Here is a 57,671-nt window from a genome sequence, read left to right on the forward strand (position 1 = left end):
ATCATGATCTCTGCGGCGCTGACCTCGTTCCTGACGGGCATCACTGAGCCGATTGAGTTCTCCTTCATGTTTGTCGCGCCGATCCTGTATGTGATCCATGCGATTCTGGCGGGTCTGGCGTTCCCAATCTGTATTCTGCTGGGTATGCGTGATGGTACAAGCTTCTCTCACGGTCTGATCGACTTCGTGGTACTGAGCGGCAACGGTAGCAACCTGTGGCTGTTCCCGATTGTGGGTCTGTGCTATGCGCTGATTTACTACACCATCTTCCGCGTTCTGATTACTAAACTGAATCTGAAAACGCCGGGTCGTGAAGATAGCGCATCTGAGCAAACCTCACAGGACAGCACTGAAATGGCTGCCGCACTGGTTAGCGCGTTTGGTGGTAAAGAAAACATCACTAACCTGGATGCGTGCATCACCCGTCTGCGTGTTAGCGTAGGCGATGTGGCTAAAGTTGATCAGGCTGGCCTGAAAAAACTGGGCGCAGCAGGTGTGGTTGTGGCAGGTTCCGGTGTTCAGGCAATTTTCGGTACCAAATCCGATAACCTGAAAACTGATATGGACGACTACATCCGTAACCACTGATGTGTTGTTGGGGAGTGGTAAAAAGGGGCGAAAGCCCCTTTTTTTTATGGTCAGAACCGCCTTATTCCTCTTCCTGAGACTGCCGCCCGTAAACCACCAGCCGCAGATGGCGATCTTCATCGATGGTCAGCGAGGTATGTTCAAAAGCTTCAGCCTTGCCGTCGATCATCAGTTGCCGCACGCCGCTACATGGGGCGTGTACCTCATGCTGCCGCCACCACATTTTGAAATCTGGCGATACCTGCTCTAGTTCGTCCACCAGTTCATGAATGTCTGCTTCCTGCGTCGCACGTGCGAAATCGCGGCGAAAACTCGACAGCATCTGTTGAGCCTGTTGCTCCCAGCCGATGAATCGCTCATGCAGCAACGGATCGGTGAACAAGAGCCAGAGCAGATTACGCCTTTCGGAAGGATGGGCGTCAAAGTTGAAAAGCTGATTCGCCGGTTCATTGAAGGCCAGCACATCCCAGCGCAGGTTGAGGATATAGGCCGGATGCGGAGCCAGATCGTGCATCAGACGCCGTACCAGCGGTGGCACGACGCACCACGTCTTACCCGGTTCGGCAGGCGGTCGCTCATGCGCCAGCAGGAACAGATGGCGACGTTCGGCGGCATCGAGTTTTAGCACCCGTGCCAGACTGTCCAGGAATGCCGCCGACACACCGATATCACGTCCCTGTTCGAGCCAGGTGTACCACGTCAGGCCAACGCCAGCCAATGCCGCCACTTCTTCGCGTCTCAACCCCGGCGTGCGCCGTCTTCCTCCGCTAGGCAAGCCTACGTCGGCGGGTGACACCCGTTCACGGCGCGCGCGCAAAAATGCAGCCAGATCATGGCGAGTTCTTTCCAATGTTCGCATCGTTTACCGCATTGCTTTTAGTAATAGCATAAGTGGTTAAATTGTAATTGTTTAAAAAGGATTTGAGAATGGCGGCGTCATCATTTTCGATACGCAACTTCTCGATATGCAAGGATATACAGATGAACTCAAATTATCGTGCGTCGGCATTGCCTACGCCAGCCGTAAACAGTCCGCCGTGGCTTGGCCTCTCTGTGCTGCTGATGGCCGGTTTTGTCACGATCTTCGACCTGTTCGTGGTCAATGTCGCGATTCCCAGTATGCAGGCCGATCTGGGCGCTAGCTTCTCTCAAATCGGTTTCATCGTAGCGGGTTATGAACTGGCTTTCGGCGTACTGCTGATTACGGGCGGGCGACTGGGGGATGTCTTTGGTCGACGCCGCCTGTTTGTAGTGGGTATGGCCGGGTTTACGCTCGCCTCTGCGCTGTGTGGTTTAGCGCCCAGTGCGGGGTTCCTGATTGGTGCTCGCATCTTACAGGGACTTGCGGCCGCTTTGCTGTTTCCACAGGTTTATGCCTCTATCCGCGTCAATTTCGACGGTGACGATAGTCGCCGTGCCTTCGGTCTACTGGGCATGACGCTAGGGCTCGCCGCTATCGCGGGTCAGGTACTGGGAGGATGGCTGGTGCATGCCAATCTGTTTGGACTGGGCTGGCGCAGTATTTTTCTTATCAATGTACCCATTAGTCTGCTGGCTATCGTGGCTGCACGATTTATTCCTGAGTCCCGAACACCGCAGCGTCCTTCGCTTGATTGGACGGGTGTGGCGTTGGTCTGCGTTGGGTTGACGCTGCTGCTGGTGCCGCTGATCGAAGGGCCGGGGCAAGGGTGGCCAGCATGGAGCCTGTGGATGTTGGCCACAGCGACGCTCTTGTTAGCGATTTTTTACCGCCAGCAGGAACGCCGACAGCGGGCGGGGCATCTTCCGCTGGTGGATATGCGTCTGCTCGCACAGCGCCGTTTCCTGCTGGGTGTGTTGCTGGTGCTGCTAGTGTATTCCACATCCAGCTCATTTTTCCTGTGTTTTGCTTTGCTGGTGCAAACAGGGTTAGGGCTTGATCCGTTTCTCGCGGGCAGCATTTTTGCGCCGTGTAGCGTGGGCTTTGTTCTGGCATCGCTGGCGGCACCACGACTGGTTGCCCGCTGGGGCACGGCTGCTATCGTTGCGGGAGCGCTGGTTTACGCTGTCTCGATCAGCCTGTTGATTATGCAGGTGCAGATAGCGGGCGCCGATTTGGTGGCCGTTCGGCTGATCCCTGTGTTGGTGGTGGTCGGTGCGGGTCAAGGCTTCATCATGACGCCGCTGTTAAATCTGGTACTGGGCTTTGTGGATGAGATTCAGGCGGGTATGGCATCGGGCGTGATCTCGACGGTTCAGCAGGTTGGGGCGGCGCTGGGTGTGGCCGTGGTGGGCATCCTGTTTGGTACTGCACTGGCGACAGGCGATGACGCAGCTGCGCAAGCGGGCCAATACGTTTCAGCCTTTGTGGCGGGAATGCTCTACAACCTGGTCGCGGCTCTGCTGGTCTGCATCCTGTTGCTGATGCTGGTAAGAACGCAGCGGTCATTCGGTTGATGAGAAGGCGCATACATGAATTTTCGATGGACGGTACGAAAGCCTTACCGTAGCGGCAATAGCGTCGCTGTTTTCGGGAGAAGGTTGGCGTATTTCTGGTTTTTACTGGGAGTCGTATTTTGACCACCCGCACCAGAAATAGACGAAGAAGGTTGAAAGAAATGGAATATGTCACTCATACTGCCTACATGACGCCGTTCAACGCCAGCTTTAACAAGGAAATCAATCATGGCTGAAGAAACCATCTTTAGTAAAATTATCCGCCGGGAAATTCCTGCCGATATCGTGTATCAGGATGAACTGGTCACCGCCTTTCGTGACATCGCGCCTCGCACACCAACCCATATCCTGATTATCCCGAACGTACTGATCCCTACTGTTAACGACACGGCCCCCGAGCATGAAGCAGCGCTGGGACGTATGGTGACGGTTGCGGGTAAAATTGCGCAGCAGGAAGGGATTGCAGAAGATGGCTATCGCCTGATCATTAACTGCAACCGACACGGCGGGCAGGAAGTTTATCACATCCACATGCATCTGCTGGGTGGCCGCGCATTAGGGCCTTTGCTGGCGAACTAGATCTTACAGAACTAGATCTTATAGAACTAGATCTTACAGAACTAAGTTCGATAGTCATGGGTAGACTGTCGTGCGAGAAAACCATCATGCGAGAACATCATGCGTAACCCGATGCTTTTTCTGTCCGCGTGTTTGATGGCTGGGCTGCTGGCGGGCTGTAGCGCGCCAAAAGTGCTGACCATCAATGAGCGGCAAACGCTGGTATTGGATGCACCTGTGTTATCGGCCGGGATTACCGCGGGGAACCCGTCGCTGGATTCAGAAAATGGCCGACTGCGTGCGTCTTCCGTCGTCAGCAACGACGCCTCACAGGCGGTGACCGTGCATTACCGTTTCTATTGGTATGACGAAAACGGGCTGGATGTGCTGCCTTTTGAAGAAGTGCAGTCCATTGAAATCCCGCCACAGACGGAAATGACGGTTTTTTCAACGCGCAGCAGTCCTAATGCGCGTCAGGTCCGTCTTCATCTGTTTTTGTAATGGTGTACAGAGAGAGAATATATGAAAAAGTATCTAGGGGTGATGGTGGCGGTATTGGTACTGACAGGGTGCCCCAGCCGTCCGCCAGAACCGACCGAACCGCCTGCGACGATTGAGCCCGTTGAGCCTCAAGTGCCGACTACGCCAACGCCGCCACCGGGTGAGTCCGTACCGCAACCGCCAAAAATCCAGACGTTGAACTGGGAAGCCAGCATTAATCCGCTGGTAGCACAGATGCTGAAAGCCGATGGCGTCACGCCGGGTAGCATCCTGCTGGTGGATAGCGTGAAAAACAACACCAACGGTTCATTGCCGATAGCGAAAGCGACAGGGGCATTGTACAGCGCATTATCTTCCGGCAAGGCGTTTACGCTGGTGCCGCGCGAGCAGTTGGCTGCCGCGAAACAAACGCTGGGTCTGTCGGTTGATGACAGCTTAGGATCGCGCAGCAAGGCGATTGGTCTGGCGCGTTATGTCAGCGCGCAGTATGTGCTGTACAGCGACGTCAGTGGCGATGTGAAATCGCCGCAGCTCGACATGCAACTGATGCTGGTGCAGACCGGTGAAATTGTGTGGTCAGGCAATGGCGCCGTTCAGCATTAAGCCAGCAGGCATCCAGCAGCAGCTGACTGCGACGATCCAGAAACATTTCCCGGCTGTGGAGATGGCGGATATTCGCTTTGAGCTGGTTGGCGGGCTGAGTAGTAAAAGCTGGCGTATCCGTGGGCCGGACATCGAATGGCTTGCGCGTCGCCAATCGCCAACCGAGCGGAAAATGGGTGTCGATCGCCAGCGCGAGTTCGCTCTGCTGCGGCAAATGTCGGCGATAGGTCTCGCGCCACGGCCGTTGCTGTGGCGTGATGGCTGGCTGATTGTCGAGTGGGTGCCGGGGCGCATTGCCACATCGGATGAGTTCCTGATGATGCTGGCTAATGGTGAAGTGGCACGCCTATTGTCTCAGCTTCATCGCCAGCCGCGTAGCGGCCATCCTCTCGATCTCAAAACGTTATTCGCGCAGCACTGGCAGTTGATGGATCCTCGCCGCCGTTCGCCCGCGTTGTTGCGTGCGCACCATTATTTTCAGGGCGCGGCGCTACCCACGCCTTTGGCGCTGGTGCCTCTCCATCTCGATGTGCATGCTGAAAACCTGCTGATTACTCCACAAGGAACGATGCTGATTGACTGGGAATATGCCTCAGATGGCGATATTGCCTTTGAGCTGGCGTTCATTGTGCGAGCCAGTCAGATGGAAAGCTTGGCGCAAACGCATTTTCTACAGAGCTACCAGCGACATCGGCGAGGGTTTTCCGTGAGCCGCCTCCAGCAACAGATGATGCAGTGGTTCCCCTGGGTCGATTATCTGGTATTGATGTGGTTTGAGGTTCGCTGGCAGCAAACGAAGAACCCCGAGTTTCTAGCGGAAATTCCCGCGCTATATCATCGGCTACAGTTGGGCCATCGGTTGTAGACAGGCTGACGGTGTGGCGTTTGTAGTAAAGATCATTTCATTAAGCAATACACTCTAAAGAATGAGGTTTTTGTGGGTCCGGTAATGTTAGACGTTGCCAGCTATGAGCTGGATGCAGAAGATCGTGAAGTGCTGGAACATCCGCTGGTTGGCGGCGTGATTCTGTTTACCCGTAATTTTCATGATGCAGCGCAGCTACGGGAATTAGTGCGTCAAATCCGCGCGGCGTCGCGCGAGCGCCTTGTGGTGTCCGTAGATCAGGAAGGCGGACGGGTTCAGCGTTTTCGTGATGGGTTTACTCGTCTGCCTGCCGCGCAGGCGTTTGCGGCATTAAACAGCGAGTCAGAAGCCTTGCGTTTGGCGGAAGAGGGCGGCTGGCTGATGGCGGCAGAAATGATCGCGATGGATATCGATATTAGCTTTGCACCGGTGCTGGATATCGGCCACCAGAGCGCGGCGATTGGTGAGCGTTCATTCCATGCCAATCCAGAGACGGCGCTGGCCGTCGCGCAAAGCTTTATTCGCGGTATGCACAGCGCGGGCATGAAGGTCACGGGTAAGCACTTCCCCGGCCACGGTGCGGTCAGCGCCGATTCACATAAAGAAACGCCGCGCGATCCGCGTCCGCTTGCAGAAATTCGCGCCCACGACATGTCGATTTTTAAAGAACTGATCCAGCGCCAGCAGTTGGATGCGATCATGCCTGCCCACGTGATTTATACCGAGGCCGATCCGCATCCCGCCAGTGGTTCGACCTATTGGCTAAAAACGGTGCTGCGTGACGAGCTGGGTTTTGATGGCATCATTTTCTCCGACGATCTCTCGATGGAAGGCGCCGCCGTGATGGGCAGTTATCCCGAGCGGGCGCAGGCGGCGTTGCAGGCAGGATGTGACATGATTCTGGTTTGCAATCATCGTGAAGGGGCGGTCAGCGTGCTGGATAACCTGTCCCCGGTCAAAGCGGAGCAACTGACGCGCTTATATCATCAGGGTTCGTTTTCTCGTCGGGAACTGCTGGATTCGCCACGCTGGAAGCAGGCGAATCAGGCGCTCACATTGCTCAGCGAGCGCTGGCAGGCGCATAAAAATGGCGAGAAATAGGCAACTTAGTCTGCGGTGAGGATGAAAGATGATTATCTATTTACACGGTTTTGACTCGACCAGCCCCGGCAACCATGAAAAGGTCTTGCAGCTTCAGTTTATTGATGAAGATGTACGGCTGATCAGCTACAGCACGCTGCACCCGCGTCATGATATGCAACATCTGCTAAAGCAGGTGGATAAGACGATTCAGCAGTCTGATGACGATCGTCCGCTGATCTGTGGCGTAGGATTGGGGGGCTTCTGGGCCGAACGCGTCGGTTTCCTGTGTGATATACGACAAGTCATCGTTAATCCTAACCTTTTCCCGCAGGAAAACATGAGCGGGAAAATCGATCGCCCGGAAGAGTATCTGGATATCGCCACCAAGTGCGTGGCGAACTTTCGCGAAAAGAACCGCGATCGCTGCATGGTGATGCTTTCCCGTCAGGATGAAATGCTCGACAGCCAGCGTAGTGCGCAGACGTTGGGAACGTATTACGAGATCGTCTGGGACGATATTCAGACGCATAAATTTAAAAGCATCTCTCCCCATTTGCAGCGGATAAAAGCCTTCAAAACGCTCGGCTAACCCTGCGTTAGCGATGACCTGTTCATTGCGGCTGTCGTTCCTTCTGATACCCTTATTTGAGGGGGAACAGAAGGAATGACGCAATTTATTTACTTTTCTTAGTTCATCCAGCGGTGCATTTCCGCACGATTCAGCATTTTCTCTTCCCACCGGTTTTCGCTAATTTACTGAAATAAAGATGGAATTTTCGCGCTAAAAAACTGCTCAGTAAAATAAATTGATATATATCAATTTTGGTATGACCAAATAACCTAGCGTGCTATTCTTGCAGCAGATATCAGGCTTAACTTACGCGAACCCTATGTTATATAAGGATATTATTATTTACTCTTTATTAACGATTGGTTCACATTTTAGGGGGTCATTTTGACATCACCAACCAAAAAAATTGTCATTGTCGGCGGGGGAGCTGGCGGACTTGAACTCGCAACGAGTTTGGGCCACAAGTTAGGACGCAAGAAAAAAGCGGAGATTACACTGGTGGATCGTAACCACAGCCACCTGTGGAAACCGCTGCTGCACGAAGTAGCGACCGGTTCGCTGGACGACGATATGGATGCGCTGAGCTACCTTGCGCACGCTCGCAATCACAATTTCCAGTTTCAACTGGGCATGCTGACGGATATCGATCGTGAACAGCAGCAGATTCAACTGGCTGAAGTGTGTGATGAACAAGGCGACGTACTGGTTGCGGCACGTCGCATCCCGTATGACATTTTGGTGGTGGCATTAGGCAGCGCCTCCAATGACTTCGGCACGCCGGGCGTGAAAGATCACTGTATTTTCCTGGATAATCCGAAACAAGCCCGCCGTTTCCATAATGAAATGCTGAATTTGTTCCTGAAATTCACGGCAAATCAGGACGAAAAAGAGCGTGTGAATATCGCGATTGTGGGCGGCGGTGCGACAGGGGTCGAACTGTCTGCTGAGTTACATAACGCGGTGAAACAGCTGCACAGCTACGGCTTTGACGGGCTGGATAATCAAACGCTGAACGTGACGCTGGTGGAAGCGGGCGAACGTATTCTGCCTGCGCTGCCGCCACGCATTTCAGCGGCCGCGCATCAAGAGTTGAACAACATTGGCGTCCGTGTGCTGACGAAAACCATGGTGACCAGCGCAGAAAGCGGCGGTCTGAATACCAAGGACGGTGAATTTATCGAAGCCGACCTGATGGTTTGGGCCGCGGGCATCAAAGCACCGGATGCGATGAAAGAGATTGCAGGTCTGGAAACGAACCGGATTAACCAACTGGTGGTTGAGCCGACGTTGCAGACGACGCGCGATCCCAACATTTTCGCCATTGGCGATTGTGCCTCCTGCCCGCAGGAAGGCGGCGGTTTTGTGCCACCACGTGCGCAGGCCGCTCACCAGATGGCATCACGCTGCCACAGCAATATTATCGCGTTGCTGAACGGACAAACGCTGAAACCTTACGTCTATAAAGATCACGGTTCGCTGGTTTCACTGTCTAAATTCAGTACGGTTGGCAGCCTGATGGGGAACCTGATGCGGGGCTCTGTTATGGTAGAAGGGCGGATTGCGCGTTTCGTGTATATCTCTCTCTATCGCATGCACCAGGTTGCTTTGCATGGCTATGTCAAAACAGGCCTGATGATGCTGGTTGGTGGGATCAACCGGGTAATTCGCCCGCGTCTGAAGCTGCATTAATCCATCGTTGCTGACACCTTTCTGATACGGGCATGAACGTGATTTCATGCCCGTATTCTTTTTGTAAGCGACTATCTTATTTTTACTCAATAACCCTCTCTTTTCGCTAATCCACTCAGAAGACCCTGTTTCTGAGTCGTAGCGCTATTGGTCATTTCGCTGATATATCAGTATAAAATATCGTTCTATTAGCAATTCCAGTTAAGATAATTCTCAAATGACGGTTTTATGTTACGAATCTGACACTTTTGGTTAATTAGTCTTATTGCGAGAGTGTGAAACATTGTGCAGACTTTCCACTGTTTACAGATGGCGTAGCACGCACGTCGAAAATTCTGAATGCTGATATTCAGAAGGAACCATCGGATTCATCGCGTTAAACGCGAGCTGGCGTAAAACAAAAGATTTACGCCAGGATTGCAGGTGGGGAATGCGTGAGAATAGATTCGGGAGGTATCCTGTGAACAAATCCATGTTAGCGGGTGTAGGTATTGGTGTGGCTGCGGCATTGGGTGTGGCAGCGGTGGCGAGTATGGACGTTTTTTCCTCTAAACCTCAGTTTGCACAGGTGCTAACAGCAACACCGATTAAAGAAACGGTCAAAACGCCTCGTCAAGAGTGCCGTAACGTCAATGTGACTCACCGTCGTCCGGTACAGGATGAAAACCAGATTGCTGGCTCGGTACTGGGTGCCGTAGCGGGTGGGGTTCTGGGGCATCAGTTCGGCGGCGGACGCGGTAAGGATGTCGCAACGGTAGCGGGTGCACTGGCTGGCGGCTATGCGGGCAACCGTGTACAAAGCGGCATGCAGGATAATGATACGTACACGACGCAGCAACAGCGCTGTCAGACGGTGTACGACAAATCACAAAAAGTTCTGGGTTATGATGTCACCTATAAAATCGGCGACCAGCAGGGTAAAATCCGCATGGATCGCGATCCTGGTACACAAATTCCAGTAGATCGAAACGGACAATTAATTCTGAATCAGCAGAGTTAACTGACCCCAACGTCTACGGTTTGCGCTGACACCATCGCTAAAAACCGCGAGACACCTGAAGAAGGTGCTCGCGGTTTTTTCATTCTACGTTCTTTCTGCTTTCGGTTAGCTTCATGCTCAGGGATAGCAGCAAGGCGGCCACAGCGAGCCCACCCGCCAGCCAAAGTGTTGCGATCGGGCCTGAGCTATCCACGACTTGACCACCGACCCACGATCCGAGCGCAATGCCAACATTGAAAATGCCAACATACAGCGCGGAGGCAATCTCTACGGCGCGTGGTGCCGCTTTCATCATCCATGTCATCAAACCGACGGACACGCCGCCGTAGGCCAATCCCCAGACGAGCAGCGTCACACCACCGCCAAAATGCGAGCCCCCGATGATCAGGAACAGAATCGGAGTCAACAACAACCCCAATGCGATCGCCATCAAGGTTAACGCCGTGCGCTGTGCTGCGATGATACCCGCCAGAAAATTGCCGATGATGCCTGCTATACCGTAGGCGAACAGCAGTACGCCGATCCATCGCGCATCGAATCCCGACACCGATAGCAGCAGCGGCCGTACGAAGGTAAAGGCCATGAAGTGTCCGGCTACCAGCAGTAGCGTCAGGGTTAGCCCAACTTGCAGCTTACGGTTGCTCAACTGCTCGCCGAACTGGCGTAGGGTGACCGAATGGGCAACGGGCAAGGCAGGAATAACCGCGAGGTGAAGCACTAGCACCAGCCCGCTAAACACAGCCATGCAGCCGAAGGCCCAGCGCCACCCGGCGAGATCGCCAATCAGTGCGCCGAACGGCACACCCAGCACAGATGCCGCTGCGACACCGCCAAAGATGATGGATGTCGCTAGACCGATGGCGTGCTCGGGAACGAGTCGTGCTGCCAGACCACCAGCAATCGCCCAGATACCGCCCATACAGAAACCGACCAGCACGCGCGCAGCCAGCATCCAACCGATGTCTGGTGCCAGTGCCGAGGCAATGTTAGCGATAACCAGCAGCGTCAGCAGTCTGCATAGGATCCTGCGTCTATCCATGCCGCCGGATGCGATCACCACCAGCGGGGCGAATAGCGCAGCCAGCAGCGCGGGGAGTGAAATCATCAGGCCGGCGGTTCCGGTAGAAGTCTGTAGCGTATCGGCAATCGGCGTTAGCAAGCCGACCGGAAGCATTTCCGTCGTGACGACAGAGAAGGTCGCAAGGCCGACAGCGATGACGGCCAGCCAGGAATGCTGTGCAGCAGCACCTAGAGGGATAGAGGAAGACGTGTTCATGGTTCAGTCCTTAATAGGGGGAAGCAGGCGATGTAACCGTCAAACGGCGTGGGGAAGAGGAGGAATCGTCCGCAGGCGTTGATATCCCCACAGCGCAACCAGTAGCACCAACACGCCAGCGCATAGCGCAACGGCGAATCCGGCTCGGGCACCGCTGTCGTCGACAACGTAGCCTGATAGCGCTGCGCCTAGCGCCACGCCGACATTCAGCCCCGCCAGCAGCCAGGTCATGCCCTCGGTAAGACGATGCTCGGGAACCAGACGTTCGACCAGCGACATTGCCACGATCATGGTGGGGGCGAAGAACAGCCCTGCGATCAGCACGGCCGCAGCCAGTGCGGGAATGCTGCCAACCAGCAGTAAAGGCAACGTGGTTGCTGCCGTTGCTAAGCCGCCCAGCAACAACAACTGGTGCAATGCAGTTCGCAGCTTGAGAGCACCGAACACCAGCCCGGCCAAGCATGAACCGACCGCATAAGCCGACAACACCAGACTGGCCGCCGCCGGCTGACCATACTGCTCGGCGAAGGCCACGCTGACGATATCCACGGTTCCGACGATGATGCCCATCGCGCCCATCAGCAGCGCCAGCAAACGCACGTTCGCCTGTTTGATCACCGACCCCGAACGATCCGTGCGGACATTCTGCACTTCTACCGGTGGTTCGGTGCCGCGCTGTGTCACCAGAGCAAACACGCCGACAATCAGCAAGAACGCCGATGCCAGCGGGCCAGCCTGAGGAAATACCGCGACGGACAGCCCGACAGCCAGCGGTGGTCCGGCGATAAAAGTAACTTCATCGAGCACCGTCTCCAGCGAATAAGCGGTCTGCAAGCGAGGCTGACCGCGATAGATTGCTGTCCAGCGCGCTCTTACCATTGCGGACATGCTGGGCATGAAACCGGCCAGCAAGGCACCGATGAATAAGCTCCAGTCAGGCGCTTGCCACCAGGTGCTGGCGAGCAGAAGCAGCATGCCAATCACGCTGATAGCGGTTGCAATCGGCAGCACGCGGCCTTGCCCGTGGCGATCGACCAGACGGGAGATCTGCGGTGACAGCAGCGCGTAAGTCAGCACAAAAGTAGCGGAGACGGCACCCGCCAACGCATAGCTGCCGCGTAGTTGCGACAGCATGGTGATAATGCCAATGCCCGTCATGGGCAGCGGAATCCGCGCCAGCAGGCCGGCCAGCGCAAAACCTCTGGTGCTGGGCGCGGCAAAAAGTTCTCGATAAGGATTAACCATCTCATTCTCCAAAGTGAATCCACTTGCCACCGCATGGTGGTACAGCGACAATACATACAGAGCGTATGAATAAAAGCATATATTCATACGGAGTGAATGTAAATAATCATACGATGTGTATGTAAGGATGTGTCGATGGTTCGTCGTACCCGTGCTGAAATGGAAGAAACCCGCGCTACGCTGCTGGCGATCGCCCGCAAGGTCTTTAGCGAACGCGGCTATGCTGACACCTCAATGGACGATCTCACCGCGCAGGCGAGCCTGACCCGTGGGGCGCTTTATCACCACTTTGGTGACAAGAAGGGATTGTTGGCGGCAGTAGTGGAACAGATCGATGCCGAGATGGACGCACGACTGCAAGTCATCTCCGACACCGCCGAGGATGCCTGGGACGGTTTTCGCCGCCGCTGCCGCGCCTATCTGGAAATGGCGCTGGAGCCGGAGATTCAGCGCATCGTGCTGCGTGATGCCCGGGTAGTTTTGGGGGGCGCTTCGCCGGATTCACAGCGCCATTGCGTTGAGTCGATGCAGCGGCTGATCGATAACCTTATCCGACAGGGCGTGGTGGCTGACGCCGATCCCCAGGCGCTGGCATCGTTAATCTACGGCAGTCTGGCCGAAGCGGCGTTCTGGATTGCGGACGGAGAGGATGGAAATGCGCGGCTGGCACAAGGTGTAGCCGCGCTGGAATTATTGCTGCGTGGGTTGTTAGTCAAGCCACGGTAGTGATCAAAAGAACAGCCTGACGAGACGCGTGGTTGGCGTCCCGTCTTTGGCTTAACGGCGGAAGATAATCTCTGCCCAGCGCGCCAGTCCGGCGGTAACTGAGCCAAAATCGTTGCCGCTGGCGATAGGAATATCAGGAAGCAACTGCTGAATAGCCTGACGCAGCAGCGGAGAACGGGCGCTACCGCCGGTCAGGTAGATCACTTCCGGTCGGGTTTGACTGGTTTCTAACGCCAGCGTCACCTGTTGCTGAATACGCGTGAGCGGATTCTCGATGGCGGCATTGAGTTCATCAGCATGAATGTGCGTTGCCAGACCCGATTCGATAAAGTGCAAATCGGCTGCCGTTTCCGACTGATTGGACAGCGCAATCTTGCTTTCTTCCGCCAGTTGAATCAGACGGTAGCTTAGGCGCTGTTGCCAAACGGTCAGTAATCTTTTTACAAGTTCTGGCTGGCGGGCATCGCGGATCATTTCGTTGATTAAGGCGCGGCTGGCGGTGCTATGAAACTCTTTTTGCGCCGGAATATCGTTAATCGCAACCGCATTCCACCAGGTCATGAGTGGCAGAGCGATGCCTTTTTCCGACTCGCTATTCATGCCAAGCAGTGGCATCAGCTGTTTGAACGCGAGCATGATGTCCAGATCGTTACCGCCAACGCGGCAGCCGCTGTGCCCTAACAGGCTTTGTGAACGTTCATGCTGCTTATGCCACTCTGGGCATCAGCAGCATGGAGCAGTCGGTGGTTCCGCCGCCGATATCCACGACCAGCACGCGCGTTTCTTTCGTCAGCGTGGATTCGAAATCCAGCCCGGCGGCCACGGGTTCAAACTGGAAGACGACGTCTTCAAACCCGGCACGGTGTGCCGCACGATCTAAAATGCCTTGCGCCTGCTGGTTGGCTTCTTCGCCGCCGATGCTTTGAAAGTTAATCGGGCGACCGATGACGGCCTGACGAATAGGCTGATCAAGCTGGCTTTCTGCCTGCGTGCGGATATGCAGCATCATGGAGCAGACCAGATCTTCAAACAGCGCAATTTGCTGGGCTTTCAGCCCGACGGCACCGAGGAAGGACTTCGGTGATTTAACGAACCACGTCTCTTCCGGGTCATCCATATAGTGGCGCAACGCATCGCGCCCGAATTTCACGCTATCAGGCTGCACGCGAATATCTTCTTCGCGGTTGTAGCTGATGGCGCGCTTCAACAGCAGCGCGTTCTCACCCTCAGCATTGACCTGATGGTGTCGCCATAACCACTCGCTAACCGCTTCGCGCACGGGCGCGCACAGCAGGGAAGAAAGATAAGGCGAGCCATTTTCCAGCGACAGGAGCCGTGGCGTTCCTGCATCCATAACCGCCACTGAACAGTTGGCTGTACCGTAGTCAAAACCGATAAACATAGTGAGGCCCATGCCATAAAAAATTTCCGGGAGACATTTTTAACGTCGCACCCGCGACGGCCCGGAAGGGTGGCCGCCAAAGATGGCGGACCATAAAAAAGGTTGGCGACTTTACTGCGTTACGGCAGTGGATGCAACGGGGGAGGGATTTTTGCGGGAACACACAGGTTCCCGTTTATGTTGAAAACGAGTTACGCCGCCAGCGTATGCTGCGCCATGTTCCCCAGCAGTGAACCGATAAATTCGATGCGCTGTGGACGGTCGCTCAGATCCTTCATGAATTTCAGGCGGGTTGGGCCATCGAGACGGTAGGTGCCCGGATCGCGCTGTAACAGACCGATAAGGTGGGACGGATCGACGCGGTTTTGCTCGCTGAATTCGATAAATCCACCTTTTTCATTCCCTTCAATACGGCGAATACCCAGCGCCTGTGCCTGCTGACGCAAGGCGGCAATCTGCAACAGATAGCGACTTGCATCGGGAAGGAGACCGAAGCGATCGATCAGTTCGACCTTCAACTCATCCAGCTCGGTGGTGGTTTTCGCGCTGGCGATACGTTTGTATAACGACAGACGCGTATTGACGTCGGGAATGAAATCGTCAGGCAGCAGGGCAGGCAAACGCAGTTCGACGTCGGTCTGGCTGTTGATCAGATCTTCCAGCGATGGCTCCCGACCCGCTTTCAGGGCCTCGACGGCGCTTTCCAGCAATTCCATATAGAGCGAGAAACCGACGCTGGTCATTTGTCCGCTCTGATCGTCCCCGAGCAGTTCGCCTGCGCCACGGATTTCCAGATCGTGCGTGGCCAACGCAAAACCGGCGCCGAGGTCTTCCAATGAGGCAATCGCTTCCAGACGCTTCTGCGCATCGGTGCTCATCGCTTTAGGATTCGGCGTCAGCAGGTAGGCGTAAGCCTGATGATGGGAGCGCCCGACACGACCACGCAGCTGGTGCAACTGTGCCAGACCGAAGTGATCGGCACGCTCGATGATAATGGTGTTAGCGCTCGGGATATCGATCCCGGTTTCGATGATCGTGGTACATACCAGCACGTTAAAACGCTGGTGGTGGAAGTCGTTCATGACCCGTTCCAGCTCACGTTCGCGCATCTGACCGTGACCGATCGCGATGCGTGCTTCTGGCACCAACTCTGCCAGCCGCTGGGTGGCTTTCTCGATATTTTCGACGTCGTTATAGAGGTAATACACCTGTCCACCGCGCAGAGTTTCACGCAGAATCGCTTCGCGCACCACCAGATTGTCATATTCGCGGACGAAGGTTTTCACCGCTAAACGGCGGGCTGGCGGCGTGGCGATGATCGACAGATCGCGCATTCCACTCATGGCCATGTTGAGCGTACGCGGAATCGGCGTAGCGGTCAGCGTCAGGATATCGACATCCGCCCGCATCGCTTTGATCCGCTCTTTGTGCCGCACGCCGAAGCGATGCTCTTCGTCCACAATTAGCAGCCCTAAATCACGCCAGTGTACGTCGCTCTGTAACAGCTTATGGGTGCCAATCAGAATATCGACTTTGCCTTCCTGCGTTTCCTTTAGCACCTGAGTTTGTTCACGCGCGCTGCGGAAGCGGGAGATCATTTCAATCTTCACCGGCCAGTTGGCAAAGCGATCGCGAAAGTTGTCAAAGTGCTGCTGTGCCAACAGCGTTGTTGGCACCAGAACGGCAACCTGTTTATGGTTTTCAACTGCCAAAAACGCGGCGCGCATCGCCACTTCGGTTTTCCCAAAGCCGACATCGCCACAGACCAGACGATCCATCGCCAGCGGCTGGCACATGTCGCTCAGCACGGCGTTGATGGCCTGCGCCTGATCGGGCGTGGTTTCGAAGGGGAAACTTTCGCAGAAAAGCTGATACTGCGTTTTGTCATGCTTAAACGCAAAGCCGCTTTTCGCCGCACGCTGAGCATAAATATCCAGCAGCTCGGCAGCGACATCGCGCACTCTTTCTGCCGCTTTTTGCCGCGCGCGTGACCAGGCATCGCCACCCAGTTTATGCAGCGGCGCATTCTCATCGGCACCGCCCGCGTAGCGGCTGATCAAATGCAGCGAGGAAACAGGAACGTACAGCTTGTCTTCGCCCGCATAAGTCAAAATCAGGTATTCGGCCTTGATGCCGCCTGCTTCTAGCGTGGTTAGCCCAGCATAACGGCCAACGCCGTGTTCGAGGTGGACAACGGGCTGCCCCGGCCGTAGTTCCGCCAGATTGCGAATCAGCGTATCGGTATTGATCGTGCGGCGGCTATCCTGACGGCGGCGACTGACGCGCTCACCCAGCAGATCGCTTTCGCAGATCAATGCACGCTGACGCAGCGTGTCGATAAAACCGTGTTCGCTGGCACCGATGATCAGGTAAGTGCCGCGCTCCTGAGCCTGCTCCAGCGTGTTAATGAGTGTCGGATTCAGTTTGATACGCGCCAGCAGCTCTTGAAGCGTTTCACGTCGGCCTTCGCTCTCGACGGAGAAAATAATCTGGCCTTCGAACTGTTCGATAAAACGGCGTAGCGCGTCCAGCGGGGATTTCTGCTGATGCTGAATCGCCAGCTCCGGCAGCGGCAGATAGGCCAGATTCACGTTGGCGGCTTTTTCCGGCAGCGTATCGGTTCTTAATTGCACGCGCGGCCACGCTTTCAGCTCCGTGAACAGACCGTCTACGCGCAGCCAGAGTGAATCCGACGGCAGCAGCGGACGCATAGGATCGACACGACGGCTTTCAAAGCGCTGCTGAATATCCTGCCAGAAACGCTCGGCGCTCTGTTCGATATTGCCTGTGTTGACGATCAGCGTGTTGTTCGGGAAATAGCTGAACAACGACGGCAGTGGCTCACTGAAGAATAACGGCTGCCAGTATTCGATCCCGGCGGGCCAGACGCCTTTGCTGACCTGCTGATAAATGTGCTCGGCATCGCGTCGCACCTCAAACTGCTCGCGCCACTGGCTGCGGAAAAGTTCGATGGCGGATTTATCGGTCGGAAACTCGTGGGCGGGCAGCAGATTAATGTGCGGCACTTCATTCAGCGTGCGCTGCGTATCCACATCGAACAGACGCAGGCTGTCGATCTCGTCGTCAAAGAAATCGATACGGTAGGGCTCTTCGCTCCCCATCGGGAACAGGTCCAGCAGCGCGCCGCGCGTGGCATATTCACCGTGTTCCATGACCTGATCGACGCTGCGGTAGCCCGCCTGCTCTAATTGCGAACGCAGCTTATCGCGCGAGAGGCGCTGGCCTTTTTTCAACACCAGCGCATAGCCGTGCAGGAAACTGTGCGGACAAATGCGCTGCATCAGCGTGTTGACCGGCAGAATCAGAACGCCGCGCGTCATGTTGGGCAATTGATAGAGCGTGGAAAGGCGGGTCGAAATAATTTCCTGATGCGGAGAAAAACTATCGTAGGGCAGCGTTTCCCAGTCAGGCAGGGTGGTGACGTGCTGGTCGGTAAATTGCTGAATTTCATCACGCAATCGCAGAGCGTTTTGCATATCCGGCGCGATAAGCACCACTAGCCCGGCGTGGCGTTCAATGATTTCTGCACATTCAACGGCGCAGGCAGCGCCGGTTAACTGGCCCAGCAGGCGCTGCTCACCCGCTTTGGGCGGCAGCGAATAACGGTAATTTTCAGGCATCATCTGATTATCGGGTCTCGCCTCTCTGCATCCGGCCAAGAATAAGAAAAAGCCGTAGAGTGAGGGTGTTAGGGTTCCATAAAGCAGTACTACCCTTTATTATCCTTGATCACTTTGCTTTGGCAACCTTATCCAGACGGATTTCATGTATCAACCTGTCGCTTTATTTATTGGCCTGCGTTACATGCGTGGGCGTGCATCAGACCGCTTCGGCCGGTTTGTCTCTTGGTTATCCGCGATTGGCATCACGCTGGGCGTGATGGCGTTGGTCACCGTGCTTTCCGTGATGAATGGCTTCGAGCGCGAACTGGAAGGCAATATTCTGGGCGTGATGCCTCAGGCAGTTATCTCTACGCCACAAGGTTCGCTTAACCCGGCGTTGATTCCTGCTTCCTCCTTAGACTCGCTGGAAGGCGTAACGCGCGTTGCGCCGCTGACGACGGGCGATGTGGTGCTACAAAGCGCCCGCAGCGTCGCCGTGGGCGTGATGTTAGGCATTGATCCTGACGAACAGGAACCGCTGTCACGCTATCTGGTTAACGTCAAACAGCAGCAGCTGCAATCCGGTCAGTATCAGGCCATTTTGGGCGATAAACTTGCCGCACAGCTGGGCGTGAAAACCGGCGATCAGATTCGCATGATGGTCACGAGCGCCAGCCAACTGACGCCGATGGGCCGTATCCCGAGCCAGCGTATCTTCACCGTTGCCGGCACCTTTGCCGCGAACAGCGAAGTGGATAGCTACCAGCTGTTAGTGAACCAGCAGGATGCTTCACGGCTGATGCGCTACCCCGCGAACCAGATTACCGGCTGGCGTTTGTGGCTGGAAAAGCCGCTGTCGGTCGATACGCTGAGCACGCAAACGCTGCCGGAAGGCACGGTCTGGAAAGACTGGCGCGAGCGTAAAGGTGAGCTGTTTCAGGCCGTACGCATGGAGAAAAATATGAGGGGGCTGCTGCTCAGCCTGATCGTCGCGGTGGCCGCGTTCAATATTATTACCTCGCTGGGTTTACTGGTGATGGAAAAACAGGGAGAAGTCGCCATTCTGCAAACGCAGGGGCTGACTCAACGTCAGATTATGGCGGTGTTTATGGTGCAAGGGGGGAGCGCTGGCGTGATTGGCGCGTTGTTAGGGGCATTGCTAGGGACGTTACTGGCCAGCCAACTGAATACGCTGATGCCAATATTGGGCGTATTGCTGGATGGTGCCGCGTTGCCTGTAGATATTGATCCCATGCAGGTCGTGACCATCGCCATTTCTGCGATGGTCATTGCCCTCTTATCGACACTTTACCCGTCATGGCGCGCTGCCGCCGTTCAACCCGCTGAGGCTTTACGTTATGAGTGATTTACCGTTATTGCAGTGTACTAACCTGTCGAAGCGCTATCAGGACGGCAAGCTGTCTACCGACGTGTTACGCGATGTCTCATTCGAAATGAGCAGCGGCGAGATGATGGCCATCGTCGGGAGCTCCGGCTCGGGGAAAAGTACGTTGCTGCATGTGCTGGGCGGGTTAGATACGCCGACGTCAGGTGAGGTTATCTTTAAAGGCCAGCCGCTGAATACGCTCTCAGCGGCGGCAAAATCGGATTTACGCAATCGTGAGCTGGGCTTTATTTATCAGTTCCACCATCTGCTGCCGGATTTTACCGCGTTGGAAAACGTAGCAATGCCGTTGCTGATTGGCAAAGTGCCGACGTCACAGGCGCAGGATAAAGCACGCGAAATGCTGGCGGCTGTTGGGCTGGAAGCACGCAGCCACCACCGTTCATCGGAGTTGTCCGGCGGTGAACGGCAGCGTGTCGCCATTGCCAGAGCGTTGGTGAATAGCCCGTCGCTGGTGCTGGCGGATGAGCCAACCGGTAACCTCGATCAGCGTACGACAGACACCATTTTTGAACTGCTGGGTGAGCTGAACGTCCGTCAGGGCACTGCCTTTCTGGTGGTGACGCATGACCTGCAACTGGCTAGCCGACTGAACCGCCAACTGGAAATGCGCGACGGTCAGTTGCAGCAGGAACTGACCCTGATGGGAGCGCGGCAATGAGATTTCCTCCGCTCTCGTTGCTGATTGGCCTGCGCTTTAGCCGCGGCCGTCGGCGTGGCGGCATGGTTTCGCTGATTTCGGTCATTTCGACGCTCGGGATTGCCCTCGGCGTAGCGGTGTTGATTCTTGGACTGAGCGCGATGAATGGCTTTGAACGTGAACTGAATAACCGCATTTTGGCCGTGGTGCCGCATGGCGAGATTGCACCAGTCAATCAGCCTTTCGACGGTTGGCAGGACATTCTTCCGAAAATAGAACAGGTGCCAGGCGTTGCGGCCGCGGCACCTTATATCAATTTCACCGGGCTGCTGGAGAACGGTGCCAAACTTCAGGCGGTTCAGGTAAAAGGCGTCGATCCACAGCAGGAGAAACGTCTTAGCGCGCTGCCCAACTATGTGCTGAATGATGCCTGGCAGCGGTTCCGCGCGGGTGAACAGCAGGTCATTATCGGTCAGGGCGTGGCGAAAGCGCTGAATGTGACTGAAGGCGACTGGGTCACCGTGATGATCCCGAACAGCGACCCAGAAATGAAGCTGATGCAGCCGAAACGCATCCGACTGCACGTCAGCGGTATTTTACAGCTGAGCGGCCAGCTCGATCACGGCTTAGCGCTGATTCCGTTGGTGGATGCCCAGCAATATCTGGATATGGGGCCGAGCGTAACGGGGATCGCCATCAAAGCCAATGACGTGTTCTCCGCCAATAAACTGGTGCGCGATGCGGGCGAAGTCACGAATGCCTATGTCTCTATTCGCAGCTGGATTGGCACCTATGGTTATATGTATCGGGACATTCAGATGGTGAGAACCATCATGTATCTGGCGATGATTCTGGTGATTGGCGTGGCCTGTTTTAATATTGTTTCAACGCTGGTGATGGCGGTGAAAGACAAAAGCAGCGACATCGCAGTCTTGCGTACGCTGGGAGCCCCAGACGGGCTGATTCGGGCTATCTTTATTTGGTACGGGCTATTGGCTGGGCTGCTGGGTAGCGTGATAGGCGCGGTGATTGGTGTGATTGTGACCTTGCAACTGACGCCGATTATTCGCGGTATTGAGGCACTCATCGGCCATAAACTGCTGTCCGGCGACATCTATTTTATCGATTTCCTGCCATCTGAACTGCATCTGATGGACGTCTTTATCGTATTAGGCACGTCGCTGGTGTTGAGTTTGATTGCCAGCTGGTATCCGGCACGGCGCGCCAGCCGGATTGATCCTGCTCGCGTGTTGAGCGGACAGTAAGCCAAGCCAACGCACATGCGGCTTGAGATATGACGGGGATATTCCCTATCGTGTGGGAAAGCGATCACACCCTAAGGAGCAGTCATGTACTACGGTTTTGACATGGGCGGCACGAAAATTGAGCTGGGCGTGTTCGACGCAGAGTTGAACAAGGTGTGGCAAAAGCGGGTGCCGACGCCGCGCAATAATTATGATGACCTACTCTTGACGCTGGTCAATCTGGTGCATGAAGCCGATGCTCAGGTTGGTATGCAGGGGAAGGTCGGTCTCGGCGTACCGGGCATGGAGACAGGTAACGACGGTGCACTATTTACCGCTAACCTGCCTGCGACGATGAGAAAACCGCTGCGTACAGATTTGTCGCAGCGTTTGCAGCGAGATATCCGCATCAGTAACGACGCGAATTGCTTTGTGCTGTCGGAAGCCTGGGATGCGGAATTTCGTTCCTATCCTATCGTGCTGGGCATGATTTTAGGCACGGGGCTGGGTGGTGGTCTGGTGATTAACGGACGTCCGGTTGACGGGCGCAACGGCATCGCGGGCGAGTTCGGCCATCTCCGTCTGCCGTCCGACGCGCTGGATATCATCGGTGTGGATATTCCCCGCGTGAAGTGCGGCTGTGGTCAATCAGGCTGTATCGAGAATTATATTTCCGGTCGCGGTTTTGAATGGCTGTACGAGCATCTGTATGGTGAAGCGCTGCCTGCTGTGACCATCATCCGGCACTATCGTGGCGGAGAAGAAAAAGCGCAGGAGTTTGTCGATCGCTTTATGGATTTGTTGGCGGCCTGTTTGGGCAATCTGTTGACCCTGTTCGATCCGCACCTGCTGGTGTTGGGCGGTGGACTGTCGAATTTTGATGAAATTTATCAAATTCTGCCGACGCGCCTTCCTTCACGACTTTTACCGATTGCGAAACTGCCACGTATAGAAAAAGCGCGTCATGGCGATGCGGGCGGCGTACGTGGTGCGGCGTTGCTACACTTAATGGATAACTAGCTGGAGAAAGTATGTATACGCGTCAACGATTAGGGCGGTTTCATAAGGGAAAGCGTATGCGGCAACAGCGTCTTCGTGCGCGTATTTTTCATCGTGATTATCTTGCAGCAAGCGAAGTGAAAAAACCGCGCGTGGTGATACTGACGGGCGCAGGTATTTCAGCAGAGTCGGGAATCCGTACCTTTCGTGCGGCCGATGGCCTGTGGGAAGAGCACCGCATTGAGGATGTTGCGACGCCCGAAGGCTTTCAGCGTAACCCCGAGCTGGTGCAGGAATTTTATAACGCCCGTCGTCGTCAGCTACAGCAGCCGGAAATTGTACCCAATGCTGCGCATCTGGCATTAGCGAATCTGGAAGCGATGCTGGAAGACAACTTCCTGCTGATTACGCAAAACATCGATAACCTTCATGAACGTGCTGGCAGCAAGCGCATCATTCATATGCACGGTGAGCTACTGAAAGTACGCTGTACCCAAAGTGGACAGATTTTTGAGTGGCCGGGCGATCTCGCCGTCGGCGAACGCTGCCACTGCTGCCAATTTCCCGCGCCGTTACGCCCGCATGTGGTGTGGTTTGGTGAAATGCCGCTGCACATGGACAAGATTTACCATGCGTTGTCGGAGGCCGATTACTTCATTGCGATTGGCACGTCGGGGCATGTCTATCCTGCCGCCGGTTTTGTCCATGAGGCTCATTCGCACGGTACCTACACGCTGGAGCTGAATCTGGAGCCCAGTCAGGTAGAAAGCCAGTTTGATGAAAAAATGTACGGCCCCGCCAGCGCCGTGGTGCCCGAGTTTGTCGCTGCCTGGTTGACGCGCGGTCAAAGCATTAAGTTTTAAGCGTCAACAAAAAGTTTTAAACGCCCGCCAAAAGAGAAAACGTCATGAATCGTATGAGGATGGCGTTTTCTCTTGCCGATCGTTGCCGCAGCAACATTCATCAAGCTGATCGAACGGCAACATCGCAGCGTGGTTAAAGAAACAATATTCACTCTCGCTACAGCGAGCATGCGCAACGGTTTCTGTCGGCGAGTCCACCTGCGGATGTGGCGGCTGTTGGCTGTCATGGCGTGACGATGCTCCATGAAGCGACCGTGTTCCATTAAGCGATAAGGTTCGTCGGAAAAAGCCTAGCATAGCGTTACCCTCACGGTATCTCACCACGATATGAATGAGATAATTATGTTAATGAGAGCTATTCTCATCAATGTAAGCTAAGCCTAGTTGATAATGTGATGATGTGGGAATGACAATTGTCAAAAAATATTTACTCGTCATACTTCAAGTTGCATGTGCGTTGGCTGCGTTCACTCACCCGAATCACTTACTCAAGTAAGCTCATCGGGATTCCCTCTCTTGCCGCCTTCCTGAAACTTGAATTATTTAGAGTATAACCGCCGTTGTTCTATCCACTCGTCATGCCGGAATCAACAAAGGCTTAGAACGTTCAGAATGTCCGTCGGGCTTCGACCGCCAGCGCTTTCAGATAATTCAGATCGCACAATTCCACCTGATGACCCCGATAGGTAATGTGGCCTTGCCGCTTCCAGTCGGACATCAATCGACTCAATGTTTCACTGCGCATCCCTAATGACGTCGCGAGCTGGCCCCGACTCACCGGTAATGTCAGTTGCTGAGTTTGCTGAATGTGGTGCTGGCGCAGCAGGTAATCCGCCAGACGCTGCGGTGCGGAGCTGGACGTCAGCCAGTCGATTTGGTTGATTGTCGAGTAGAGTTTCTTGCCCAGATAATTAAGCAAACGCAGTGCCAGCTCCGGGCGTTGTAAACAAAACTGATGAATATCCTGCCGTGGGATCATCAGCGTGTGACCCTCGCTCTGCGCGCGGATATTCATCGGGAAGCGGCCGTGATCCATAAACACCGCGGCGATGGCGACAAATTCTCCGCGCTCAAACTGCCCGAAAATCTTCTCATCGCCGCCATAGGTATGGCGAAAAGCCTGCAATTTTCCTGTTTCAACCAGCAAACAGTGCTGCATTTTGTCGCCTTCGCGAAACAGAACATCATCCTGCCGGAAAAACAGACGCTCGCTTTTTGCCAATAGCTCACACACCACATCATTGGGTTCATCGCACATCCAGTCATGCCGAAACAGCACCTCGCCGTATTCATCGGGCGATAGCGCTTTTTTGACAAATGTCATTTGCCCTCCCAGAGGCTGGTATTACCATCAAGCTAGCAAATGAAAATAATAATCACTTGCATGAATTCAGCAAGCAAAATCACGGCGCGCTGAATCGAGAATAGCGGAGAGTTTCCATGAAAGAAAATACCCTTCCAGCGGCACAGGCGCTGGTTCTCCATGAATTGATTACCCCAACCGAACACGGTATCGCCAGTTGCGTGTTGGCCCGTACCGACGGCGGCAATGTCACGCTGTTTGCCTTCGATCAGGGGCAGGGACTGAGCGAACACAGTGCCCCTTATGATGCACTGGTTATGGTACTTGAAGGTGAATTATTGCTGACGATTGGTGGCGAGCCCGTTGTCGCGCAGCCTGGTACGCTAGTGCGTATGCCAGCCAATGTTCCGCATGCCGTTGATGCGCAGCAGTCTTCACGTATGTTGCTGACGATGTTGAAGACGCTGAAAACTGACTAAGCGCTATTCCATTAAGCGCTAAACGGCTACCGCGATAACACCGAATTAAGGAGTGACAGTATGAGCGATCATGAAGCAGGACATAAATTTTTAGCCCGATTAGGGAAAAAACGTCTGCGCCCTGGCGGCAGAAAGGCAACTGAATGGCTGCTCAGTCAGGCTGGGTTCCAGCAGGACAGCGTAGTGCTGGAAGTTGCCTGCAATATGGGCACCACGGCGATGGAGATTGCACGCCGTTTTGGCTGTCAGGTTATCGGCGCGGATATGGATAAAGTGGCGCTACAGAAGGCGCAGGAGAATGTCGCGGCGAACGGTCTGGCATCGCAGGTCACGATTATGCAGGCAAATGCGCTGGAGCTGCCGTTTCCCGATAATCACTTTGATGTAGTGATTAATGAAGCCATGTTGACGATGTATGCCGACAAGGCCAAGAGCCGCATTATTGCCGAATATTATCGCGTGTTGAAACCGGGTGGTCGCCTGATTACGCACGACATCATGCTGCTTTCCGAGAAGGATACCGGGGCCTTGCAGGCGGTGGAACAGATGCACAAAGCGATCAATGTGCATGCTCAGCCGATGCTGCGTGAGCGCTGGGTGACGCTGTTTCAGGAGTGTGGTTTTAGCAAGGTTAGCTACGATAACGGCGCAATGACGCTGCTGACGCCACAAGGGCTGATTTATGATGAAGGCGTAGCGGGTGCGGCACGTATCGTAAAAAATGCGCTGAAGAAAGAGAATCGCGACATGTTCTTCAACATGTTTCATACCTTCCGCCGCAATCGAAACCAGCTTAACTATATTGCGGCATGCAGTACCAAGTAGTGGCCGTATTCATTTTGACCGCGTCGCGGTAATAAGGAAAAAGCGTGTAAGGCAGGCGAAATCGTTTAACATACGTGACAATACGTTATCTTAACTGCGCTTTTTTATTGCGCTGGATTCCTTGTTACGGTGAACAATGCAGCCATTATCGCCGGGTGATATCCCGCTAAAGCACGCGACGCAGTTACTTCATTACAGCCAGCTAAAGCAACAGCAGTGCAGACGCGATCGTCGGAGTCTGGCACTGCTGTTGGCGTTTCTCGTGCTCACGCTGGTCGTCAGCCTGTGCGCGGGGGAACGCTGGATTTGGCCGACGGCCTGGCTGGATGACGCTCAGCAGCTCTTTGTCTGGCAGCTACGTTTGCCCAGGACGCTGGCCGTGATGCTGGTGGGGGCCAGTCTGGCGATGTCAGGCACCGTGATGCAGGCCGTTTTTGATAATCCGCTGGCGGAACCGGGGTTGCTGGGTGTCGCCAACGGCGCAGGCGTGGCCTTAGTACTGACGGTACTGCTGGGGCAGGGATTGCTGCCCGTCTGGATGTTAAGCCTGAGCGCCATTGCTGGCGCGCTGCTGGTTACCTTTCTGTTACTCCATTTTGCCCGTCGTCATATTTCCAATACCCGTTTATTGCTCATCGGCATTGCGCTCGGGATTATCTGTAGCGCGGTGATGACCTGGGCCGTTTATTTCAGTACCAGCCTCGACTTACGCCAACTGATGTACTGGATGATGGGCGGTTTCAGTGGTATTGACTGGCGGCACGGCTGGCTGATGTTGACGCTCTTGCCGCTGCTACTGTGGCTGAGTCGTCAGGGCGCGGTACTGAACGGGTTGACGCTCGGTGAGATTCAGGCGCGTCAATTGGGCATTCCGGTCTATCGCTGGCGCACGATTCTCGTGCTGGTCATGGGCGTACAGGTCGGGCTGAGCGTGGCGCTGGCCGGCATCATCGCGTTTATTGGCTTGGTGATCCCACACATGTTGCGGCTGTGCGGGCTGACCGATCAGCGTTATTTATTAACCGGATGTGCGCTGGCCGGCGGTGGTGTTCTGCTGCTGGCGGATACGGTTGCGCGCGTTGCGCTGAGTTCAGCCGAGTTGCCGATAGGCGTGGTTACCGCTACGCTGGGATCGCCATGGTTTATCTGGCTGTTATTACGTAATCGACTGTAGCGATATGTCTTGTTTTATCCACTTTTGTTTATCAACTCTATTTTATCACTGAAGGGAGCAAAACGATGAGCACTGAAATCCATGCTATTCCGCTGACCACTATCGACGGGAAAGCAACAACGTTTGAAGCGTTTAAAGGGCAGGTGGCTTTAGTCGTCAACGTCGCCTCTCAATGCGGCCTGACTAAACAATACGACGCGTTGGAAAAACTCTACGAAACCTATCGCGACAAAGGTCTGGTCGTGCTGGGATTCCCTTCCAATGAATTTGCAGGACAGGAACCAGGCTCGGAAGAAGAGATTCAGGAATTCTGCCGTGGGACGTTTGGCGTTCAGTTCCCGATGTTCAGCAAAATTGAAGTCAATGGCGAGAACCGTCACCCGCTGTACCAAGTGTTGATTCGCGATCAGCCGGAAGCCAACGGGACCTGGAAAAGTGACTTTTTTGCCCGTTTGGTCAACAAAGGCCGTAAGCCTAAGAACCCAGAAGACATTCTGTGGAATTTCGAAAAATTCCTGGTGGATCGCGAAGGGCGTGTGATTGATCGCTTTGCGCCGGATATGGCTCCTGACCATGACACCATTGTGAAAGCGATCGAAGAGGCGCTGGCAAAATAAGTGACGCAGCAGACTTCCCCCATATTACAGCTGTTGCAGGCCTGCGTCTTGCCGCGTTTGTCGCCGACGAGTGCGGAGTGCCATCGTGGTGAACTGTTGCACATCATCGGCCCGAACGGCGCAGGCAAGAGTACTCTGCTGGCAAGAGCGGCTGGCTTGCTGGCGGGGGAAGGAGAAGTCTGTCTGGCCGGCACGCCGCTGTCGCAGTATACGGCAGCGGATCTGGCTGTGCGACGCGCCTATCTGGCACAGCAACAGCCTCCGCTTGCGCTGATGCCGGTATTCCAGTATTGGCAACGGCATCAGCCGCCTCTGACTGAGGAATACGCGGTCGAAAAGGTGGTGCATTTTCTGGCGGAACGTCTGATGTTAACCGACAAGCTAGCGCGCCCGCTCACGCAGCTGTCGGGAGGCGAGTGGCAGCGTGTAAGGCTGGTGGCGGCGCTGTTGCAGATTTGGCCGACGATCAATGCGCACGCGCGTTTGTTGCTGCTGGACGAACCGACCAACAGCCTGGATGTGGCTCAGCAGGTGGCACTAGATGCGTTACTGAGTGAGCTCTGTCGTTTGGGCATCGCAGTCGTGGTTTGCGCACACGATCTGAACCACAGCGCCCATCATGCGGATCGCGTGTGGCTGCTGTCGGCAGGGACTCTGGTGGCGCAGGGCGATACGGCGGAAGTTATGCTGCCGGAGGTGCTGTCTCCTGTATTCGGTGTCGCGTTTCAGCGGCACGTGGTCGATGGCAGAAACTGGATCATCACGCGCAGCGCCTGACTGCAGCCAGAAAATGGCGTCGTTAGAAAATAGGAAAAATCGCCTTTACTTGCCAGCCACCCCGATTAAACGCTAAATTAATCAATACTCATCATACTTCAAGTTGCATGTGCGTTGGCTGCGTTCACTCACCCGAATCACTTACTTATGTAAGCTCATTGGGATTCCTTCGCTTGCCGCGTTACGAGGTACATAAATGAGCCTCGCCCTAGCGGGCCAACGCTTTGCGTTGTTCAAAACGTTAACGTTTTGTCCTGAAACTCGAATTATGTAGAGTATATCCTTGGCATTCTTCTCTGCCGCTGTCAGTCTATGGCCTCGGCGGTTTTATGGTAATCGCGATGATACGTTTACGACATGCTTTGATCCTCGCCAGCCTGATTTTGGTCGGCTGTAGCAGTAGTCGGCATAATAATCCGCCGCCGAATGCGCGTTTGAGCGATTCGATCATGGTGATGGTGCAGCTAAACGACCAACTGGGGCAATGGTATAGAACGCCTTATCGCTATGGTGGGCTGGATCGTAACGGCGTTGATTGTTCCGGCTTTGTCTACCTGACATTTCGCGATAGGTTTGGCATGCAGTTGCCGCGCACCACGGAAGCACAAACCGAACTGGGCGAGCGCGTTGACCGTGACAATCTGTTACCGGGTGATTTGGTCTTTTTCAAAACGGGCAGCGGCAGCAGTGGGCTGCACGTCGGCATTTATGATAAAGACGACCAGTTTATTCATGCTTCCACTAGTCAGGGCGTAATCCGCTCGTCGCTGGATAACGTGTACTGGAAACGGGCGTACTGGCAGGCCCGCCGCATCTAATTTCCCCCTTTTATTATGCTTACAGCACGGAGCTGCTCATGTCCTCTCTGCGTTTATTGATTTCTGACTCTTACGATCCCTGGTTTAATCTGGCCGTTGAGGAGTGCATCTTTCGCCAGATGCCCACCACGCAACGGGTACTATTTTTATGGCGCAATGCGGAAACGGTAGTCATTGGCCGTGCCCAGAACCCGTGGAAAGAGTGCAATACGCGGCGGATGGAAGAAGATGGCATCAAGCTAGCACGACGCAGCAGCGGCGGTGGGGCGGTCTTCCACGATCTCGGTAATACCTGCTTTACCTTCATGGCGGGCAAGCCGGAATACGACAAAAGCGTCTCAACACAGATTGTGCTGGATGCACTCAGTTCGCTGGGGTTAAAGGCTAGCGCCTCGGGTCGTAACGATCTGGTGGTGGAAACCACGGACGGCGTGCGCAAGGTGTCCGGTTCTGCCTATCGCGAAACTAAAGATCGCGGCTTTCATCATGGCACGCTGCTGTTGAATGCCGATCTCAGCCGCTTAGCCGATTATTTGAACCCAGACGTTAAGAAGCTACAGGCAAAAGGAATTACGTCCGTGCGTTCCCGCGTCGCCAATCTGGTGGAATTGCTGCCCTCTGTCGATCACCAGATCATTAGTCAGGCGGTGACGCAGGCCTTCTTTGATTATTTCGGCGAACAGTGCACACCGGAAATCATTTCGCCTTCTACTTACCCGAATCTGCCGGGATTCAGCGAACAGTTTGCGCGTCAAAGTAGCTGGGAGTGGAACTTCGGTCAGGCTCCGGATTTCTCGCATTTACTCGATAACCGCTTTACCTGGGGCGGCGTTGAATTACATTTCGATGTGGAACGCGGCGTCATTGTGCGTGCGCAGATTTATACCGATAGCCTGAATCCGGCACCGTTAGAAGCACTTGCCTCTGCATTACAGGGAACAGCATATCGCCCGGAAGCCTTGGCGGCCGCGTGTCAGGCACTGATTACGACGTTCCCCGAACAGCAAAACGAATTGCAGGAACTAGCCGATTGGCTGGAGCAGAGCTTGCGCTAATGCAGTAAATGATGTTTTTAGAATAAATATCATGACCGTTAGAACAAGAGGGAACACTGAGCTTTTTTATCTGTCTGTTGGGAAGTTGGTGCAGGAAAAAACGAGCTTAATGAGGAGGATGCCGGGTTTCACAAACAAAAAAGTCCGCCGGAGCGAACTTTTTATGTATTATTTTATGTAGGACAAAACCAAATTTTATATCTAAATAATTGATTCTGTTAATAATATGGCGGTGAGGAAGGGATTCGAACCCTTGATACGTTTTCACGTATACACACTTTCCAGGCGTGCTCCTTCAGCCTCTCGGACACCTCACCGTGGTCTCGCTGTATCGCATAGCAGCGGACGGCGCTAATGTAGGGAAATTGCCGAACAGCGTCAACAAACTTCTGCATTCAATGCGCGCAATTAGCTAAAGTTAACGCAATTTGTTGCTTTGCTCACCGTTTTTCGTTCTTGGCCTCGAGCACTCTCCAGCCGTATGCCAAAAGTTGATGTTTCATTTGTGTTAGTCATGCGTTGTAATTTCGTTCACTGGCTGCGGAATAGCCCTGAAAATGGTATGCTGATTTGCAAACGTTGACTCAGGAGAACCTATGTATCCCGTCGATTTACATATGCACACCGTTGCCAGTACACATGCTTACAGTACCTTGCATGACTACATCGTCGAAGCACAGCAGAAGAACATCCGCCTGTTTGCTATTACCGATCATGGTCCGGATATGGCGGATGCGCCGCATTATTGGCACTTCATGAACATGCGTGTTTGGCCGCGTCTGGTGGATGGCGTCGGAATCCTACGCGGTATCGAAGCGAATATTAAAAACATCGAAGGCGATATCGACTGCACCGGACCGATGCTGGGTCAGGTGGATGTGATTATTGCGGGCTTTCATGAGCCGGTTTTTCCACCACAGGATAAAGACACGCATACTACGGCGATGATCGCGACCATGGCACGTGGCGATGCACATATCATTAGCCATCCCGGTAACCCGAAATTTCCTGTCGATATCCGCGCGATTGCGGAAGCCGCGGCGAAATACAACGTTGCGCTGGAGCTAAATAACTCCTCTTTCATGCATTCACGCCAAGGCAGTGAGCCAAACTGTCGGGCGATTGCTGAAGCCGTTCGCGACGCGGGTGGATTACTTTCTTTAGGTTCTGATTCCCATATTGCGTTTTCTCTGGGAGACTTTACCCACTGCGAACGTATTTTGCAGGAAGTTAATTTTCCGCAGGATCGGATATTGAACGTAAGCCCTCGGCGCGTGTTGGATTTCCTCGAACAGCGTGGAATGCCTGCTATCGCTGAACTTGCTGACTTGTGACGCTGTCACCTAAAAGTAATGTCACTTAACAATAAATAGGGTTATGAATGAACGAGTTTTCTATTGTGTGCCGCCTATTGGGCACACTGCTTTATCGCCAGCCGCAGGATCCTTTGCTGACGCCGTTATTCACGCTGATTAAAGACGGGAAACTGGTGCAGCACTGGCCGTTAGAACAGGATGCGTTGTTGGAGCGTTTGCAAAAGGGGCTGGATTTGCCCGCAATGGCGGCGGATTATCAGGCGCTGTTCGACAGTGAAAACGGCGCGGTGTCACCGTTGCGTTCATCCTATGAAAGCGATGCTGATGACGCGGAAATTCGTACCTTTTTACAACAGCGCGGCATGCCGCTAAATGACGGTGGTGCGGTTGGTCATTTTGGTAGCTTATTGCTTGCCGCGTCATGGCTGGAAGATCAGGCACAAGAAGACGAAACAGCGGCACAGATTACCCTGTTCGATGAGTATCTTTTACCGTGGAGCGATCGTTTTCTCGGGAAAGTGGAAAGCCACGCCACCACCGCATTTTATCGTACGCTGGCGATTGTGTGCCGCGAAGCGCTGGAAGCGATGCGAGATGAACTGGGTGAAAGCGACGAAGAAGACGAGTCGGAAGCGGAAGAATAATACCGCGGTATGAAACCTCGCAGTATGAAATTTAGTGCGCCGATAGCAGACATGATGTGTGCTATCGGCAAGTCAGTATTAGTCGGTAAACAGGATAACGATCTGGCCGGGTTTGATTTCGATGCCTTTTGCCATCTTCTTCGCCATCGATTCCGCCGTGCTCTTATCCGCATTCAACACGTAAGCTGGCTTTTGGTCAAAATAGCTTTTTAGCGATTGATTAAGATATGGGCTTAGCGTTTTCATTACCGTCTGCATTTTCTCCGGCTGTACGGTGTAATCAACCAGTTCCATGTCCTTCAGGTAAATCGCGCCCTGCGTTTTATCAAAAACTGGCTGTGCTTTCAGCGTCAGCTTCATGTCGGCAGCCTGATTGCCCAACAGGGACGAAATATCGACCTTCGCATTGCCCGTCAGAGTCACTTTCCCCGGTTCTGCCCGACCAATCTGGCTGGACAGTTCGGTCAACACGATGTGGGCATCCACCACGCCAGGCACGCCCAACTGTTTCTGATAATCATTGTGTTTTTGCAGGTACTCATTCACTTCTTGCTCACTGAGCGTGTATTGCGTGAGTTTATTACAGCCACTGAGTGTAAAAGCCAGCAGCACTGCGGCCGCTGCCATCCATCCTGATTTTTTCATTATTCTGACCTCTTGATGCTATTTACGCGCACAATTTATTCATATAGCGGTCTATTCACATGAACGATCTCTTTATGTGAATAATCAACACGATTCTGCACGAGCAGCGTGCGCCTGATGCGCAGGGTAAACAATAGGATAGCACTGAAATGGCGGATAATGCCGCTTCAGAACGAAGCGGCGGAGTAAAACTAAACGGTTAGATTGCCAGACTACTGAGTAGCGTGACTTGAGTCTGTTTTGCCATGTTATCCCGATAGTCCGCAACGCGGGAAGGCGGCGTAACACCCGCAACGATGGACAACGAGCGGAGCAGTGGGAAGAGGTTGATGTCGTCTGTTGATAACGTACCGTTACAGGCATTCGGCTGAACAATCAGCGGATCCAGATCCTGTAAGTCATTGTTCAATTTCTTAATCAGCCCCTGTGAATGACTCAGGTGGTCAGCAAAATTGCCTAGCTGGGCTTCCTTCTTATTGACGAAATAGTGTCGGGCGGAAGCGGAGGCAAATTCTTCAAAGGCCGCCTGAGCAAAGCGGGGGATAATCAGACGTGGCGTATACTCGGAGACTTTACGCAGCCAGGCGGCGATGGCCGGATTGGTTGAGCCAGTCAACAGCGGTTTGCGGTTGTAATTATCGATGTAATGAACAATGTCCATGCTTTCTGGCATGTAGCTGCCATCGTCTTTTTGCAGAATGGGCACCATCTTTTGGCCGATTAATCGCTCTGGCGTTGCGGCGTCATCGTTCGCCACTATTTGCAGTTCGACAGGAAGATTTTTTAGACCGAAGATCATGCGCGCTTTAACGCAGTAGGGGCAGTGATCGTAAATGTAGAGCTTCATGCATCGTCTCCTAAATCACAGGTTGTATACCCGTCATACTTCAAGTTGCAAGTATGTTGGCTGCGTTCAGTCACCCGAATCACTTACTCCAGTAAGCTCATCGGGATTCCTTCGCTTGCCGCCTTCCTGAAACTCGAATTATTTAGGGTATAGACAAAGGCCGCGGGGCGACCAAGCGTGTAACCCATCATCAAACAAGATAGACCGAGTGTGCGAGAACGCTCGCACCGATAACAATTGTTTGAATGTATTAGGAAAGTATAGAAGGGCTTTACCGACGAGATCAAACTCGTCGGTAAAATTCAGACTAATGACCACCCAGCATTGCGGGCTCAATGCGGCGTTGGTTGAACTGCCAATACAGTGCGGCTAACGTCAGGAACCCGATGGTGCCGAGCATGAACCACGGCAGTTCCGGTTGATTCAGTGCGTGTCCGGTATCGAATAACCAGCCGCCGCCGCTGTAACCAATCGCACCACCAAGTGCCAATCCAAGTCGGCTGAAGCCCATATAGCTGCCTCTGGCTCTGGAGTCTGCCAGCGAAGCGCTTAAAGTTTCACGCGCAGGTTCGGCGATAATGGAGCCAATATAAAACAAGCTGATCAGCAGCAGCAGAGTTTGCAACTCCGTCGTCATCCCGATTGGGAACATGCTGACGGACATGATGAAAAGCCCCGCCATCAGGCGCTGTTCCAGCCGGAAGCGTTTCTCGCTCCAGCGGGCGATAGGGTACAGCAGCGTCAGCGATAGCATCGCTTCAATGGCGTACATCCATTTCACCGCAGACGGCGTTCCGGCGAGCTCGTTGACCATAATGGGCAGCATCAGCAAAACCTGAACGGCCAGCATGTAGTAGCCCGTCAGCGTTAAGACATACATCAGGAAACGGCGGTCTCGAATCACGCGCGTCAGGCCTTCTCGGATTGGTGTCTTGACCGTTGAGATGCGGTAGGCTGGCAGCAGCCAGGCATTGAGCGCAGCGGCAAGCACAAAGATGACCGCACCTGTCCAGCAGACAATCTCGAAATCGTACTGGAGCAGCCAACTGCCGATTAGGGCACCGATAACGGCACCCGCGCTATCCTGCATCATGAGCAGAGAATAAAAACGCCCACGTTCCTGCGGACGAATTAACTTGATGACCAGTGCGGTACGCGGCGGATCGAATAGCGTGCCACCCAAACCGGACAACGCACAGGACAGCCAGAGCAGCCAGGGTTCATCGGCAATCGCCATGAACACAAAACCGGAGGCGCGTAGCAGCATCCCGGTAATAATCATCGGTTTGGCACCAAAACGGTCAGCAATGGCCCCGCCGAAAATACCGAGCCCTTGCTGAATAAACTGGCGCAATCCCAATGCGATACCAACTAATAATGCAGCCCAGCCGAGATCGTCGACAAAACGAATGGAAATAAGGGGAAAGACAACGAAGAATCCCAAAACCACCAGCATATTATCGAGTAATAAAAAATATTTACCCAAGCTCCGAGCTTGCGACATCAGAGGCATGTTTCACCACAACAAAGAAAGGAGGAAAATAACAGACGTGACTATTTTGTACTCTAATTCGACTTTGGTATAGCCTATTGTTGGATAATATTTTTTTATCGATTTAACGTTATCCGAGTAGCATTTCGGCGAGAAAAAATGCCTTTCCTGACTCAACTGCGCAATAACTCGACGACGGGGATTTTACGTCTATGAATTTATGTGGTTATAGTAAGGATTATCAGAAATACCGATATTTTCTGCTTGTGTGGAATAGTCACTTTTTCAGCGGCGATGAATTTTACTTATCGATAACATGGAGAGGTAGGGGGAAAAATGTTTGGCTACCGTTCAACGCCAGCAAGAGTGCAATTGACAACTGACAGGCTGGTGGTGCGTCTGGCCCATGAACGCGATGCATGGCGTCTGGCCGAATACTATTCTGAAAACCGTGATTTTCTTAAGCCGTGGGAACCTGTGAGAGACGCCAGCCATTGCTACCCATCAGGCTGGCAAGCGCGTCTGAGTGTGATTAACGATATGCATAAGCAGGGCAGCGCCTATTACTTCCTTCTGTTGGATCAGAATGAAAACGAAGTATACGGCGTGGCGAATTTCAGCAACGTGCTGCGGGGATCGTTTCACGCCTGCTATCTGGGCTATTCACTCGGTCAAAAATGGCAGGGGCAAGGGCTGATGTATGAAGCGTTGCAACCGGCAATACGTTATATGCAGCGTCAGCAGCATATGCATCGCATCATGGCTAACTATATGCCGCATAACCAGCGTAGTGGGGGGTTACTGACGCGTTTGGGGTTTGAGCGTGAAGGCTATGCGAAGAATTATCTGCTCATTGATGGCAAATGGCAGGATCATGTATTAACCGCGCTGACCAACGCCGAGTGGAAGTCTCCGCGTTAAGGAAAAATGATGAAATACCAATTAGATGCTCGTGAAGCCCGCGTGATTGGTTGCATGCTGGAAAAGCAGATCACCACGCCAGATCAATACCCGATGTCGTTAAACGGTATCACCACGGCCTGTAATCAGAAAACCAACCGTGAACCTGTGATGGAACTGAGCGAAAGCGAGGTTCAGCAAACGCTGGATTTGCTCGTGAAGAAACATTTTCTGCGCACGCTCAGCGGGTTTGGTAACCGTGTCGTGAAGTATGAACATCGTTTTTGCAATTCTGAATTTGGTGACCTGAAGCTTTCGCCTGCGGAAGTGGCGCTGGTGACGACGCTGCTTCTGCGCGGACCACAGACGCCGGGTGAACTGCGGACGCGCGCGGCCCGTTTGTATGAATTTTCAGATGTCGGTGAAGCGGAATCCACCCTTGAACATTTGCAACAGCGTGAGGATGGGCCGTTTGTCGTCCGGTTGGCGCGGGAAGCGGGTAAACGGGAAAGCCGTTATCAGCATCTTTTCAGCGGCGAGGCCAGTGATGTTGCTGCTCCCGAAGTGGACAGCGGAAGCGATCATTCACCGCTAGCTGAGCGCGTTGAGGCATTAGAAAAAGAGGTTGCTGAACTCAAACGACAGCTTGCCGCACTGTTAGCGTAATGAACTAGTATCAGGGAGAAAACTCGTCATGAAGCCTCAGCTTACGCCTGCGGAAAGCATCGCAGAACATCGTATTTCAGAACATAACGCCTCCGCCCGACGTCCTCGTATCGGCGTCGTCGGGCTGGGATCCATCGCGCAGAAAGCCTATTTGCCGATTCTCAGTCAGGCTGAACGCTGGGAGCTGGTTGGCGCGTTTTCTCCCGACCAGCAAAAGACGCAGCGGATTTGTCAGCAGTATCGGATGACGAACTTCTCGGCGCTGGACGAGCTGGCAGCACAGTGCGATGCCGTTTTCGTGCACAGCAGTACCGCCAGCCATTTTTCCGTTGTGAGCCAACTGCTTAACGCGGGTGTCGATGTTTATGTGGATAAACCGCTGGCAGAGACGCTGGAGCAGGCGGAAGCGCTGGTCGAATTGGCAGAGCAACGACAAAAAATTCTGATGGTCGGTTTTAATCGCCGTTTCGCGCCGTGCTATCAGCAGCTAAAACAGCGGCTGGATCAGCCGGCGTCTTTGCGCATGGATAAACACCGTATTAATGGCGTTGGGCCGCAGGATGTCCGTTTTACTCTGCTGGATGATTATCTGCATGTGGTGGACACTGCACTTTGGCTCGCGGGCGGCGATGCTCAACTGATTGATGGCGTGTTGCATGCGAATGCGGACGGTCAACTGCTGTATGCCGAGCACCATTTCCAGAGCGGCGGTTGTCAGGTGACGACCAGCATGCACCGTCAGGCTGGAAGCCAGCGCGAATGGGTTCAGGCTGTTACCCAGGGTGGGCTCTATCAGGTGGATGAGATGCGTGAATGGCGCGAAGATCTCGACGGAATAACGATCCGCCCGGCCGTACCATCCTGGCAAACGACGCTGGAACAACGCGGATTTGTCGGTGCGGTGCAGCATTTTATCGCGGCCATTGAACAACGGAAACCAGCGGAAACATCAGGTAACCAGGCGTTGCTGTCCCAGCGCATGATTGAAAAATTGCTGGGAAAAAGCTGAAAAGTTCAGCGGTTATGACAATGTGCGGTAGCTATTACACGTGCAATGCGTAGACTAGTCCCACCTCGTAATCAGGATAACCTCAACGGGTTAATAATCGGTCCTGAACCGTTCAGAACATAATCGGATGAATCTACTTAAATCACTGGCTGCCGTCAGTTCCATGACCATGGTATCGCGCGTTTTAGGCTTTGTGCGTGATGCTATCGTCGCTCGTATTTTTGGTGCAGGTATGGCGACAGACGCCTTCTTTGTGGCGTTTAAACTGCCTAACCTGCTCCGCCGAATTTTCGCGGAAGGCGCATTTTCACAGGCTTTTGTGCCGATTCTGGCCGAATATAAAAGCCAGCAGGGCGACGAGGCCACGCGAACATTCCTTGCCTATGTTTCCGGCATGTTGACGTTGATTCTGGCGTTAGTCACTGTGGCGGGGATGGTCGCCGCACCGTGGGTCATCATGGTGACCGCGCCCGGTTTTGCCGCGACGCCAGAGCGCTTTGAGCTCACTTCGGATCTATTAAGAGTCACGTTTCCCTATATCCTGCTGATCTCGCTGACCTCGATGGTCGGTTCGGTGTTAAATACCTGGAACCGTTTTTCGGTGCCCGCGTTTGCTCCGACATTGCTTAACGTCAGCATGATTGGCTTCTCGCTGTTTGCTGCCCCGTATTTTAACCCACCGGTGATGGCGCTGGCCTGGGCGGTTTTGGTTGGCGGCTTACTGCAACTCGGCTATCAGCTACCGCATCTGAAAAAGATTGGCATGCTGGTATTGCCGCGCCTGAAGTGGCGTGACCCGAGCGTCTGGCGTGTCATGAAGCTAATGGGGCCTGCGGTTCTGGGCGTCTCGGTGAGCCAGATTTCGTTAATCATCAATACCATTTTCGCGTCCTTCCTTAGCGAAGGGGCGGTGTCATGGATGTATTACGCTGACCGTCTGATGGAATTTCCTTCCGGCGTTCTCGGCGTGGCGTTAGGGACGATCTTACTGCCATCGCTGGCGAAGAGTTTTGCCAGTGGTAATCATGACGAATACTCCCGCCTGATGGATTGGGGGCTCCGCCTGTGTTTCCTGTTGGCGCTGCCGAGTGCGGTGGCATTAGGCATTTTGGCTAAGCCTTTAACCGTGTCGCTGTTCCAGTACGGCAAATTTAGCGCCTTTGACGCACTAATGACCCAGCGGGCGCTGATTGCCTACTCAGTTGGGCTGATGGGACTGATTGTCGTCAAAGTGCTAGTGCCCGGTTTTTATTCCCGGCAGGATATCAAGACACCGGTCAAAATAGCGATAGTCACGCTGATCCTGACGCAAGTGATGAACCTGATCTTTATCGGTCCGCTACAACATGCGGGTCTGGCGTTGTCTATCGGTCTGGCCTCCTGCCTGAATGCAGGCTTGCTGTATTGGCAACTGCGTAAACAGGATATTTTCCAGCCTCTGCCGGGTTGGCGGGGGTTTCTGGTTCGCCTTCTCGCTGCGGTTATCGTGATGTCGCTGGTTTTACTGGGTCTGCTGTGGTGGATGCCTGCATGGGATGACGGCAATATGACGATGCGAATTCTGCGCTTGTTGCTGGTCGTGGTCGCAGGGGCCGGATCCTATTTTGCCACGTTGGCGCTGTTGGGATTCCGCCCTCGGGATTTCGCTCGCCGTAGCGTGTAACAACGCTACGTCGTTGTTCGTTTATTTTTTGCCTATAATGTAAAACGCCATTGGTGGCAGCACCAATGGCGTTTTTGTTGTCAATCGACGGATAGGCTTTCAGTCGATGGAGAATTACATCTTCTCGACGGTTTCGATGCCCAGTGTATCCAGACCTTGCTTCAGCGTTTTTGCAGTCAGCAGTGCCAGTCTCAGACGGCTTTGACGCACGTCGTCGCTTTCGGCATTGAGAATCGGACAGTGCTCGTAGAAACCAGAGAACAGACCCGCCAGATCGTACAGGTAGCTACACATCACATGCGGCGTGCCTTCACGGGCGACGGAGGTGATGGTTTCTTCAAATTGCAGCAGACGCGTGGCAAGCGCAAATTCGCGCTCATCGCTCAGCGTAATCGGCTGCGTTAAGCTGTCTTCCTGTATGCCTGCACGCTTGAAAATAGACGCGACACGCGTATAGGCGTATTGCATGTAAGGCGCGGTATTGCCTTCAAACGCCAACATGTTGTCCCAATCGAAAACGTAGTCCGTGGTACGGCTTTTTGACAGGTCGGCGTATTTGATCGCGCCGATAGAAACCACTTTCGCCAGCGCGGTTAATTCATCGCTTTCCATCTGTGGATTTTTCTCTGCGATGAGCTTCAGTGCACGATCGTAGGCTTCATCCAATAGCTCAGACAGTTTGATCGTTCCGCCTGAACGCGTTTTGAATGGTTTGCCATCTTTGCCCAGCATCATGCCGAACATATGGTGTTCCAGACTAACCGAATCAGGTACGTAACCCGCTTTACGCACGATGGTCCAGGCCTGTATCAAATGTTGATGTTGGCGGGAGTCGATGTAGTAAAGCACGCGGTCGGCGTTCAGGGTTTCATAACGGTATTTGGCGCAGGCGATATCCGTTGTCGTATAGAGGTAGCCGCCATCCTTTTTCTGAATGATGACGCCCATCGGTTCACCTTCCTTGTTTTTGTATTCATCAAGGAAAACAACCGTTGCGCCTTCGCTCTCAACGGCCAGACCTTTTGCCTTCAGGTCGGCAACGATGCTCGGCAGCATGCTGTTATACAGGCTTTCACCCATCACATCCTGTTTGGTCAGCGTAACATTGAGGCGTTCATAGTTGATCTGATTCTGCGTCATGGTGATATCGACGAGCTTGCGCCACATCTGACGGCAATATTCATCGCCACCCTGCAATTTCACCACGTAAGCGCGCGCGCGTTCGGCGAAATCGGCATCATCATCATAGTGTTTCTTCGCTTCACGATAGAACGCTTCAAGATCGGACAAATCCATCTCGTTGGCGCTTTCGTTTTGCATTTTTTCAAGGTAGGCGATCAGCATGCCGAACTGCGTACCCCAGTCGCCAACGTGGTTCGCACGAATCACGTTGTGGCCGAGAAACGCCAGCGTACGAGCTGCAGCATCACCAATAATGGTTGAGCGCAGGTGACCGACGTGCATTTCTTTCGCGACGTTAGGAGCAGAGTAGTCAATCACAATCGTTTGTGGTTCAACGGGCGTTAAACCCAGTTTTGGTGCATTCAGGGCGTTCTCAACCTGGCTCGCAACCCACTGCTTATCGAGAAAAATATTAATAAATCCCGGGCCTGCGATTTCTGTTTTTTCCGCAATGCCCTCCAGCGCCAAAAATTGGACGACTTTTTCTGCCAATTGTCGCGGCGGCATGCCCAGTTTTTTGGCCACGGCCATGACGCCGTTGGCTTGATAATCACCAAACTGTGCTTTTGCCGACTGACGAATCTGAGCTTCGCTGTCTGCTGGCGCGCCCGCGGCGGTTAACGCCTGGCTGACTTTTTCGGAGAGAAGGGCCTGAATATTCACCGGTTTACCTTAAATAAAAAATTAAGCCTTGCTTATACCATATTTGCCTTTCCTCGTCAGCAGACGGGGCGAGGCAAAGGAATGTTCAGGTGAAAAAACACCCAGGCAGCGGGAGAGTAAAGAAGAGGGAACGAGATAAAAAAGGATAAGGAGAACACGACAAAAAAGGAAAAGTAGTTTTAGGTAGAATAAAAATAAATCAAATCGCGATCTTAACGTTTTTTTGATCGACTATGTGAACCAATTTTATGTGAGTCTCTGGTTTTAAAATGACGAAAAATAGCATATGCCGCAATAGCGATAAGTGCGATGGATATAATGAGTAAAACCATGGTGATATCTCTGCGTTATTATTTGTTTTATTAATTTATACGTTTTTTTTTCGGCGTTCAATGGGGCGTGCTTTATTTAAGATTCCTCCCAGAATAGATTGCGAGAAGTATCGCAGATTACACTAGGTAAAAAACATTTCCGCTTATTAATCAAACGGCATCATTACCTTTTCTTTGCATTTAATGCGTTTCACGTAATGAAGGTGTAAATAAATGTACCTGGAGAAAAATAGAATTTAATTAGAATGTGTTATGGGTGTGATATTCTCACTGCGTAAATGGTGATTGACAATATGAGATGCAGCAAGGAGTTTTACCCGATATGTTACCCGATGATTTGATAACGGATTTAGCGCGTTTTGAGCAAACGCTACAGGAATTGGCCGATGTGCTTCAACTGGATTTAGGCGCATTTCATGCTGATCATCTCTCGTTGCGCTGCCATCAGAATGCGACGGCTGAATCATGGAAAGCGGCGCTGCTAAAGGTCGGCAGCCTGCTGTCTGAAAACCGAATCAATGGCCGCACAATCTGCTTGTTTATTCTGGACAATCCCATCGCGGTCGGCCCCTGGCAGATTACCTGTATCGAGCTACCGTGGCCGGGGAAAAAGCATTACCCGCATGAAGGATGGGAGCATGTGGAGCTGGTGTTGCCTGGTGACGCGGAAACGCTGCATCAGCGTGCGCTGGCCTGCTTGTCTGATGACGCACTGCGTACGCCGGGCATCAAGCTTAAATTCAGTTCTCCGCAAGGTGAAAAAGAACGAATCCCTAATCCGACGCTGGCGGTAACTAACGGGAAAGTGACAATAAAATTTCATCCATTTGATATACGCGATGTTGTCGCAAGCGAAATGTCATCGCTATAAAAATAGCGTATGGCGCGTACGTAGCGTAATCAGAAAGATAACATTGGCGGAAAGATAAAATGGTGTGCCACGTTATTCATGCCACTTTCTTTTACTGTGGAAAAGATTAATAAAATTGTGGTTTATGTCATGTTTATTTCGGCAATGTATCGCGTTCATTGTGACTCCTGTCTCCTCACGATATGAATGCGAATGCCATAGTTATTACTTTAATCGGCGTGATGATTCGTCGATTTTTCGATAATTAAGAAAAGTAGTCTGGGAGTTTACATGGAGGAGCAGCGATGACGAAACTGGAAGTATGCTGTTATAGCGTTGATTGTGCGATAACAGCAGCGCAGTCTGGGGCTGACAGAATTGAACTCTGTGCAGGGCAGCGGGAAGGTGGATTAACGCCATCCTATGGTGCGCTGCGTGGCGCGTGCGAAAAGGTCGCGATTCCTGTCCACCCGATTGTGCGCCCGCGAGGGGGCGATTTTTGCTACAGCGCGGCGGAATTTGCTGCCATCAAATACGACATTGAGCAGATTCGTGAGATGGGTTTTCCCGGCGTTGTTGTTGGCGCACTCAATGAGGAAGGGCACATTGATTTGCCCAAAATGCGCGAAATTATGGCGGTGGCTCAAGGGATGGCGGTGACTTTTCATCGCGCGTTCGATATGTGTCTGAACCCGTACATTGCGCTGGAACAGCTCACTGAACTTGGCGTATCGCGCATATTGACCTCTGGGCAGCAGCAGACAGCGGAAAATGGGCTCCGGTTATTACGTGAACTAACACAGGCCAGTCGCGGTCCAATTATTATGGCGGGTTCCGGCGTGCGGCTGACTAACGTGCACAAATTTCAGCAGGCCGGTATCCGGGAACTGCACAGTTCGGCAGGCCAGTGGACACCGTCTCCGATGCGCTATCGTAAAATCGGCGTGTCGATGTGTTCTGATACGGAATTGGATGAGTTTAGCCAGTATTGCGTGGATGGTGATGTGGTGGAAGCCATGAAGCGGGCCGTCAGCCCGGACCGTGAAATGCAGTACGTGTCATAACGTAAGGGATTTCACGGTGTAGGGGGAGAGAGACAGCGTTGTTCTAAACACCACATCGTCATTCTTCAATTTTGCCGCGCCGCATACCATCAGGTGTGCATGGCAAGTACCAAGCCCCAGCGTGTTGCTGGGGCTTTTTTTGTCAAGCGCAGTAATTTAGAACGAATGAGACTTACTGGTAGATCCCAGGTTTACGGGCAACCAGAACGGCCCGTACTGGTGCAGGGTAACCTTCCACCGTTTTCGTCGGATCTTCAGGATCGAGGAATTCAGCCAGTGATTCCGTGATCATCCAGTCTGTCCGGCGCTGTTCCTGCGTTGTCGTGGTGCAGATATCCACGACGCGGACATCAACAAAGCCGCATTTCTCAAGCCATTTCGTCAAGGCCGCGGCAGAAGGGATGAAATACACATTGCGCATTTGTGCATAGCGTTCTCCCGGTACCAGCACCTGATTTTCATCGCCTTCAATAACCAGCGTTTCCAGCACCAGTTCGCCACCCGCCACCAGTTGATTCTTCAATTGCCACAGGTGATCAAGCGGGGAACGGCGGTGGTACAGCACGCCCATAGAAAACACAGTGTCAAACGCAGCAAGTTCGGGGAGTTGCTCAATACCGAGCGGCAGAACGTGCGCACGCTGATCGTCGCCGAGCAGCTTACGCACAGCTTCAAACTGGCATAAGAACAGCTGCATAGGATCGATGCCGACTGCCATCGTGGCGCCTTCGCCGACCATCCGCCACAGGTGATAGCCGCTGCCGCAGCCTACATCCAGAATCAGGCGATTTTTCAACGGGCTGATATGCGGCAGAACGCGCTGCCATTTCCAGTCAGAACGCCATTCCGTGTTGATATCTACGCCGTAAAGCGAAAAGGGGCCTTTACGCCAAGGCATCAGGTTACGCAGCAACTTTTCGATACCTTCACGCTGGCCGATGGAAATATCGGGTTCCATGCGCGCCGTAACGCTGTCGTTCAAATCCAGAGAGGTTGGCGTCAGCGATGGAAGGTGTTCCAGCGAGTTAAACCAGAGTTTGAACTTACCGTGCAACGATTCCTGCTGCCAACTACTGAGCTGTGAAGGTAGCGTGTTAAGCCAGTGGCTGAGTGGGCCTTTTGCGATTTGTTGATAAAAATTGCCGAAATCGATCACGCCTTTTCCTCTGCTTTCACGGCTAATAACGAACCAAAATTAAAACACTGAAACCAAATCTCGCTGTGCTCAAAACCGGCATCTGCCAGTCGAGCTTTATGGGTGTCTACCGAATCGGTCAGCATGACGTTTTCCAGCATGCTGCGCTTCTGACTGATTTCTAACTCGCTGTAGCCATTTGCCCGTTTGAAATCGAGATGCATGTTGAACAGCAATTCGCCGACGTCTTTGTCCGCAAAATTGAATTTCTCGGAGAGCACGAGCACGCCGCCGGGATTCAATCCCTGATAAATACGCTCGATGAGCACCTGACGCTGAGAAGGTTCCAGAAACTGAAGGGTAAAGTTCAGAACCACCATAGACGCATTTTCGATATCAATATTCAGGATATCGGCTTCTATAATGTCGACAGGCGTATCGGAACGGAAAGCGTCAATGTGGCTGCGGCAGCGCTTCACCATTGCCGGAGAATTGTCTACCGCGATAATTTTGCAGCCCAGTACAGCGATATTACGTCGCATAGACAACGTAGCCGCGCCCAGCGAGCACCCTAGATCGTAAACGTGGCTATTTGGGCGGACGAAGCGTTCTGTCAGCATGCCAATCATCGAGATGATGTTGGAATAGCCGGGAACGGAGCGTTGGATCATATCGGGGAAGACGTCGGCAACGCGTTCGTCGAATGTCCAGTCGCCTAAATTGGCAATTGGCACAGAGAAAAGCATATCGCGGTTTGGCATGGCGGAAAGTGCACTGAGAGTAATAAAGAAGCGCGTATTCTAGCAGAATACGCCATACCCGTCATACTTCAAGTTGCATGTGCGTTGGCTACGTTCAAATACTTGGCACATCGTGGGCCTCGCCCTGAAGGGCCGCTGCAAGCAGCGTTCAAATCTGCTCCCGGCAGATTTGTCACCCGAATCACTTACTTGAGTAAGCTCATCGGGACTCCCTCGCTTACCGCCTGCCTTAAACTCGAATTATTTAGGGTATATGGTCTTCACCTTCCACAGAGTGTGGACAAATTTTTTGATTCCCGGGCGCATAAATGTTCGTGCGTCCGGGAGGAACAGGTGTCGTTCTTGTTTCACGCCATCAATACAGCGTGAAAACCAGATCCCAGGGGAGGTAGTAGAGATTTGCTGCAATCATCAGGATGAGTGAGGCGTAGGTTGCCGACATACCGGAACGCCGCCAGCGGAATTCGCGATGCCGAAGGCCGTAATAGTGCGCTAAACGCCCAGTAATCAATAAAATACCGCAGAAATGGATCATGATGATAAGGGCGCCGTTCATTTCCATCAGCACCAGCAGAATTGCCGCAATCGGAATATATTCCACCGCGTTGCCATGTACTCGGATCGCCGTTTGCAATTCATAAAATCCGCCGTCGCCATAGGCCACGCGATACTGCATTCTGAGTTTCACAACATCAATAGATAGCTTTATCAACAAGATTGCGCCAAGCACGATATAAAGCGCACTTACCATTTTTTACTCCATGACCTAACCGAAAACGGCTTGCAGAATAATAGCTTTACCCAACGCAACTGTCGCCTGGAAAGGCCGATTTTTTTAGCGGAAATGGATTATGCCGTGAAATTGCTTATAATCAAACGGACTAACACATATTGATATTGGGTGGATCAAAATAGCGTCGCCTGCTGTGGCCAATTCGGTTGAGGCGGCAAGGTTGGGGCGATTTCGGCGAGTAATGGCCAAAGCTGCTGCGCCAGCAGCGGGGCCTCACCGATATCGGGTGTATGAATAAAGAAGAATGGGTTTGTTTCATCCCACTGCGGCAGCTTGTTACGCCATGATTCGAACCAGCGAAGGCTTTCTTCCAGCGTTTCACTGCCGATAAAGCGAATCAGCGGTTGCGTAGCTGTCAGCACGGCATGTACTGGCACGCGAGGCTTTTTCCGCTGGGCTTCACGCATGGCGGCGCTATCTGGTGGGGCGTGGTGAACCGGACGGCTGTCGAGAATCACGCGGTTGATACCGCGCTGCTGTAGCCCTTGATTTAGCACCCGCTCCTCGTTGCCTTTGGCAAAAAACAGCAAGTGACGCACTTCCACACCGTAGCTAAACCCCTGCGGCAAGGCATCAAGAAAACGCCACAGAACGGGTAACTGCGCAGGGCCAAAGGCGGCTGGGAGCTGCAACCAGAGCTGTCCGATACGGTGTCCAATCGGTTCAAGACATTGATAAAAAAGCCTGACATCGTTATCACAGTTCTGCAAGGCAGCTTTATGGCTGATCGCTGAGGGAAACTTGAAACAAAAGCGAAAGTCATCATGCGTCATATCACGCCAGCGTCCGACAACTTCGCGTGAAGGTAACGCATAAAAGGTCGTGTTACCTTCAACACAGGTAAAATAGCGGCTGTAGTCGGCAAGGTCGTTTAAGCCTAACCGACTCCAGGCAGGATGCTGCCATTGTGGTAATCCGATATACATCATCGCACCATAACGTCATTGAATCTTAATAGAATGCCGACGATTATCACGTAATTGTCGGGGCAGCGCGAGCGAACCGAGAGATATCGTTTATAAAATCTCGTCCGCCCACAGTGTGGCCTCTATGATCATGGTAAAGAAGTTTTCTTCATCAATACCCAACTGGGTTAACAGTTGTTCAAGCTCTTCCCACTCTTGTTGTTCATATTTCGCGATTAATGTCAGATAAATCGCAAGTTCACCGGTATTTTCTAATAAGCTCTGGTTAATCTTTTCCGATAGGGCGATTTGTGAGAGCAATAGCGGCATGGGTGAATCTAATACGGCATCAAGCAGCGATAATAATCCGCAGAGAAACGCCTCGGTGGTATCGTCCTTCACATTGAAAGAGGCATGCAACAACTCGAAGAATCTGGCGCGAATTAAACTCGTGCGATAAAGCTCGCTGGGTTTATTTTCATTACTGTTGGTTATGCTAATTAATGACACAAAACGTTTAAGCTCCCGTTGCCCAAGCAGCATCGCCATCGCGCGGAAAGACATGGTGGTTGCCGTGATACCAAAGCGGGTATTGTATTTGATATTGGTGATGTGGCGCATCAATTTATAATAAAGCGACAGATCGGCACAGACCAATTCTTCGATCGTGGCATAGTTGAGCTCTGGTTTATTCACTTCTCTCAGCAGCCTGATGGTATTGCTGGAGTTATTGACCAATTTTTTGGATTTGATCATTTCAGGACGACTGAAAAAATAGCCCTGAAACAGTGAGATGCCCAGTTTCTTACTTTTCAGGTACTGCTCATGTGTCTCTACTTTCTCTGCCAAGTAGATTAGCTTGCGCTGCGTGGTTTTTTTGATGAAATTTTCAATATCATCAAAGGTCGACAGAGTTAAATCGAATTTGATGATATCAACGTAAGGCAAAAACCGATCCCATTCTGAATCCATCGAAAAATCATCAAGTGCAATTTTGAAGCCCTTTCTTTTTAGCTTTTTTACGGCAGCAAAGAGATCATTATTGGGAATCGAATTTTCAAGGATCTCAATAACGACCTTTTCCTGTGGCAATACCTCAGCTTGGCCATTGATCAACATCTGATGGGGGAAATTAATGTAGTAAGGCTGTTCAACCACAGATTTTGTCAACGGATTGGTTAAGAACTGATCGGAAATAAGCTGTGCGGTTGCAAATTCAGGACTCACGTCAGGAAATCTATTGGTGATGTCCATGCGAAAAAGTAGCTCATAGGCAACGGTTTGGAGGTGTTGATTTAAAATGGGTTGACGGGCAACAAATGAATACATACTTGTTCTCCATGTAAACCATACGCATTAGCCAATAATGGAAAAGCGTTTTTTATTAAAATTTTTATAAAAATAAGCAGTTACTTGGTAATTTTAGCAGATTTTATTAAAAGGGAAGATCGGTTTCCTCAAATCCTCACGCTGTGCGCGTTGGCATGCCCTATGCCTTTGGGCCGATGACGTTTCAGAAAATTGGCCTGCTGAGAAGTTGCCTTCCTGGTGGTTTTCGGGTCACCGTATTCTGCTGACTTGGGTTTCCTCTGTCGTTCAGTTTTGCAACAACTCCATCTCTATTCGTGAACATTCTGTTAACCAGAAAGGAAATTTCGTAAAAAGAGTAGGCGGTGGCGTCGCAGAGCGTTACCTTCATGCTTATCGTTCGGGCGAATATCCTTTATAATAGCCGCCTTTTTTCATCGGACAGTAACCCAGAAAAACCATGCCGTGCAGCGAAAATGCCACTGTTTTTGCACTGTGATTTACCGTGAAAAGTAATCTACCGTGAGAACGTGTGAGCTGGCGGATGAGTAAAAGGACATCGTGATGCGTACTAATTATTGCGGGCAGTTGAATTCGTCCCATGTGGGCCAGGAAGTGACATTGTGCGGTTGGGTTAACCGCCGCCGCGATCTGGGTGGTTTGATTTTTATTGATATGCGTGACCGCGAAGGGCTGGTTCAGGTGTTCTTTGACCCAGACCGTCAGGACGCATTTAAACTGGCATCCGAGTTGCGTAACGAATTCTGCATCCAACTTACTGGTGTCGTACGCGCCCGTCCAGACAGCCAAATCAACAAAGATATGGCGACGGGTGAAGTCGAGATTTTTGCCAACGCACTGACGATTATTAACCGTTCTGAAGCGCTGCCGTTGGACTCCAACCAAACCAATACCGAAGAAGCGCGTCTCAAATTCCGCTATCTGGATTTGCGCCGTCCTGAAATGGCGCAGCGCCTGAAAACGCGTGCCCGTATCACCAGTTTTGTGCGTCGTTTTATGGACGACCACGGCTTCCTGGACATCGAAACCCCGATGTTGACGAAAGCAACGCCGGAAGGCGCGCGTGACTATCTGGTGCCGAGCCGCGTACATAAAGGCAAATTTTATGCGCTGCCGCAGTCCCCACAGCTGTTCAAACAGCTGCTGATGATGTCCGGCTTTGACCGCTACTATCAGATCGTCAAATGCTTCCGTGACGAAGACCTGCGTGCCGACAGACAGCCTGAATTTACCCAGATCGATGTGGAAACCTCTTTCATGACCGCGCCACAGGTGCGTGAAGTGATGGAGAAACTGGTGCGTGAACTGTGGCAGGACGTGAAAGGCGTCGATCTGGGCGATTTCCCGATCATGACGTTCGCAGAAGCCATGCGCCGTTTCGGTTCCGACAAGCCAGATTTGCGTAACCCGCTGGAACTGGTTGATGTTGCCGATCTGGTGAAGGACATCGAGTTCAAAGTTTTCTCCGGCCCGGCAAACGATGCTAAAGGCCGCGTTGCCGCTATCCGTGTACCGGGCGGCGCACAGCTGAGCCGTAAGCAGATTGATGAATACGGCAAGTTTATTGAAATCTACGGCGCGAAAGGGCTGGCTTACATCAAGGTCAATGAGCGTGCCAAGGGTCTGGAAGGCGTTCAAAGCCCGGTAGCAAAATTCCTGAGCGAAGACGTGTTGTCTGCCGTATTGGATCGTACCGCGGCACAAGATGGCGACATCCTGTTCTTTGGTGCGGACAGCGCGAAAGTGGTGACCGATGCGCTGGGCGCGCTGCGTCTCAAGCTGGGTCGCGATCTGAACCTGACAAAAAACAGCTGGGAACCGCTGTGGGTTGTCGATTTCCCAATGTTTGAGGAAGATGGCGACGGCGGTCTTGCGGCGATGCACCATCCGTTTACCGCACCGCGTGACATGCTGCCTGCTGAACTGGCCGCTAACCCAGTTTCGGCGATCGCCAACGCGTATGACATGGTCATTAACGGTTATGAAGTGGGCGGCGGTTCCGTGCGTATTCACCGTGGTGAGATGCAACAAACCGTGTTCAGCATTCTGGGCATTACTGAACAAGAGCAGCGTGAGAAATTTGGCTTCCTGCTGGACGCTCTGAAATATGGTACGCCGCCGCACGCGGGTCTGGCGTTTGGCCTTGACCGTCTGGTGATGTTGCTGACGGGCACCGATAACATTCGTGACGTTATCGCTTTCCCGAAAACGACGGCAGCAGCGTGTCTGATGACGGAAGCGCCAAGTTTTGCCAACTCGGCTTCGCTGGACGAGCTTGCCATTGCGGTTGTCGTGAAAGGGAAAGCGGCTCAGGATGGAAAATCCGAGAACGAATAAGATGGTATATAAGCGACCCGTTTCGGTTCTGGTGGTGATCTATGCCCGTGACACCGGGCGGGTGCTGATGTTGCAACGGCGCGACGATCCTGAATTCTGGCAGTCAGTAACTGGCAGCATAGAAGAAGGGGAAAGCGCGCCGTATGCCGCACAGCGTGAAGTCAAAGAAGAAGTTAACATCGATATATCCGCGGAAGCGTTATCACTCTTTGACTGTCAGCGCTGTATTGAGTTTGAGCTATTTGCTCATTTGAGACGTCGCTATGCGCCGGGGGTTACGCACAATACCGAACACTGGTTTTGTCTGGCGTTACCTGCTGAGCGCGAGGTGCAATTATCCGAGCATCTTGCTTACCAGTGGCTGGATGTGCCCCACGCGGCACAGTTGACCAAGTCCTGGAGCAACCGGCAGGCGATTGAGGAATTTGTTATTTATCCGGCCTGAACAGGCTTTTTTCGGAGATTTTTATGGCAGGTCATAGTAAGTGGGCTAACACAAAGCATCGTAAAGCAGCACAGGACGCCAAACGCGGTAAAATTTTTACCAAGATTATCCGCGAACTGGTTACCGCAGCCCGTCTGGGTGGTGGCGATCCGGGTTCTAACCCACGTCTGCGCGCCGCGATCGATAAAGCTCTGTCCAACAACATGACGCGCGATACGTTGAACCGCGCGATTGCCCGTGGCGTCGGCGGTGACGATGATGCCAACATGGAAACCATCATTTATGAAGGCTACGGCCCAGGCGGCACGGCCGTCATGGTGGAATGCTTGAGTGACAACCGTAACCGTACCGTTTCCGAAGTGCGTCACGCGTTTACGAAAACTGGCGGCAATCTGGGTACCGATGGCTCCGTTTCGTACCTCTTCACCAAGAAAGGCGTCATTTCTTACGCGCCGGGTCTGGATGAAGATGCGATCATGGATGCAGCGTTGGAAGCCGGTGCTGATGATGTCGTGACGTACGACGACGGTGCGATTGACGTCTTCACGCCGTGGGAAACGTTCGGTGATGTGAAGGACGCATTAGATGCGGCTGGCCTGAAAGCGGAATCGGCTGAAGTCTCTATGATCCCGTCTACCAAAGCGGATATGGATGCAGAAACGGCACCGAAGCTGATGCGTCTGATCGACATGCTGGAAGACTGCGACGATGTGCAGGAGGTTTACCATAACGGTGAGATCTCCGATGAGATAGCTGAACTGCTGTAATGGCAGGTTGGTAATGCAACGTAGCAACAGCTATCCACACGGGCGAATCGGCGGAGCGGCACTATGACAATAATAGTCGGCATTGACCCCGGTTCGCGCGTGACGGGTTATGGCATTATCCGTCAGCAGGGTCGTCATCTGACGTATCTCGGCAGCGGCTGTATCCGTACCGTGGTGGATGACATGCCCACGCGGCTTAAGCTGATTTACGCCGGTGTCAGTGAAATCATTACGCAATTTCGCCCAGACTGTATGGCGATTGAGCAGGTTTTCATGGCGAAAAACCCGGATTCAGCTTTGAAGCTGGGACAGGCACGCGGTGTGGCTATCGTCGCGGGTGTGAATCAGGATCTGCCCGTGTTTGAATACGCGGCGCGGTTGGTTAAGCAAACGGTGGTAGGAACGGGCGCGGCGGATAAAAAGCAGGTGCAGCATATGGTTCGCTCACTGCTGAAACTGTCGGCCAGCCCGCAGGCGGATGCCGCCGACGCGCTGGCGATTGCCATTACTCACTGCCACTTTAGCCAAAGCCTGCTGCAAACCGCGGTGGCGAAAGTGAACCCACTGGCAGGAAGACTGCGCTGAAACAAGAGGCTGGATATTCATCCAGCCTTTTTTATGTTATATACTCGTCATACTTCAAGCCATTCTTTCCCTACGTAAAAGGAAGCGCAACGTGATAGGTCGTCTCAGAGGCATTATTCTGGAAAAACAGCCGCCGCAGGTGCTGATAGAAGCTAACGGCGTGGGTTACGAAGTCCATATGCCGATGACGTGCTTTTACGAACTCCCTGAACTCAATCAGGAAGCGATCATCTTTACCCAGTTTGTTGTCCGCGAAGATGCACAGCTGCTGTTTGGTTTTAATGATAAGCAGGAGAGGGCGCTGTTCCGTGAGCTAATCAAAGTGAATGGCGTCGGGCCGAAACTGGCGCTGGCCATCCTCTCTGGGATGTCTGCGACGCAGTTTGTCAGCGCAGTCGAACGCGAAGAAATCGGTACATTGATTAAACTGCCGGGCGTCGGTAAGAAAACGGCGGAAAGATTGGTTGTTGAAATGAAAGATCGCTTCAAAGGCTTGAGTGGCGATCTGTTTAATCCGGTCAGCGATATTCCGCTGGCATCGCCTGCTACCGCAGACAGCCGTGTTGGCGAACCTGAGGCGGAAGCCGCCGCTGCACTGGTTGCGCTGGGCTATAAACCACAAGAAGCTAGCCGCATGATCTCCAAGATCGCGCGTCCCGATGCTGACTGTGAAACCCTGATCAGGGATGCACTGCGCGCGGCGCTGTGAGGTATTCATGATAGAAGCCGATCGTTTAATTTCCGCTGACGCCGTTCCTGAAGAAGAATTTATCGACCGTGCGATCCGCCCTAAATTCCTCACCGAGTATGTGGGGCAGCCGCAGGTGCGTGAGCAGATGGAAATTTTCATTCAGGCGGCCCGCAAGCGCGGGGATGCGCTGGACCATCTGTTAATTTTTGGTCCTCCCGGTCTGGGTAAAACGACGCTGGCGAACATCGTTGCTAACGAGATGGGCGTGAATATGCGCACGACGTCAGGCCCGGTACTGGAAAAAGCCGGCGATCTCGCCGCGTTGCTGACCAATCTCGAACCGCATGACGTACTGTTCATTGATGAAATTCATCGCCTGTCACCCGTTGTGGAAGAAGTGCTGTATCCGGCGATGGAAGACTATCAGTTGGATATCATGATCGGCGAAGGGCCGGCCGCCCGTTCGATCAAACTCGATTTGCCGCCTTTTACGCTGATTGGCGCAACAACGCGTGCAGGTTCGTTAACTTCACCGCTGCGCGATCGTTTCGGCATTGTGCAACGTTTGGAGTTTTATAAAGTTGAGGATTTGCAGTATATCGTCAGCCGCAGCGCACAGTGTTTAGGGCTTGATCTGACATCTGAGGGCGCGCTTGAAGTAGCGCGGCGCGCGCGGGGTACGCCGCGTATTGCCAACCGATTATTACGGCGGGTGCGCGATTTCTCCGAGGTTAAATCGGAAGGGGCGATTACCGGTGACGTGGCGACGCAAGCGCTGGATATGCTGGCGGTGGATACCGAAGGCTTTGACTATATGGACCGCAAGCTGCTGTTGGCGATCATCGATAAATTCATGGGCGGCCCCGTCGGGCTGGACAATTTAGCAGCCGCGATTGGCGAAGAGCGCGAAACCATTGAAGACGTGCTGGAACCGTTTCTGATTCAGCAAGGGTTCATTCAGCGTACGCCTCGCGGTCGAATGGCGACGCAGCATGCCTATCGTCATTTTGGTTTAACGCGTGAAGACGTGAGCTAAAGTGTGGAGAAGCGTATTGTCTAAGAAATCATTTCCACATTCAGGGAGAGCACGCGGTCTCCCTGAATTTATGTGATTAGAACCAGGCTTCCCACATTGCCCCAACGTTGAACGAATCGAGCTGCGTGTTGACGCCGGTCGTTGTCCGCGCGGTGTGTTTGTTATCCACTTCCCCGCCGGTGACATAGAAGCGCAGCATCGGTCTGAACTCCGGGCCCATGGCAATCGAGACATTCTGGGAAAGCGTCAGTTTCCACCCTTTGTTATCACCCCCCTGACTGTAATCTACATGTTGATAGCCCGCTTCAAGCCAGGTGGAATGCACATCATTCCAGAAATACATCGGGCGAACGATGGCATTGTAGTTACGACGATCGTCCTGACTGGCTGAGTCATTCGAGTAGTCGTGGTAGGCCAGCAGATATTCGACCTGTGTTTGCGGTGTGAATTTGTATTTACCTTCAAAGCTGGCATAGAAGGTTTTCAGGTTGTCCGTTTTGTTGTAAACGCTGTTATCCGCATTGTTCGAATAGCGAGTGATAAACTGATTGAGGCTATTTTTCCCCGTGTGGCTCAGGACCGCGCCGCCTTGCCAGGCTTTCAGTCGCGTATCGTTATCGACCGCTTTCGAATCAAAGCCGTAGTTCGCGTACAGCGCAAGATCCAACTCCCCCAGCTTGATGCCATGCACTTTGGACGTCAGTGCGTAATTGCCTTTGTCGCCCGTGCCGGAACTGCCAGTACAGCTGATGCGTGAAGGGTTCGCATTATTCGTGATGATTTCGGGGTTACAGGATTCCACGGCCGCGACGGTCGCGACATCGAATTGAATACCGCCGATATCAAAGTTCTTTATCCCCGCGCCTTGACCGTCATGGTTCATCCAGAAGTAGTCGTTAATCCCTTGCTGTGGGCGTTGGTGGAAATCACGTCCGGCCCAGAGATAGGCATTTGGCTGAGAAGCAAACAGGTTGGTGACGCCCGCATAGGCTTTTTTCAGGTTAACTTCGTCGCCCCAGTGGTCGATCATCACGACGACATCCCAGATTGCGCCATTGTCACTTTTGAAAGCCTTGGAAAGCTGGAATTCACCGCCATTACCTTCGTTGCCCAAACGGCCCAGCGCTGAGGCACCGTTATAGGAGCCATCAACCGCAACATATTTCTGGTCACCGCTCTGGAATTGCGCCCCATAACGCGCATAGCCGGTGAAATTGATGCCATAAGGTATCGCCATGTCAGGTGTCTTGGGTGCGTCCGGCGTAGTCAGCGGGTCGATCTGTTTACTAGCAATCGCGTCTAATTTGGCCTGACGCTCCGCCAGCGCTTTTTCCACTGCCTGAGCAACGATACGATCTAATTGCTCTGGAGTAATCGTTTCTTGTGCGAATGCGGAACCGGAGCAAAGGGCAGCCAGTACCGCCAGTGTAACGGGCAGTTTTTTGGAATTTTTCATCATCATCTCAATTCGGTAAGTTATTTTCAGACAATAACCATCCCGCTCTGATTGGCGTGAATAATGGCACGGCGCTCAGAACAAGGTGATTGTTATTTTTTTTACGGGTACAATTTAATTAAATAACTGACGTAATCAATCCTCCCTATAAGGGTATTAAAATGAACTATTGCCTCTGGTAAAGATGAATAATTTCTTCTGATAATTCGCGAGCGAGTAGTGATGTCATTAAATGGTCTTGGGCATGCACCATAATTAATGTCATCGGCTGTCTGGCTTCTCCCGCATCCTGTTCAATCAGTTGGGTCTGCATATGGTGGGCTTTACGCGCGTAGCCATCGGCTTCCTTCAACAGATTTTTGGCTTCATCGATGTGGCCTTTACGCGCGGCGTGTAGCGCCTCAAAACACAGGCTGCGCGATTGTCCAGCATTGACGATAATTTCCATTACTGCATCTTCTAATGTAATCATCATATGACCTATTTTTATGTGAACGGATATTCGCGGCACGTATTTTCTATGCCGCGTTCTTGAATGTCGTCTAGGCCGGTGAATGCGAATAATAAAAATACCCCAACCCTGAACGCTTTATTTCATTTCTTCTATTTAATATCTATCGCTGTTTTTTATTAATCCCATTAATTACTGCTCACCGTTTTCGTCAGTGACAGGTCGCCCTGTATTTTTTGCTCCTCGGTTTTCATTAATGTACGTTCGTAGGCACGCAGGAACGGCAAATACATCAGCGCGGAAAACACCATACACAGCAAACACATGATTAGCGGACTGAAACTCCAGTTTGCGGCCCACGATGCGCCAATGGGGGCGGGGGTTGTCCACGGCGTTAACGACACCACCTGCGCTAGCCATCCCATCTTGGTTGCGGTGTAAGCCAGCACGGCGTTAACCATCGGCACGAAGACGAAAGGGAGGAACAACATCGGGTTCATGATGATGGGCGCGCCGAACATGATCGGCTCGTTGATGTTAAAGAAGCTGGGTACGACGCCCATTCTACCGATGGTGCGCAAGTGCGTGACCTTGCTACGCAATAACAGAAATGCCAGCGGGAGCGTCGAACCAACGCCGCCAATCAACAGATAGTGATCCCAAAATCCCTGTAAATAGATATGTGGCAAGACTTCACCTGCCGCTAGTGCGGCCTGATTCACGGCCAGATTGGTCATCCAGAACGGATTCATGATACCCGTGACAATCAGCGAACCGTGGATCCCTGAGAACCAGAAAAGCTGGCACAGCAGCACAGATAGAAGAATGGCAGGCAGCGAGTCTGAGGCAGAAACCAGCGGTGCCAGCAGGTGCATCATCGCTTCAGGAATGATCATGCCCGTTTGCGCTTCAATGAAGAGATTAAGCGGATGCAGCGTTGCGACAATCACCAACACGGGAATGAGAATTTCAAACGAGCGGGCGACCCCCGTCGGTACTTCTTTCGGTAAGCGAATGGTAATGTTGTGCTGTTTCAGCGCCGCATAAACTTGGGTGGCATAGATAGACGTCAGTAAGGCGGTGAAAATCCCTTGCCCTGACAGATACTCGGTAGAAATTTTGTTATCGGCGTAAGGCGCGGCGACGAGCAGGAAAGCCATAAACGCCAGCAGGCCGGACATGACGGAGTCGAGATTAAGCTGTCGTCCCAGACTGGCACCCACACCGACGGAGATGAAAAAGGTCATTAGCCCCATACTCAGCTCGAAAGGCAGCATCAGCTGTGCGCGATAGGTGATAGAAAAATCGAGCCAGGTACGGGCAAATCCGACAGTGGTATCGG

General features: G+C 52.9%; 55 protein-coding genes, 1 tRNA gene and 1 pseudogene (2 of these 57 cut by a window edge). 37 read left to right on the forward strand and 20 right to left on the reverse strand.

The features are described from left to right. Positions 1–588, forward strand: partial view of a PTS glucose transporter subunit IIBC gene (gene ptsG / locus LOZ86_RS09105; protein ID WP_039480322.1) — the end only. The gene continues 846 nt to the left of window position 1, outside the view; 588 of the gene's 1,434 nt are visible here — the last part of the coding sequence; its start codon lies beyond the left edge, outside the window; it ends in the stop codon at positions 586–588. 61 nt (positions 589–649) lie between these two features. Here ptsG and LOZ86_RS09110 read toward each other — a convergent pair whose 3' ends face one another. Then, on the reverse strand, positions 650–1,447 hold the full coding sequence (locus LOZ86_RS09110; protein WP_039480325.1) for a helix-turn-helix transcriptional regulator: 798 nt from the start codon (positions 1,445–1,447) through the stop codon (positions 650–652). A gap of 122 nt (positions 1,448–1,569) precedes the next feature. Here LOZ86_RS09110 and LOZ86_RS09115 point away from each other — a divergent pair, with 122 nt between their 5' ends. The 9 genes from LOZ86_RS09115 (at position 1,570) to LOZ86_RS09155 (ending at position 9,894) form a co-directional block, all read left to right on the forward strand. Beyond that, complete coding sequence (locus tag LOZ86_RS09115) at positions 1,570–3,024, forward strand: MFS transporter (RefSeq protein ID WP_039512627.1); 1,455 nt, start codon at positions 1,570–1,572, stop codon at positions 3,022–3,024. A 228-nt stretch (positions 3,025–3,252) separates the two neighbouring features. Next, entirely contained in the window at positions 3,253–3,603 is a 351-nt protein-coding gene (gene hinT, locus LOZ86_RS09120) for a purine nucleoside phosphoramidase (protein ID WP_010276226.1), read from the forward strand. 99 nt (positions 3,604–3,702) lie between these two features. Then, positions 3,703–4,083, forward strand: a complete 381-nt coding sequence (locus LOZ86_RS09125) for a YcfL family putative periplasmic lipoprotein (protein ID WP_039480334.1) — start codon at positions 3,703–3,705, stop codon at positions 4,081–4,083. 21 nt (positions 4,084–4,104) lie between these two features. After that, entirely contained in the window at positions 4,105–4,686 is a 582-nt protein-coding gene (gene lpoB / locus LOZ86_RS09130; RefSeq protein WP_039480336.1) for a penicillin-binding protein activator LpoB, read from the forward strand. Then, the gene (thiK, locus tag LOZ86_RS09135) at positions 4,667–5,551 is read left to right on the forward strand and encodes a thiamine kinase (protein WP_111778417.1); all 885 of its coding nucleotides are present in this window, start codon (positions 4,667–4,669) and stop codon (positions 5,549–5,551) included. Before lpoB ends, thiK begins: the two co-directional genes overlap by 20 nt. 72 nt (positions 5,552–5,623) lie before the next feature. Next, positions 5,624–6,652, forward strand: a complete 1,029-nt coding sequence (nagZ, locus tag LOZ86_RS09140) for a beta-N-acetylhexosaminidase (RefSeq protein WP_072012326.1) — start codon at positions 5,624–5,626, stop codon at positions 6,650–6,652. A 28-nt stretch (positions 6,653–6,680) separates the two neighbouring features. Further along, positions 6,681–7,223, forward strand: coding sequence for an alpha/beta hydrolase YcfP (gene ycfP / locus LOZ86_RS09145; protein ID WP_010297273.1), 543 nt, complete (start codon positions 6,681–6,683; stop codon positions 7,221–7,223). Positions 7,224–7,589: 366 nt separating this feature from the next. Next, positions 7,590–8,894 (forward strand): NAD(P)/FAD-dependent oxidoreductase, encoded by a 1,305-nt coding sequence (locus LOZ86_RS09150; RefSeq protein ID WP_039512626.1) that lies wholly within the window; start codon positions 7,590–7,592, stop codon positions 8,892–8,894. 460 nt (positions 8,895–9,354) lie between these two features. Further along, positions 9,355–9,894 carry a glycine zipper 2TM domain-containing protein gene (locus LOZ86_RS09155; RefSeq protein WP_039480345.1) on the forward strand — a complete coding sequence of 180 codons (540 nt, stop codon included), beginning with the start codon at positions 9,355–9,357 and terminating at the stop codon, positions 9,892–9,894. Between the two features lie 79 nt (positions 9,895–9,973). Here LOZ86_RS09155 and LOZ86_RS09160 read toward each other — a convergent pair whose 3' ends face one another. Together LOZ86_RS09160 and LOZ86_RS09165 are read right to left on the reverse strand one after the other, a co-directional pair. Next, entirely contained in the window at positions 9,974–11,170 is a 1,197-nt protein-coding gene (locus LOZ86_RS09160; RefSeq protein WP_039512624.1) for an MFS transporter, read from the reverse strand. A 39-nt stretch (positions 11,171–11,209) separates the two neighbouring features. After that, the gene (locus LOZ86_RS09165) at positions 11,210–12,415 is read right to left on the reverse strand and encodes an MFS transporter (RefSeq protein ID WP_039512623.1); all 1,206 of its coding nucleotides are present in this window, start codon (positions 12,413–12,415) and stop codon (positions 11,210–11,212) included. A 135-nt stretch (positions 12,416–12,550) separates the two neighbouring features. Here LOZ86_RS09165 and LOZ86_RS09170 point away from each other — a divergent pair, with 135 nt between their 5' ends. Continuing rightward, positions 12,551–13,141, forward strand: coding sequence for a TetR/AcrR family transcriptional regulator (locus tag LOZ86_RS09170; protein WP_039512621.1), 591 nt, complete (start codon positions 12,551–12,553; stop codon positions 13,139–13,141). A 51-nt stretch (positions 13,142–13,192) separates the two neighbouring features. Here LOZ86_RS09170 and yegD read toward each other — a convergent pair. Then, positions 13,193–14,543: pseudogene (gene yegD / locus LOZ86_RS09175) on the reverse strand (molecular chaperone). A 191-nt stretch (positions 14,544–14,734) separates the two neighbouring features. Then, positions 14,735–18,187, reverse strand: coding sequence for a transcription-repair coupling factor (mfd, locus tag LOZ86_RS09180; protein WP_192828427.1), 3,453 nt, complete (start codon positions 18,185–18,187; stop codon positions 14,735–14,737). Positions 18,188–18,329: 142 nt separating this feature from the next. On the opposite strand from mfd, the gene lolC reads away from it, so the two are divergent. The 5 genes from lolC to cobB all read left to right on the forward strand — a co-directional run bounded on the left by lolC (position 18,330) and on the right by cobB (position 23,317). Further along, positions 18,330–19,532 (forward strand): lipoprotein-releasing ABC transporter permease subunit LolC, encoded by a 1,203-nt coding sequence (gene lolC, locus LOZ86_RS09185; protein ID WP_230243096.1) that lies wholly within the window; start codon positions 18,330–18,332, stop codon positions 19,530–19,532. Next, positions 19,525–20,232: a lipoprotein-releasing ABC transporter ATP-binding protein LolD gene (lolD, locus tag LOZ86_RS09190; RefSeq protein ID WP_039480363.1), complete on the forward strand. Its 708-nt coding sequence runs from the start codon at positions 19,525–19,527 to the stop codon at positions 20,230–20,232. Before lolC ends, lolD begins: the two co-directional genes overlap by 8 nt. Then, positions 20,229–21,476 carry a lipoprotein-releasing ABC transporter permease subunit LolE gene (lolE, locus tag LOZ86_RS09195; protein WP_039480367.1) on the forward strand — a complete coding sequence of 416 codons (1,248 nt, stop codon included), beginning with the start codon at positions 20,229–20,231 and terminating at the stop codon, positions 21,474–21,476. The genes lolD and lolE overlap by 4 nt, the downstream gene beginning before the upstream one ends. A gap of 84 nt (positions 21,477–21,560) precedes the next feature. Next, positions 21,561–22,475 (forward strand): N-acetylglucosamine kinase, encoded by a 915-nt coding sequence (gene nagK / locus LOZ86_RS09200; RefSeq protein WP_039480370.1) that lies wholly within the window; start codon positions 21,561–21,563, stop codon positions 22,473–22,475. 11 nt (positions 22,476–22,486) lie between these two features. Further along, positions 22,487–23,317: a Sir2 family NAD+-dependent deacetylase gene (cobB, locus tag LOZ86_RS09205; protein WP_039480372.1), complete on the forward strand. Its 831-nt coding sequence runs from the start codon at positions 22,487–22,489 to the stop codon at positions 23,315–23,317. Here the strand turns inward: cobB and LOZ86_RS09210 are convergent. Beyond that, positions 23,314–23,580, reverse strand: coding sequence for a hypothetical protein (locus LOZ86_RS09210; protein ID WP_156890155.1), 267 nt, complete (start codon positions 23,578–23,580; stop codon positions 23,314–23,316). The two genes, cobB and LOZ86_RS09210, sit on opposite strands and share 4 nt — an antisense overlap. Before the next feature lie 344 nt (positions 23,581–23,924). Next, complete coding sequence (locus LOZ86_RS09215; protein ID WP_039480375.1) at positions 23,925–24,641, reverse strand: Crp/Fnr family transcriptional regulator; 717 nt, start codon at positions 24,639–24,641, stop codon at positions 23,925–23,927. 116 nt (positions 24,642–24,757) lie between these two features. On the opposite strand from LOZ86_RS09215, the gene LOZ86_RS09220 reads away from it, so the two are divergent. The 7 genes from LOZ86_RS09220 (at position 24,758) to lplA (ending at position 30,365) form a co-directional block, all read left to right on the forward strand. After that, positions 24,758–25,099, forward strand: coding sequence for a cupin domain-containing protein (locus tag LOZ86_RS09220; RefSeq protein WP_039480378.1), 342 nt, complete (start codon positions 24,758–24,760; stop codon positions 25,097–25,099). A 60-nt stretch (positions 25,100–25,159) separates the two neighbouring features. Then, entirely contained in the window at positions 25,160–25,924 is a 765-nt protein-coding gene (locus tag LOZ86_RS09225; protein ID WP_039480380.1) for a class I SAM-dependent methyltransferase, read from the forward strand. A 136-nt stretch (positions 25,925–26,060) separates the two neighbouring features. Further along, the gene (gene btuC / locus LOZ86_RS09230; protein ID WP_039480382.1) at positions 26,061–27,098 is read left to right on the forward strand and encodes a vitamin B12 ABC transporter permease BtuC; all 1,038 of its coding nucleotides are present in this window, start codon (positions 26,061–26,063) and stop codon (positions 27,096–27,098) included. A 65-nt stretch (positions 27,099–27,163) separates the two neighbouring features. Next, positions 27,164–27,715, forward strand: coding sequence for a glutathione peroxidase (locus LOZ86_RS09235; RefSeq protein WP_039480386.1), 552 nt, complete (start codon positions 27,164–27,166; stop codon positions 27,713–27,715). Next, the gene (gene btuD / locus LOZ86_RS09240) at positions 27,716–28,492 is read left to right on the forward strand and encodes a vitamin B12 ABC transporter ATP-binding protein BtuD (RefSeq protein WP_052012008.1); all 777 of its coding nucleotides are present in this window, start codon (positions 27,716–27,718) and stop codon (positions 28,490–28,492) included. It abuts the gene before it with no gap. A gap of 341 nt (positions 28,493–28,833) precedes the next feature. Beyond that, on the forward strand, positions 28,834–29,310 hold the full coding sequence (locus LOZ86_RS09245) for a C40 family peptidase (RefSeq protein WP_207783042.1): 477 nt from the start codon (positions 28,834–28,836) through the stop codon (positions 29,308–29,310). 38 nt (positions 29,311–29,348) lie between these two features. Next, entirely contained in the window at positions 29,349–30,365 is a 1,017-nt protein-coding gene (lplA, locus tag LOZ86_RS09250) for a lipoate--protein ligase (RefSeq protein ID WP_039480389.1), read from the forward strand. 227 nt (positions 30,366–30,592) lie between these two features. Here lplA and LOZ86_RS09255 read toward each other — a convergent pair. Beyond that, positions 30,593–30,682, reverse strand: a tRNA-Ser gene (locus LOZ86_RS09255). Between the two features lie 279 nt (positions 30,683–30,961). On the opposite strand from LOZ86_RS09255, the gene LOZ86_RS09260 reads away from it, so the two are divergent. Both LOZ86_RS09260 and LOZ86_RS09265 read left to right on the forward strand, forming a co-directional pair. After that, positions 30,962–31,699 (forward strand): phosphatase, encoded by a 738-nt coding sequence (locus LOZ86_RS09260; RefSeq protein ID WP_039480392.1) that lies wholly within the window; start codon positions 30,962–30,964, stop codon positions 31,697–31,699. Positions 31,700–31,746: 47 nt separating this feature from the next. Next, the gene (locus LOZ86_RS09265) at positions 31,747–32,325 is read left to right on the forward strand and encodes a TorD/DmsD family molecular chaperone (RefSeq protein ID WP_039480395.1); all 579 of its coding nucleotides are present in this window, start codon (positions 31,747–31,749) and stop codon (positions 32,323–32,325) included. Positions 32,326–32,403: 78 nt separating this feature from the next. On the opposite strand, the gene LOZ86_RS09270 is transcribed toward LOZ86_RS09265, so the two are convergent. The 3 genes from LOZ86_RS09270 to mdtH form a co-directional block, all read right to left on the reverse strand. Beyond that, entirely contained in the window at positions 32,404–32,970 is a 567-nt protein-coding gene (locus LOZ86_RS09270) for a lipoprotein (RefSeq protein WP_039480399.1), read from the reverse strand. Between the two features lie 199 nt (positions 32,971–33,169). Next, a complete protein-coding gene (grxB, locus tag LOZ86_RS09275) occupies positions 33,170–33,817 on the reverse strand; it encodes a glutaredoxin 2 (protein WP_039480402.1) in 648 nt (215 codons plus the stop codon). A 307-nt stretch (positions 33,818–34,124) separates the two neighbouring features. Beyond that, positions 34,125–35,330 carry a multidrug efflux MFS transporter MdtH gene (mdtH, locus tag LOZ86_RS09280; RefSeq protein ID WP_039480405.1) on the reverse strand — a complete coding sequence of 402 codons (1,206 nt, stop codon included), beginning with the start codon at positions 35,328–35,330 and terminating at the stop codon, positions 34,125–34,127. A 315-nt stretch (positions 35,331–35,645) separates the two neighbouring features. On the opposite strand from mdtH, the gene rimJ reads away from it, so the two are divergent. From rimJ to murJ, 4 genes are all read left to right on the forward strand, one after another. Next, positions 35,646–36,230, forward strand: a complete 585-nt coding sequence (gene rimJ, locus LOZ86_RS09285; protein ID WP_039480408.1) for a ribosomal protein S5-alanine N-acetyltransferase — start codon at positions 35,646–35,648, stop codon at positions 36,228–36,230. A gap of 9 nt (positions 36,231–36,239) precedes the next feature. Next, entirely contained in the window at positions 36,240–36,875 is a 636-nt protein-coding gene (locus tag LOZ86_RS09290; protein ID WP_039480411.1) for a YceH family protein, read from the forward strand. Between the two features lie 28 nt (positions 36,876–36,903). Further along, the gene (locus tag LOZ86_RS09295) at positions 36,904–37,884 is read left to right on the forward strand and encodes a Gfo/Idh/MocA family protein (protein WP_039480414.1); all 981 of its coding nucleotides are present in this window, start codon (positions 36,904–36,906) and stop codon (positions 37,882–37,884) included. A 127-nt stretch (positions 37,885–38,011) separates the two neighbouring features. Continuing rightward, positions 38,012–39,547: a murein biosynthesis integral membrane protein MurJ gene (murJ, locus tag LOZ86_RS09300; protein ID WP_039480417.1), complete on the forward strand. Its 1,536-nt coding sequence runs from the start codon at positions 38,012–38,014 to the stop codon at positions 39,545–39,547. A 114-nt stretch (positions 39,548–39,661) separates the two neighbouring features. Here murJ and argS read toward each other — a convergent pair whose 3' ends face one another. Continuing rightward, complete coding sequence (gene argS, locus LOZ86_RS09305; RefSeq protein WP_039480420.1) at positions 39,662–41,392, reverse strand: arginine--tRNA ligase; 1,731 nt, start codon at positions 41,390–41,392, stop codon at positions 39,662–39,664. A gap of 654 nt (positions 41,393–42,046) precedes the next feature. On the opposite strand from argS, the gene LOZ86_RS09310 reads away from it, so the two are divergent. Then, on the forward strand, positions 42,047–42,595 hold the full coding sequence (locus tag LOZ86_RS09310; protein ID WP_039480423.1) for a VOC family protein: 549 nt from the start codon (positions 42,047–42,049) through the stop codon (positions 42,593–42,595). 284 nt (positions 42,596–42,879) lie between these two features. Then, positions 42,880–43,638, forward strand: a complete 759-nt coding sequence (gene cutC / locus LOZ86_RS09315; protein ID WP_039480424.1) for a copper homeostasis protein CutC — start codon at positions 42,880–42,882, stop codon at positions 43,636–43,638. A 172-nt stretch (positions 43,639–43,810) separates the two neighbouring features. Here cutC and cmoB read toward each other — a convergent pair whose 3' ends face one another. The 5 genes from cmoB to LOZ86_RS09340 form a co-directional block, all read right to left on the reverse strand. Next, positions 43,811–44,794, reverse strand: coding sequence for a tRNA 5-methoxyuridine(34)/uridine 5-oxyacetic acid(34) synthase CmoB (gene cmoB / locus LOZ86_RS09320; protein WP_039480427.1), 984 nt, complete (start codon positions 44,792–44,794; stop codon positions 43,811–43,813). Continuing rightward, the gene (gene cmoA, locus LOZ86_RS09325) at positions 44,791–45,534 is read right to left on the reverse strand and encodes a carboxy-S-adenosyl-L-methionine synthase CmoA (protein ID WP_039480430.1); all 744 of its coding nucleotides are present in this window, start codon (positions 45,532–45,534) and stop codon (positions 44,791–44,793) included. Before cmoA ends, cmoB begins: the two co-directional genes overlap by 4 nt. Before the next feature lie 355 nt (positions 45,535–45,889). Beyond that, positions 45,890–46,285, reverse strand: coding sequence for an MAPEG family protein (locus tag LOZ86_RS09330; RefSeq protein WP_011094055.1), 396 nt, complete (start codon positions 46,283–46,285; stop codon positions 45,890–45,892). 155 nt (positions 46,286–46,440) lie between these two features. After that, positions 46,441–47,253 (reverse strand): DUF72 domain-containing protein, encoded by an 813-nt coding sequence (locus tag LOZ86_RS09335; protein ID WP_080728025.1) that lies wholly within the window; start codon positions 47,251–47,253, stop codon positions 46,441–46,443. 90 nt (positions 47,254–47,343) lie between these two features. Next, the gene (locus LOZ86_RS09340) at positions 47,344–48,561 is read right to left on the reverse strand and encodes an EAL and HDOD domain-containing protein (RefSeq protein WP_039480436.1); all 1,218 of its coding nucleotides are present in this window, start codon (positions 48,559–48,561) and stop codon (positions 47,344–47,346) included. Positions 48,562–49,104: 543 nt separating this feature from the next. Here LOZ86_RS09340 and aspS point away from each other — a divergent pair. The 6 genes from aspS to ruvB all read left to right on the forward strand — a co-directional run bounded on the left by aspS (position 49,105) and on the right by ruvB (position 54,422). Next, positions 49,105–50,898 carry an aspartate--tRNA ligase gene (aspS, locus tag LOZ86_RS09345; protein ID WP_039480438.1) on the forward strand — a complete coding sequence of 598 codons (1,794 nt, stop codon included), beginning with the start codon at positions 49,105–49,107 and terminating at the stop codon, positions 50,896–50,898. A 1-nt stretch (position 50,899) separates the two neighbouring features. Further along, positions 50,900–51,343 carry a dihydroneopterin triphosphate diphosphatase gene (gene nudB, locus LOZ86_RS09350; protein WP_010275904.1) on the forward strand — a complete coding sequence of 148 codons (444 nt, stop codon included), beginning with the start codon at positions 50,900–50,902 and terminating at the stop codon, positions 51,341–51,343. Positions 51,344–51,366: 23 nt separating this feature from the next. Further along, on the forward strand, positions 51,367–52,110 hold the full coding sequence (locus LOZ86_RS09355; RefSeq protein WP_039480440.1) for a YebC/PmpR family DNA-binding transcriptional regulator: 744 nt from the start codon (positions 51,367–51,369) through the stop codon (positions 52,108–52,110). A 63-nt stretch (positions 52,111–52,173) separates the two neighbouring features. After that, positions 52,174–52,695, forward strand: a complete 522-nt coding sequence (gene ruvC, locus LOZ86_RS09360; protein ID WP_039480442.1) for a crossover junction endodeoxyribonuclease RuvC — start codon at positions 52,174–52,176, stop codon at positions 52,693–52,695. A 91-nt stretch (positions 52,696–52,786) separates the two neighbouring features. Continuing rightward, complete coding sequence (gene ruvA, locus LOZ86_RS09365; RefSeq protein WP_039480444.1) at positions 52,787–53,404, forward strand: Holliday junction branch migration protein RuvA; 618 nt, start codon at positions 52,787–52,789, stop codon at positions 53,402–53,404. A 7-nt stretch (positions 53,405–53,411) separates the two neighbouring features. Next, a complete protein-coding gene (gene ruvB / locus LOZ86_RS09370) occupies positions 53,412–54,422 on the forward strand; it encodes a Holliday junction branch migration DNA helicase RuvB (protein ID WP_039480445.1) in 1,011 nt (336 codons plus the stop codon). 76 nt (positions 54,423–54,498) lie between these two features. On the opposite strand, the gene LOZ86_RS09375 is transcribed toward ruvB, so the two are convergent. From LOZ86_RS09375 to LOZ86_RS09385, 3 genes are all read right to left on the reverse strand, one after another. Continuing rightward, positions 54,499–55,878 carry a carbohydrate porin gene (locus LOZ86_RS09375; protein ID WP_039481538.1) on the reverse strand — a complete coding sequence of 460 codons (1,380 nt, stop codon included), beginning with the start codon at positions 55,876–55,878 and terminating at the stop codon, positions 54,499–54,501. 166 nt (positions 55,879–56,044) lie between these two features. Then, positions 56,045–56,350, reverse strand: coding sequence for a PTS lactose/cellobiose transporter subunit IIA (locus LOZ86_RS09380; protein WP_039481540.1), 306 nt, complete (start codon positions 56,348–56,350; stop codon positions 56,045–56,047). Positions 56,351–56,517: 167 nt separating this feature from the next. Then, positions 56,518–57,671, reverse strand: partial view of a PTS sugar transporter subunit IIC gene (locus LOZ86_RS09385; protein ID WP_039480447.1) — the 3' portion only. The gene runs 175 nt beyond the window's last position; 1,154 of the gene's 1,329 nt are visible here — the last part of the coding sequence; its start codon lies off the right edge, out of view; its stop codon occupies positions 56,518–56,520.

It is taken from the genome of Pectobacterium parvum, assembly GCF_020971565.1.
GTDB lineage: Bacteria > Pseudomonadota > Gammaproteobacteria > Enterobacterales > Enterobacteriaceae > Pectobacterium > Pectobacterium polare.

Coding starts and splice junctions, on each gene's coding strand:
- LOZ86_RS09380 (WP_039481540.1), bottom strand. CDS start 56,350: ATGATTACATTAGAAGATGCAGTAATGGAAATTATCGTCAATGCTGGA.
- cmoA (WP_039480430.1), bottom strand. CDS start 45,534: ATGCCAAACCGCGATATGCTTTTCTCTGTGCCAATTGCCAATTTAGGC.
- lolD (WP_039480363.1), top strand. CDS start 19,525: ATGAGTGATTTACCGTTATTGCAGTGTACTAACCTGTCGAAGCGCTAT.
- lolE (WP_039480367.1), top strand. CDS start 20,229: ATGAGATTTCCTCCGCTCTCGTTGCTGATTGGCCTGCGCTTTAGCCGC.
- LOZ86_RS09270 (WP_039480399.1), bottom strand. CDS start 32,970: ATGAAAAAATCAGGATGGATGGCAGCGGCCGCAGTGCTGCTGGCTTTT.
- btuC (WP_039480382.1), top strand. CDS start 26,061: ATGCAGCCATTATCGCCGGGTGATATCCCGCTAAAGCACGCGACGCAG.
- cobB (WP_039480372.1), top strand. CDS start 22,487: ATGTATACGCGTCAACGATTAGGGCGGTTTCATAAGGGAAAGCGTATG.
- LOZ86_RS09110 (WP_039480325.1), bottom strand. CDS start 1,447: ATGCGAACATTGGAAAGAACTCGCCATGATCTGGCTGCATTTTTGCGC.
- nudB (WP_010275904.1), top strand. CDS start 50,900: ATGGTATATAAGCGACCCGTTTCGGTTCTGGTGGTGATCTATGCCCGT.
- ruvC (WP_039480442.1), top strand. CDS start 52,174: ATGACAATAATAGTCGGCATTGACCCCGGTTCGCGCGTGACGGGTTAT.
- LOZ86_RS09215 (WP_039480375.1), bottom strand. CDS start 24,641: ATGACATTTGTCAAAAAAGCGCTATCGCCCGATGAATACGGCGAGGTG.
- lpoB (WP_039480336.1), top strand. CDS start 4,105: ATGAAAAAGTATCTAGGGGTGATGGTGGCGGTATTGGTACTGACAGGG.
- LOZ86_RS09170 (WP_039512621.1), top strand. CDS start 12,551: ATGGTTCGTCGTACCCGTGCTGAAATGGAAGAAACCCGCGCTACGCTG.
- LOZ86_RS09210 (WP_156890155.1), bottom strand. CDS start 23,580: ATGGAACACGGTCGCTTCATGGAGCATCGTCACGCCATGACAGCCAAC.
- LOZ86_RS09160 (WP_039512624.1), bottom strand. CDS start 11,170: ATGAACACGTCTTCCTCTATCCCTCTAGGTGCTGCTGCACAGCATTCC.
- LOZ86_RS09235 (WP_039480386.1), top strand. CDS start 27,164: ATGAGCACTGAAATCCATGCTATTCCGCTGACCACTATCGACGGGAAA.
- LOZ86_RS09340 (WP_039480436.1), bottom strand. CDS start 48,561: ATGTATTCATTTGTTGCCCGTCAACCCATTTTAAATCAACACCTCCAA.
- LOZ86_RS09125 (WP_039480334.1), top strand. CDS start 3,703: ATGCGTAACCCGATGCTTTTTCTGTCCGCGTGTTTGATGGCTGGGCTG.
- lolC (WP_230243096.1), top strand. CDS start 18,330: ATGTATCAACCTGTCGCTTTATTTATTGGCCTGCGTTACATGCGTGGG.
- LOZ86_RS09330 (WP_011094055.1), bottom strand. CDS start 46,285: ATGGTAAGTGCGCTTTATATCGTGCTTGGCGCAATCTTGTTGATAAAG.
- aspS (WP_039480438.1), top strand. CDS start 49,105: ATGCGTACTAATTATTGCGGGCAGTTGAATTCGTCCCATGTGGGCCAG.
- LOZ86_RS09260 (WP_039480392.1), top strand. CDS start 30,962: ATGTATCCCGTCGATTTACATATGCACACCGTTGCCAGTACACATGCT.
- LOZ86_RS09290 (WP_039480411.1), top strand. CDS start 36,240: ATGAAATACCAATTAGATGCTCGTGAAGCCCGCGTGATTGGTTGCATG.
- LOZ86_RS09245 (WP_207783042.1), top strand. CDS start 28,834: ATGATACGTTTACGACATGCTTTGATCCTCGCCAGCCTGATTTTGGTC.
- LOZ86_RS09265 (WP_039480395.1), top strand. CDS start 31,747: ATGAACGAGTTTTCTATTGTGTGCCGCCTATTGGGCACACTGCTTTAT.
- cutC (WP_039480424.1), top strand. CDS start 42,880: ATGACGAAACTGGAAGTATGCTGTTATAGCGTTGATTGTGCGATAACA.
- rimJ (WP_039480408.1), top strand. CDS start 35,646: ATGTTTGGCTACCGTTCAACGCCAGCAAGAGTGCAATTGACAACTGAC.
- lplA (WP_039480389.1), top strand. CDS start 29,349: ATGTCCTCTCTGCGTTTATTGATTTCTGACTCTTACGATCCCTGGTTT.
- grxB (WP_039480402.1), bottom strand. CDS start 33,817: ATGAAGCTCTACATTTACGATCACTGCCCCTACTGCGTTAAAGCGCGC.
- ruvB (WP_039480445.1), top strand. CDS start 53,412: ATGATAGAAGCCGATCGTTTAATTTCCGCTGACGCCGTTCCTGAAGAA.
- LOZ86_RS09310 (WP_039480423.1), top strand. CDS start 42,047: ATGTTACCCGATGATTTGATAACGGATTTAGCGCGTTTTGAGCAAACG.
- LOZ86_RS09295 (WP_039480414.1), top strand. CDS start 36,904: ATGAAGCCTCAGCTTACGCCTGCGGAAAGCATCGCAGAACATCGTATT.
- ycfP (WP_010297273.1), top strand. CDS start 6,681: ATGATTATCTATTTACACGGTTTTGACTCGACCAGCCCCGGCAACCAT.
- LOZ86_RS09115 (WP_039512627.1), top strand. CDS start 1,570: ATGAACTCAAATTATCGTGCGTCGGCATTGCCTACGCCAGCCGTAAAC.
- mdtH (WP_039480405.1), bottom strand. CDS start 35,330: ATGCCTCTGATGTCGCAAGCTCGGAGCTTGGGTAAATATTTTTTATTA.
- mfd (WP_192828427.1), bottom strand. CDS start 18,187: ATGATGCCTGAAAATTACCGTTATTCGCTGCCGCCCAAAGCGGGTGAG.
- nagK (WP_039480370.1), top strand. CDS start 21,561: ATGTACTACGGTTTTGACATGGGCGGCACGAAAATTGAGCTGGGCGTG.
- LOZ86_RS09375 (WP_039481538.1), bottom strand. CDS start 55,878: ATGAAAAATTCCAAAAAACTGCCCGTTACACTGGCGGTACTGGCTGCC.
- LOZ86_RS09225 (WP_039480380.1), top strand. CDS start 25,160: ATGAGCGATCATGAAGCAGGACATAAATTTTTAGCCCGATTAGGGAAA.
- LOZ86_RS09220 (WP_039480378.1), top strand. CDS start 24,758: ATGAAAGAAAATACCCTTCCAGCGGCACAGGCGCTGGTTCTCCATGAA.
- LOZ86_RS09355 (WP_039480440.1), top strand. CDS start 51,367: ATGGCAGGTCATAGTAAGTGGGCTAACACAAAGCATCGTAAAGCAGCA.
- hinT (WP_010276226.1), top strand. CDS start 3,253: ATGGCTGAAGAAACCATCTTTAGTAAAATTATCCGCCGGGAAATTCCT.
- murJ (WP_039480417.1), top strand. CDS start 38,012: ATGAATCTACTTAAATCACTGGCTGCCGTCAGTTCCATGACCATGGTA.
- LOZ86_RS09335 (WP_080728025.1), bottom strand. CDS start 47,253: ATGTATATCGGATTACCACAATGGCAGCATCCTGCCTGGAGTCGGTTA.
- LOZ86_RS09165 (WP_039512623.1), bottom strand. CDS start 12,415: ATGGTTAATCCTTATCGAGAACTTTTTGCCGCGCCCAGCACCAGAGGT.
- thiK (WP_111778417.1), top strand. CDS start 4,667: ATGGCGCCGTTCAGCATTAAGCCAGCAGGCATCCAGCAGCAGCTGACT.